Source organism: Mesobacterium hydrothermale, assembly GCF_035818635.1.
Taxonomy (GTDB): domain Bacteria; phylum Pseudomonadota; class Alphaproteobacteria; order Rhodobacterales; family Rhodobacteraceae; genus Mesobacterium_A; species Mesobacterium_A hydrothermale.
This window is the reverse complement of sequence record NZ_JAYLLH010000026.1, coordinates 1-57671: the sequence shown is the minus strand read 5'-3', so window position 1 is coordinate 57671 and position 57671 is coordinate 1. Positions and strand designations below refer to the sequence as shown.

Here is a 57671-nt window from a genome sequence, read left to right as displayed (position 1 = left end):
AGAGATCAGCCAGTCGCAGGCCACCGCCTCGCGCGGCAGGCTTGCCCCTTCGGGCAGGGCGGTGAAATCGAAGGCTTCGCCGTTGATGATCAGCACATCGCCGGTCACCGCCAGCGTGTAACGATCATCTCTGCGCACCGGGGATAGCTCGATCTTCATGGGGGGATCTCCTTAAAACCAGCGGCCTTGTACGCAAAAGCGCAATGTGTCCTTGTACGCAGAGGCGTCCGCAACCCCTGCCGAATTGAGATTTATCGCAACGCTGTCGTGCGTATTGGACACGGAAATTCCCTCAATATTGCTGTAGTGCAAGGCCGCGTTGGGGGATGCCGTCCCGTCGTGACACCACGACACGACAGGTGCCGGATCAGAGACGAACGTGACCGGCAGGTTGAACGTCTGGGCGCCTGTTGCGGTCACGTCGATCAGCCGTTCGGTCCATGCAACCATGTAGCCGCTTGCATATTTTTCGTAAGATCCATTTGCATTCGCGCCAGCCTCGAAGATCGCGCCGGTTGGTGTGCCACTGCTTTCCGAAACCGCCCCGAGGATGCTGCCTTGGGTAAATATCTGGTCCCAGGTCCCCCAACTTGCCCCGGCGTCCGTTGACGACCGAACCCACATGTCAGACCCGTTGGAATGCACGAACAACTGCTGCAACCGGTTGCCACCGGTTCCGGCAAACACCTGCAAGGAAGACCCATAGGGGTTTGCGACAGGGCAATTGGCGCCGCTGGTGCTGAACCGGTAGTTGAACCCGGGCACAACGCAGTCGTCGGCATCGTTGTTCGGGGCAGGCAGCCCGCCGCCCTTGCCCAGACCAAACGCCCCGACCGTCAGCAACACGCCCAGCGTCTGGTCAAGGTTACCGGCCTGCACCGCGCTGCCTGTCAGCACGCCGCCGATCTCAGCCCCCTGCGGCACGATCACCCGGCCGCTGGCCGCCTCGGTGCGCAGCGCCTCGGTCCAGGCGCTGCCGTCGGGGCTGACCTTCAGCGCCAGGTCGTCATTGCCCGCCAGCCCGATCTCGGCCCGGCCCGACCAGCCGGTCTGGTACAACAGGCTGGCGGTCTCAGCACTGGCGGCCTTGTTGATCTTGAGCTGGTGCCCCGCCCCGTCGTGGCTGAGCAGCGTCGCCGGCGACGACACCGCCAGCCGGTTCACAAGGTCAGAGCCGGTGTTGATCCCGACCCCGGCCAGGTTGTCGGTGTCCGGCACCGGCCGGGCCCAGGCGCTGCCGTCGAACACCAGCACCTCGCCGGTGTCGCGGTCGTGCAGCAGCCATCCCGGCTGCGGTGCGACAAAGGCCCAGCCGCCGCCGCGCGCCACCGCCACCTGCCCCGCCTGCCCGTCCCAGTCGCCGGTGGCACCGGCCGCCACAAGATACCGGGCCCCGTCCCCGGGCAGGGCCGGCGGCACGGTCAGGGCGCGGCTTTCCACGCTCAGCTGCACCACCGCGTCCAGCAGATCCAGCGCGGCGTTGTGGGTGACATGCTTCTGTGCCTGGCTGGGCAGCAGATAGGGCATCGCCAGGTTGGCGGAGGTATCGGACATGCGGCGACTCCCGGTGGGTTGACTGACCGGAGCGACCCTAGGCGGGCAGGTTAAAGCAATCTTTACCCCAGCGCGCGTTGCGCGCCGGTTTGGCGGTTGCACGGTCTGGCGCCGCGCGGCATACCGATCCCAGTTCCATTCCAGACCCAAGTTGAAGCGAGACCTTTCATGTCCCCCAAATTCGGCACCAGCGGCCTGCGCGGCCTTGTCACCGAGCTGACGCCCGAGCTTGTCACCGATTATACCCGCGCCTTCCTGGCGGCCTGCCCGCAGGGCGACGGTGTGCATGTCGGCTGGGACCTGCGCCCGTCTTCGCCCGAAATCGCCGGCCATGTGATCGCGGCCATCCGCGCCGCCGGGCTGACCGCGGTCGAGGTCGGCCCGATCCCGACGCCGGCGCTGGCGCTGCGCTCGATGGCGGCGGGGCAATCGGCGGTGATGGTCACCGGCAGCCACATTCCCGCCGACCGCAACGGGCTGAAATTCTATGTCCCCAGCGGCGAGGTGTCGAAACAGGACGAGGCGGCGATCAACGCCGCCCTGGGCCAGGACTGGACCACGGCCGCGGCCCCCGGCGGGCATGAGATCGTCTCTGACACGGCGCAAACCTACCGCGACCGCTATGTCACCGCCTTCGGGCCGCAGGCGCTGGCGGGGCTGACCATCGGGGTCTATGAACACAGTTCTGTGGCGCGCGACATCCTTGCCGACACCGTCGAGGCCCTGGGCGGCACCGCGGTGCGGCTGGCGCGGTCCGACATCTTCATCCCCGTCGATACCGAGGCGGTCGATCCCGACACCCGCGCCCAGCTGGCCGGCTGGTGTGCCGAACACGGGCTCGATGCGCTGATCTCGACCGATGGCGACGCCGACCGCCCGATGCTGGCCGATGCCGCCGGCACGGTGATCCCGGGGGATGTTCTGGGCGCGCTGACCGCCCGCGCGCTGGGGGCCAGGGTGCTGTGCACGCCGGTATCATCGAACGGCCAGATCGCCGATATGCCCGTGTTCGACACGATTCACCGCACCCGCATCGGCTCTCCCTTCGTGATCGCCGCGATGGAAGAGGTGCTGGCCGCCGATCCCGCCGCGGCGGTTGTCGGCTACGAGGCCAACGGCGGCTTCCTGCTGGGTTTTGACGCCACCGGCCCCGCCGGACCGATCGCGCCGCTGATGACCCGCGATTGCCTGCTGCCGCTGGTCGCCCCGCTGGCCGAAGCCCGGGCCCGCGGCCAGAGCCTGGCCGCGCTGGTGGCCGACCTGCCGCCGCGCTTCACCGCCGCCGACCGGGTGCAGGAGGTGGCGACCGAGAAATCCAAAGCCCTGATCACGGAACTGACCGGCAGCGCCGCGGCGCGGGCGGCGTTTTTCACTGGTGTCGGGGCGGAACAGTCCCTGGATCTGACCGACGGCCTGCGCGTCACCTTCGACGATGGCTCGGTGGTGCACCTGCGCCCCTCGGGCAACGCCCCGGAATGCCGCTGCTATGCCGAGGCCGCCTCGACCGCCCGCGCCGAAGAGCTGGTCACCGCGCACCTGGCCCTGATCAAGGCACGGCTGGGCGGCTGACGCCGCCAGCGCGGCCTGTCTTAGCGCAGAAAGCCGATGCTGTAGGCCGGCTGGCAGTTTTCCTTGTCGAGATAGGCCGCCAGCGCGGCGGGCTCGGGCTGCTGCGTGGTCCTGGTTTCAGACGCGGCCAGCCCGCCGGTGATGAACAGCGCGTCGATGCCTTCACCCATGGCGCCTTTGATGTCGGTGGCGATGCCGTCACCGATGGCCAGGATCCCGGCGGTGTCGGCCGATTTGCCAAGCGCCTTGAGACGGCGGCGGGCAAGGTCGTAGATCGGCCCGTGCGGTTTGCCAAAATACAGGCTCTCGCCGCCCATCTCGGTATACAGCCGCGCCAGCGCCCCGGCGCACCATTCCCGGCGCTCGCCGCGATCAACGACGATATCGGGGTTGGCGCACAGCAGTTTCAGCCCCTTCGCGCTGGCATAGGCAAAGGCCTCTTGGTTTTCCTCCAGATCGGCATGGGAATCGAACGGGCCGCAGCAGACGATGCCCTCAGCCTCTTCCAACGCGACGCGCTCGATCTCGACCGGGGTGTCGATCAGGCTCAACGGCTCGAAGAACGGTAGGTCGAAATCGGTGCCCATGAACCAGACCTTCCGTCCGACGGTGCCCTGGAACATCGCCGACCGGGCGCTGTCGCCGCTGCTGGCGATGTCGTCATAGCACTCCGCCGGCACGTTGAACCGCTCCAGCTGGCGGGCCACCTCGTGCCGCGACCGCGGCGCGTTGGTGACCAGGATCACCGTGCCCCCGGTGGCGCGATAGGCCTGCAGTGCCGCCACCGCCTCGGGGTAGCCGGTGATGCCATTGTGCACACAGCCCCAAAGGTCGACGTAAAGCGCCGGGTAACGGTCGGAAATCTCGGACAGGGATTGGATGATGCGGGTCATGAAAATCTCTCGGGATGCACGGTCAAAACAAAGGGGGCCGATGGCAGGCCCCCACCTGCGGGGATGGTATGCCGGTTGTCTAGCGTCGAAAGGAATCGACGACAACAGACCATTGCGCGCGGACCGTCGCGCCCGCAGTGCCGGCTTCCGGGTCACCAGCAGGCCCGCGGTGGGGCCACCGGGGTCAGGGTGCTGCCGTCGGGCTGCCCCGACCACCCGGCCGCGGCAGATCCGCGCCGACGGGATCGCATGTTTGGCCACAGGCTCCGAACGCAGCCAGAGGGCCGCCCGCGGCCCCCTGCCCTGCCCCAGGATCAGACCCTGTTCCGGCGCAGATCAGACCTGGATCATGTCGTCCGAAATCATGCCCAGCTGGATGTTCAGAAGCGTGACGTTCACCCCCTGATCGTCGAACACCACATCGGCGCCGGCCTGGGTCATGTGGCTGCGCGCGGCCGCATCGTCGGCATAGCCGAAGCCTTCGAAATGCAGCTCGTCCCAGGCCTCGAGGTCCAGCACCACGTGGTTGCCACCCTCGGCGGTGTCGAAGATGAACCAGTCCGACAGCCGCCCGCCGGCCAGGGTATTGTCCCCTGCCCCGCCGCGCAACTCGTCGTCCGAGCCCAGGCTCTTGATCCAGTCGGTCGTGTCCTGCCGGGTGTTGTTGATGAATTCCGTGCTTTCGGAAAAGCCCAGCACCACCTGCGACCGCGTCGTGCCGCTGTCCAGCCGCCCGGTCCAGTCGGCCAGCCCGCCGGCGTCGGCGGCGCGGCCCAGCACGTTCTGATACAGCAGTTCGACGAACTGGGCGTTGGTCAGCGCGCCATAGGTGTTCTGGAATTCCTGGCTGTTGACAAAGCCGGTGACGGTGTTGACCAGCGGCGTGCCATCCGCCAGCCGGTCGATCCAGTCGAGGAAGCCGCCCCGGTCGGGGTCCCGGTCCAGCGTGGCGCGGTAGACGCGATAGACCTCGTCCGACCAGGTCTGTTCATTGGCGTTGCGGGCAAAGCTGGCGGCCTCGGCGGCGGTGTTGGCCTTGAACTCGGTGCTTTCGGAAAAGCCCACGACCACCTGCGCCCGGGTTGCGCCGCCATCCAACTGGCCGACCCAGCCCGCCAGCCCGCCGGCATCGGCGGCGCGGCCCAGCACGTTCTGGTACAGCAGCTCGACGAACTGCGGGTTGTCCAGCGCGCCATAGGTGGCCTGGAATTCGGCCGAGTTGACAAAGCCCCCGGCCGCACCGCGGATGTCGACGTCGCCGGCATAGATCCGCCCGGTCCAGTCCAGGTGGCCGCCGATGTCGGGCGCGCGGCCCAGCGTGGCCTGGTACAGGCGATAGACCTGCGCCGCTTCGCCCGGGGCATAGGCCGCAACCCAATGATCGCCGACCAGCAGGTCGTTGCCCGCCTCGCCCAGCAGCAGATCGGCGCCATAGCGCCCCACCACCGTGTCATCGCCGCCATTGGCCAGGAACCGGTTCGCCCCGCCATCGCCCAGCAGGATGTCGCCGCCATCGCGCGACCCGCGCGCCCATTCCACCCCGCTGAAGGTGGTGGTGAAGGCCGCCCCGTTCCAGTCGCCGGTGGCCTGCCCCGCCTCGAGGTCCAGCTCGATCGGACCGACGCCCGACCGGTCATAGCGCAGCTCGTCGGTGCCGCCGCCGGCGTTCACCGTGTCGTTGCCGCCTTCAAGGATGAAGCGCTGATAGGCGGCATCCGACCCGACGATCAGGTCGTTGAACCGGGTGGCGCGGATCTCGGTGATGTTGTCGACGCCGATCAGCGTGTCGGTCCCGCCGGTGCCATCGTTCGACACCAGCCCGTTGCCCAGGTTCATGGCGATGCCGTTGCTGCCGTTCCACATGTTGTAGTTCAGCCGGAGCGTGCCGTTGTGGGCCAGCACCTCGATCGTGTCATTGCCTTGCAGAGCCGCCACTTCCAGCCAGCCGTCGTCGGACGGGGTCAGCACGAAACTGTCGCCAAAACGGGTGCCGGACAGGCCCAGCCCGTCGGCGCCCATCGCCGCCTCCGGGTCGATCAGCGTGGTGCGCCCGCCCGCGGCCTTGTCGATGGTGGCGGTGTTGGCCGGGCCGTTCAGAACCGCGGTGATCGCGCCGCTTTGCAGGTCGCTGTGATCGATGTCGACATAGCCCAGCTGCACGTCGCTCAGGTCGACGGTGTCGGTGCCTTCGCCCGGCATGACATAATCGTATTCCACGTTGCTGTCGCCGGTGCGGATGGAATCGTCGCCGTCGCCACCGAACAGGTTGTCGATGCCAAAGCCGCCGATCAGCGTGTCGTTGCCCGCGCCACCGATGAACCGCATGCCGCTGCTGCCGCCGGCATTGGTCATGCTGTCGTCAAAGGCGCTGCCCTCGATGGCGTTGATGTTGCTGAAACTGTCGGTGAAGCCCTGGGTGTCGACCACCGTGCCGGTCGCGACATTGGCCACGATGCCCGAGCCGGCGCCGTTGTACCAGTCGGGCTCATAGGCATAGACCAGCTGGTTGACACCGGCGCTGCCGCCGCCGTCGATCGTGTCGTTGCCCGCCAGCCCGGCAAAGCCTTCCCAGATGTCGTCGTCGCCACCGGTGATGTTGTCACCGTCCTGCGAGCCTTCAAAGAAGTTCACGTAAAGAAAGCTGTCACTGACCGCGCCCGGCATGCCGCTTTCGGTCGAGCCGGAGCCGTTGCGCCCCGAAGTGATCGTGACCCCGCCAATGCCCGACAGCTCGCCATAGCTCAGATCAAGCCCCTCACCCAGCTGCCACAGCCCGGCATGGCCGATGATGGTGTTTTCGCCCAGGCCCGGGCGCACGTAGTCGCCCCAGCTCTGGCTTTCGGCCGACCCGCCCGACGCATCCAGCATGTCGTCGCCGATCCCGCCATACAGGCGGTCGCGCCCGGCACCGCCCGACAGCTCGTCATCGCCCGCCCCGCCGTACAGCCGGTCGTCGCCGTCGTCGCCGAACAGCGTGTCATCGCCCGCGCCGCTGCGCAGGGTGTCGTCATAGGGGCTGCCGTCGATCAGCATCGCCCGGGTCACGCCGGTGAACGTGTCGCCCAGGTCGATGCTCTCGTTGCTCTGGCCACCGTCAAAGGAGATGTCCTGAAGGTTGAACAGCGCGTTCATCGGCGCCGGGTTGCCAGCGTCGATCAGCGCAACCAGCCCTTCGATGAACGCCTGGAAGCTCCAGCTGATGTTGGACGCGCTCAGCACCTGGTGGCCCTGGTCGTCATACAGGTCCCAGTCGGTCAGGGTACCGGTCAGGGTAGTGTTGGGATCCAGCGGCAGGCCGGTGCCGGTAAAGACCGAGCGATAGCCGTTGCTCGGGTTCTCGATCGTGATCTCTTCCGTCGAGGTGGCGATCACCGACGGGTTCACCGAATTGCTGGTGGTGTTCAGAAAGGCATCGACAAAGACATCGTTGCCGCGCGGATTGCCAAAAAAGTCGATCAGCATGGTCTGGAACCTCCTCTTCCCGGTGTGACCCCGGGTGACCCCTTATTCCCTGCAAGAAAACACGGTTTTCCCTGTCCTCTCAAGGACAAAGCAAAAGGGCCCCATCACGTTTTTCAGCCCCGGACCCGGGGCGGTCGTGTCAGGCCAACTGGAAATGCGCCGCGTCCAGCTCGGTCACGGCCACGTTCAGCAGGCGCAGGGTGACATTGTCATCGACAAACACCGCATCCGCCCCCGACTGGGTGAAATGCGCCAGCGCCTCGCTGGTCTGGATATAGCCAAAGCCTTCCAGGTGCAGCTTGTCCCAGTCCTCGAAATCGCCGATCACCGTGTCGGAACTGACCGCCGCACCGGCCTGCGAGGCAAAGACGAACAGGTCCGACAGCGCGCCGCCATACACCACCTGGCCGCTGCCCGCGCCCGGCTCCAGCCGGTCGTCGGTGCCCAGGCCCCGCACATAGCTGACCAGCGCCGCATCGGTGGCGGCGATGAACTCGCCGCTCTGGGCGAAACCACGCACCACTTCCTCGCGCGAGGTGCCTGCCGCCAGTTGCCCGGTCCAGTCCGCCAGCCCCGCCGCATCGGCGGACCGGTTCAGCACGTTCTGGTACAGCAGCTCGACGAAATCGCTGTCGCTGAGCGCGCCATAGGTGGTCTGGAACTCGGTCGAGGCGACAAAGCCGGTGACCACCGACAGGTAGGCCCGGCCGCTGCCCAGCTGGCCGATCCAGTCCAGCAGCCCCGACAGGTCCGGCGCCCGGTCCAGCGTCGCCTGGTACAGCCGGAACACGTCGTCGGTCCAGGCCGACGGCGTGTGGCCCTGGGCATAGCTGGCCGCGTCGCCCGCGGTGGCGGTGATGAACTCGGGGCTTTCGGAAAAGCCGATCACCACCTCGGCGCGCGAGGTGCCGGTCTCCAGCTGGCCCACCCAGCCCGCCAGCCCGCCGGCATCGGCCGCCCGGCCCAGCACGTTCTGATACAACAGTTCGACGAACTGGGTGTTGGTCAGCGCGCCATAGACGGCCTGGAATTCGGCCGAGTTGACGAAACTGCCCGCCGCGCCCTGAAGATCGGTGTCGCCGCACAGGATCTGCGTCACCCAGTTCAGGTGGCCGCCGCTGTCCGGCGCGCGGTCCAGCGTTGCCTGGTACAGCCGATAGACCTGCCCCGACAGCGCGGCGTGGTACGTCATCTCGATATCGTCGCCATACAGCGTGTCGTCCAGCGTGGCGCCGGTCAGCGTGTCCATCCCGCCCTTGCCGATCAGCATCTGCGCCGTGCCGCCGGTGCCCAGCACGATTTCGCTCAGGCTGGTGCCCATGATGCAGGACGCAAACGCCACCGCGTCGCCCGCGATGCCATCAAGCTTGAGGTTCTCGGCCCCCATGGTAATGGCATGCGCCAGCGCCCCGGTGATGCCGCTGCCCGCGAAGCTGACGGTATAGCTGCCCGCCGGCAGCACCATCTGGTAGCCGCCCGAAGACCAGCTTGTGGTGCTGAAGGTGCCCTGCGTCCCGACCGCGGTGACGGTGATGCCCGCCAGCCCCTCGCCCATGTCATAGAACCGGTCGCCGTCGTTGTCAGCGATCACCACCCCCACCAGTTGCGACTCGTACCCCCCGCGAGAGCCGAAATCCTGGGTGACGACATAGGGCCCGACCTGGGTGGCGCTGCTGGTTTCCTCCAGCGCGGCGATGCCGACCTCGGTATAGCGGCTGTTCATGATCGTTTCGCGGTGGCCCGCCGGATCCTGGATGCCGTCGCCGTTGGTCTTCCAGTTGGAAATCAGCGTGCCGCTGGCGGGGTCGAAATCGCTGGCGTCAAACCCCCAGTCGATGAAGAACCCGGCATGGCCGAACACCGGATCATCGGTAAAGGCATAGACGTTTTCGCCAAACGCATAGCTGCGCGCGCCCTGAAGATAGCCGGTGGCAACGATCCGGTCGCCCAGGTCGGCCTCTCCGGGCAGTTGGTGCGACTGGGTGTCGGCGGCGATCATCGCCTCGGAATGGTCCTTGGCGGCCTCGGTCAGATCGGTGTTCCAGGCCAGCGGCGCCACGGCGGTCAGGCTGGCGATCTGGCTTTGCAGCGCGGCCATATCGACGCCGAAATAGCTCAGCGCGTTGGTGATGTTGCCTTGCACCCCGGTGCCCGCCGCGGCATCGGCGATCAGCGCGGCGAATTCCCCTTGCGGGTCGGTGCGGGCGCGGTTCAGCAGTTCCAGCATCGCCTGTTCGAAATCGGTGGGGGTATAGGTCGCTGTGGGAATCGGGTATTCCTTGAACGGATCAGGCGCGGATCGGCCGGGGCGCTGTCCGCTGGCCGTTTCGCGGGGCCACCAGACATTTTCGACAGGTCCATCAGGACCATGGCCGACCGGGTTTTTCAATAGTCGAACATGGCATCGGACAAATCGTCCAGCCCCGCACCGACCAGCCGGGCGCTGACCCCGCCGTCGCTGAACAGCACATCGCCGCCCTGCACCGACAGATGGGCCCGGACATCGGCGGCGCTGTCATAGCCGAAGCCCTCGAACCGCAGCATGTCCCAGGGTTCGAGATCGGCCACCACGTGATGGCCGCCGGTTCCGGCGCGAAACACGAAGCAATCCGACGCCACCCCGCCGGCCAGCGTGTTGACCCCGCCACCGCCGTCCAGCGTGTCGTCGATCCCCAACCCGCGCAGCCAGCCCGCCAGATCCGCGCGGGACGCGGCAATGAACTCGGGGCTTTGGGCAAAGGACTCGACCACCTGCGCCCGGCTCCAGCCCTCGATCCCCAACCGGCCCAGCCAGAAGAACAGCCCGCCGGTGTCGGGGGCGCGGTCCAGCACGTTGCGATAGAGCAGGCTGACAAAGCTGATGTTGTCGGTGGCGCCATAGGTCTGCTGGAACTCGGCCGAATTCACAAAGCCCGCCACCGCGCTGCCAAAGGGCAGGCCCTGCCCCAGCTGCGCGGTCCACGACAAGAACCCCGCCGCATCCGGATCGCGGCCCAACGTCGCCTGATAGAGCCGGAACACATCGTCCGAGCACTCTGCCTGCAACCCCGCGAAACTGACCGACAGCGCCGCCACTGCGGTGCCGGCCCTGAACTCGGTGCTTTCGGAAAAGCCCAACACCACCTGCGCCCGGCTGGTGCCGCCGTTCAGCAGGCCCACCCAATGCGCCAGCCCGCCGGCATCGGGGGCGCGGTTCAGCACGTTCTGGTACAGCAGGCCGACAAAGGCGCTGTTGCCGGTCTGGCCATAAACAGAGACGAATTCGGCGCTGTTGACAAACCCCGCCGCGACCTGCGCCAGGTCGCGTGTGCCCGCCATCAGCCGCCCGGTCCAGTCCAGCAGCCCGCCGGTGTCGGGGGGGCGGTCCAGCGTCGCCTGGTAGAGCCGGTACACCTGTCCGGCGGCGGCGTCGAACAGCGGGGCGCGGGCCTCTCCCAGCAGCCAGTCATCGCCGTCCTGGCCCTGCAACAGATCGCCCGCCGCGCCGCCGATCAGCGTGTCGTTGCCACCCCGGCCTTCCAGGAAATCCACCCCGCCGCCGCCTTCCAGCACCAGGTTCTCGGGCGGCAGCGGCGCGGTCGAGAGATGCCACAGGTTGCGCAGGTCGCCGATGTCGAAATCGCGCGCCGACAGGCTGCGGCCGTCGGCGCTGCGCACCACCAGCAGATCGTCGCCCAGCCGGATCTCGGCACCCTGGGCGGTGGCGCGGATGTCCAGCGCCGCGACGGTGTAGAACCGCCCGACGGTGGACAGGTCCAGCCGGTCGAGACCGCGTTCGAAATCGGTGATCGTGTCGGTGGTGCCGTCGTTGGACAGCACGAACAGGTCCGCCCCCGTCCCGCCGGTCAGCACATCGGACCCGGCCCCGTCCCACAGCACATCCTCGCCCGGACCGCCCGACAGCGTGTCATTGCCCAGCCCGCCGACGATCTGGTCGCGCCCGGCGCTGCCGTCATGGCGCGCCCCGGCGTTGCCGACATGCACGCTGACCCCGATCGCGCCAAGATCGACCCGCAGGTGGCTGATCCCGGCACCGGTGTCGCTCTGGCTGGCGGGCAGCTCGCCCGCGACGAACACCGCCAGCGCCGCATCCGCCGCGCCGCCCAGCGACGCCAGCGCCAGCGCCGACGGATCGCTCAGCGCCAGGGCGGTGTCGTCGGCCACCTGCGCCAGCTGCACCAGCCGCCCGCCCGGCAGCAGGGTCAGCAGGCTCAGCCCGTCGTCCGAGCCGCCCGCAACAATATACGTTTGGCCATGAACAGAGACTGTTTTCAGCACCGACACCCCGGCGAACCGGGTGGTCAGGTCATCGCCCGCCTGGTCGGTCAGCTGCAGGCTGCCATCGGGCCGCAGCGCCAGAACCGACAGCGTACCGCTGCCCGCCGCGCCCACCAGCACATAGGCCTGCCCCGCCACCGTCGCGGTGGCCAGCGCCACCGGCGTGTCGATATAGAGCCCGTCGCGCGGATCGACCCGCGCGGTCACCCCCAGCCCGGCCAGCGGATCGGCGCGCAACACCGTCAGGCTGTTGCCCGCCGCCGACAGCGCCAGCACGAAATCGCCCCCACCGCTGCGCAGATGCGCCAGCGCCGTCACGTCGCCGGCGGCAAAGCTGGGATCGCGGGCCTGCGCCCCCACCGGCACCAGCCGCGCCTGGGTGCCGGCCTGCTGCCACAGGGTGATCCCGGCACCGTTGCGCAACGCGGTGACATGCAGCACCTGCCCGCCCGCCGCGGTGAAGGACGCCAGCGCCGTCACCGCGTCCGGGCCCAGCCCGTCCAGCGTCAGCGCAAACCGGTCGCCCAGCGTGCCGTCGGCGGCCAGCCAGCGGCCCTCGATCTGCTGGCCATAGCGCCCCGGCGTCAACAGCGCGGCACCGCCCGACACCGGCGCCGGCACCAGGTCGCGCGGCGCCGACAGGCCCGCGCCGCTTTCGCTGAAGATGTCGTAATCGCGCGGCGCCAGCCCGCGCGCGGGGTCCAGCACCATCACCCCGCCCTGCCCGGCCGTACCGACATAGAGCCGCATATCGGCCCCCGCGCCCCGCACCATCAGCGCGCTGATTGCGGTCAGGTAGGCCTGCGGCCCCTCCGTCCGCGTGTTGATATGTGTAAACGCCACCACGGCCTGCGCGACCCCGATCCCCGGTTGCCCGCCCCCGCCGGACAGGCTGGGTCGTCCCGGCGGCGGCGGCGCGCAAGCTTGGCGGCGAAACCGCGGCGTTTGCCGACAAGACCGCTCAAATTGCCACGGTTGCGCGGGGTCCGTTTCTCGGGCATGAGCAGGCGATGCCGACCCCGTCCGCCCCTCCGTCCGTCTCTTCCGACACCTCGGCCCGCAGCGCGCTCCGGCGGGCGCGGTTCACCATCGTCCTGGGCGCCTATAACGGCGAAAAGTGGCTGGCCGACCAGCTGGCGTCCTACAAGGCGCAGACCGACACCGCCTGGGATCTGTGGGTCAGCGACGACGGCTCGACCGATGCCACCCGCGACATCATCCGCGCCTTCGCGGCCGAGGTCGGCCCCGATCACGCGGTGCGGCTGATCCGTGGGCCGGGGCAGGGCTTTGCCACCAATTTCCTGTCGGCGCTGTGCCACCCCGAGTTTCCTGCCGGGCCGGTGGCGCTGTCGGACCAGGACGACGTCTGGCATCCCGGCAAGCTGGCCCATGCCCGCGCCGGGCTGGGCACCGGGGGGCCGGTGACGATCTATGGCGGGCTGCTGCGGATGACCGATGCCGGGCTGCAGCCGATCGGCCGGTCACACCCGCCGAAACGCCCCCCCGGATTCGGCAACGCCCTGGTGCAGAACGTGGTCAGCGGCAACAGCCTGGTGCTCAGCCCCGGCGCGCTGGCGCTGGTGCGCCGGGTCGGCGTGCCGGCAGGTGTGCCCTATCACGACTGGTGGCTGTACCAGCTGGTCAGCGGGGCTGGTGGGTCGGTGGTGATCGACCCGCGCATCGTTGTCGATTATCGCCAGCACGGCCAGAACACCATGGGCGCGCATCGCGGGTTTGCCGCCACGCTGGAACGCGCGATGCAGGTGCTGGGCCGGGACTATGGCAGCTGGATCGCCACCAACATCGCCGCGCTGCAGGCCGCCGAAAACGAACTGACCCGCCGCAACCGGGCCCGGCTGCGGGCGCTGACGGCGGTGCCGGTGCGGCCCGGGCTGGCGCGGATGCGGGCCTTTGCCCGCGCCGGGATCTATCGTCAGACCCGGCTGACCACGCTGGCACTGTATATCGCCGCGGCCCTGGGGCGGGTCTGATCCAGAGTCTGTTTGCCTGCTACAGGGTCTGAAACGGCCCCGCGCAGCAGACTCTGTTTCGCGCGCGAAACGTTTCAGGTGTCGGTCGCCATGTTGCGCTTGTGATGGGCGATGGCTTCCTCGACATCGTTGTAAAAGATCAGGTTGCCGTTTTCCAGAACCACGGCCGCATCACACAGTTCGCGTACCTGGCTCATCGAGTGGGTGGCGACCACCGCGCCCGAACGTTTCATCCGGTCGAGGAAGATCTCGCTGCTGCGGGCGCGGAACGCGGCATCACCGACCGCTGTGATTTCATCGACCAGGTAGGTGTCAAAGCCAATGCCCATCGACACGCCGAAGGCCAGCCGCGACCGCATCCCCGAGGAATAGGTCCGCAACGGGAGGTGGAAATGCACTCCCAGCCCGGCAAAATCCTCGACAAACCCCACCAGCTCGTCGCAGTCCACGCCATAGATCCGGGCGATGAACCTGGTGTTCTGCGCGCCGCTCAGATCGGCGTGGAACGAGCCGGCAAACCCCACAGGCCAGGAAATCGACCCGGTCGATACGATCCGCCCCGAGGTTGGGTCCTGGGTGCCCGCGATCATCTGCAGCAGGGTCGATTTCCCGGCTCCATTGCGTCCCATCAGCGCCACCGAACGCCCGGTGGGAAAAACCATGTTGACGTTGTCCGCGACGACCTTGCGCTTGCCATCCATCGAGAAGATCTTGGTCAGGTTTTCCAGCCGGATCATGCCTGCGCCCCGCTCAGCGGCGGTCCTTGACCGAGTAATAGATCATCACCCCGATCGACCAGCCCAGGAACAGGAACAGCGAAACCAGGAACAGCAGCGTGGTGCGCTGCGGGTATTTCGGTGTCTCGGCCAGCGTCGGTTCCAGATAAGCGGCAAGATAGCGGCTCTTGCGGCGGGATTCGGCCAGCGCGGCATCATAGGCCCCCAGCGCCGACAGGTAGGCGCGTTCGGCAAATTCGCGATCGACCACCAGACGTTCGTATTCGCCGACGATATCGGCCATCGCGCGTTCGCCATTGGCCGGGTCGGTGCTGCGCACCCCCAGCTTTTCGCGTTCGGCAGCGATCCGGGTCTCGATCACCTGCAACCGGCGCTGCGCCTGTTCCAGCCGCGGGTCGCCGTCGCGCACGCTTTCGCTCAAAAGGTCGATCTCGATGATCGCCTCGGCCTGTTGCGCCTGCAAATTGCCCAGCAGCCCGGCCTGGCTTTGCAGGTCGATCTCGGGGTTGATGATCTGGTTTTCGTTGCGGAACCGGGTCACGGTTTCGCGCGCTTCCTTCAGCCGCTCCAGCGCGGTGTCCAGGTCTTCGCGGGCGTAGGAAATCGAATCCTCGCGCGCAACCGAACTGAGTTCGTTGACCAGGTCGGAACTGCGCTCGAACAGCTTCTGGGCAATCAGGTGGGCATCGTCGGCGGAAAACGCCCGCACCTCGATATCAAGCAGCCCCGAACCGGTGCCGAAAGACAGCCGCACCATCGAGTTCCAGTACTCCACCAGTTCCTCGATCGAGGCATCTTCGGGCAGAGCAAAGATCACGTCCTGCGATGGTTTCGACCAGATCGCCCTCAGGTCGATCTCGGAATCAAGATCGCGCACCAGGCGCTGGCTCTGGACGTATTCGTACAGGATGTCGGTGTCGTTCGAGCTCGACCCGGAAAGCTTGCTGAGCCCGCTGAGCATTTCCAGCGCCGAGCTATTTTCCTCGCGCCGGACGGAAAAGCCCATGCGCGACGCGTATTGGTCGGCCGCGATCTCCCACAGATAATAGCCCGTACCCCCGGCGGGCAACAGCACGCACAGCACGAAGCTGAGCATCACCAGAGAATGCCGCAACCGACGATAGGCCGGCGACACCGGCGGCGCGACACCGGTCGCGGCGGGCTGGGCCTGCGGCTGGGCGGCAGGCGCTTTTTCTTCTTTCGGTTTGGGCGCCGAAAAATCTGGCGGCGGCGGAACCGGGCGCGGTTTCGGTGCCTCTCCGGTGTTCGGAACAAGACTGAGCGTTCCGGGTTTTTGATCAGAGGGGGTCAAATCAATATCATCATATTGGCATCGCTAAAGCGACAATGATACTACACTCATCATGGCATCGACGCCATGTCAATGATCCGGCCACGCAATGACTGTTCCAAGCGCTTCGCCCCCCAAGCTTTACAAAAGCCAGCGGTTTGCCAGCCTGCGCGCCATCGGGGCGCTGGTTCTGCGCGAAATGAGCACGAGTTACGGGCGCTCTCCCGGCGGCTATCTCTGGGCGCTGCTGGAACCACTGGCCGGGATCGCGCTGATGACGGTGGTGTTCTCGGCGGTGTTCCGCTCACCACCGCTGGGCAACAATTTCCCGATATTCTACGCCACCGGGATGCTGCCCTTCACCCTGTTCAACTCGATGCACAACAAGATCGCACAATCGCTGGGCTATTCCCGGCCACTGCTGGCCTATCCGACGGTGACCTATCTCGACGCGATCCTGGCCCGCTTCATTCTGAACGTGATGACACAGTTCATGGTCGCCTACTTGGTGTTTTCCGGGATGCTGCTGGTGTTCGAAACCCGCACAACGCTGGATCTGCCGGTCATCATCGAGGCCTTTGGCCTGACCGCACTGCTGGCGCTGGGGCTGGGCACGCTGAACTGTTATTTCTTCACCCGGTTCGAGGTCTGGCGCTTTGCCTGGTCCATCATGATGCGGCCGATGTTCATCATCTCGGGGATCTTCTTTTTGTTCGAGAACATGCCCACGCCGTACCAGCCCTACCTGCTGTGGAACCCGATGCTGCACCTGATCAGCCTGACTCGGCGGGGGTTCTACGCCAATTACGACGCCATTTACGTGTCGAAGACCTACGTGCTCGTGGTGGCGCTCTCGTCGCTGGCTTTCGGGCTGGTGCTGTTGCGGCGCCATCACCGCGACCTGCTGAACAACCGCTGACCCTGTTCAGGCCCGGTTCCGGGGCACTCCCCGCGTTACAGCACAGCCCGCAGCCGGGCCAGGACGGCGGCCTGCATCTCGGCGTTGCGCGGCCCGGCCTGCTTGCTGATCCGGGGCACGTCGGGCGCCCAGTCCTTTGGCGCCAGCCCCGCGGGCACCAGCACATTGCCGACATGGGTGGCCGGGTCGTGGCACATCTGTTCATAGGCCAGTGCCCAGCGGCGCATCCCGGTGGCGTCGCAGATCAGCCGGATCAGCAGGTTGGCCTGGTGGAAATCCGCCGCCACATGCTCGATCAGATCGGGCTTGAAGGGCACCTCGTCCTGTTCGACGGCGTGCTTGCTGGTCCATTGCTTGGTGTGCAGCGCGATCACATAGGACACCGCCTGCGCCAGCACGTCCTGGCGCAGCATGTGCAGCACCCGGACCTCGGGGAACATGCCGGTCAGCCCGGTGCGGTGCAGCATCGCCAGCTGGTCCCAGGAGGCCTTGATCGCCAGCGCCCCGGCCGGCCCGGCAAAGCGCGTTTGCAGGTACAGCATGTAGTCCGGCAGCCGGGTGATGCCCTGTTCGCGCGCATGTTTCGTGACGAAATCGTGATTGAGGAACTCTCCGGCCGGGCCCGCGACCTTGCCCTGGCGGACATAGTCGGCCAGCAGGTTCGACCCCGAACGGTTGGTAAAGGCGATCACCACCAGCGGGGTCTGGAAACACAGGCCGTCAGAGCGCCGCCGCATACCCTCTGCCCCGAACAGCCGGGTCAGGGCGGTTTCGTGCGGGCCGGGGGTGGCCAGCGTTTCAGACAGCCCCTTGCGCTGAAACAGGTCAAGCGGGCCGCGCGAGCCGGAAAAGAAACGTTTCATCCTGGATCGGTCTCCAACACGGTGTTGCGGGTGGGGGCTGGCGGGCGCCGCGCCTCCAGTACCGCCAACAGGTCGGCCGGATCAAGCCGCGGCGGGTCGGTCATCGGCAGCACCGCCCCCGGCGCGCCCGCGGCCACGGCGCGGGCCACCGCGTCGCCCTGGGCGCCAAGATCGAAGGCGATCACCGGCAGGCCGGTGGCCAGCGCCTCGTGGGTGGTAAAGGAAAACGTCTCGGGCCAGACCGACGGGATCAGCCAGGCCGACACGCCATAGCGCGCCACCAGCCCCGGCAGGTCGCGCAGTTCATAAGAGCCATGCACCCGGGCCGGGGCGGCCAGGGCGTAATCGGGGTCGATATGGCCGATCACCACCAGCCGCGCCTGTCCCGACCGGGCCAGGTCCCTGCTGAGCGCCTGCAACACGGCGGCGCCTTTCTGGGCGCCGATATTGCCAAGCGCGGCCAGCACCGGCACGCCGTCGGCGGGCTGACCCGGCGCGATACGCGGCGGCGGCGCGGGCAGGGGGTGCGGGCGCACGATCAGGCTCTGTTCCGCCTGCGGATAGGTCTGCGCGACCAGCTGGCGGCTGTTGTCGGAAAACACCGTGACGCGGGCCGCCGCCGCCATCAGCGCCCCCCAGGCGGCCTGCCAGTCGGCCAGCGCCACGCGCGCGCCGCCGGGGCGTTCATAGACATGCGCCGGGTTGTCCCCCGCCGCCGTACCCGGCAGCGGCAGCCCGTGCCAGACACCATCGGCCCCCAAGAGCGTATAGGACGGGCTGACCGGGAAGAAATCGTGGATCATCACCTCGACCGGCTGCGGATCGGGGCCGTCGTGGCCCGCCAGCCGCAACAGCAGCCCCGGCAATTCCAGCGCGTCGCGGTCGCCGACACCGCAGGAATAGATCACCCGGCGCCGGGGCAGGCGGGCGATCAGCGCCTCGACCAGGGCCAGGTCCTCGGTCAGGCCCTGGGTGATGCCCTGCGGCGCGTGCAGTTCGATCCGCCAGCGCCGGCCCTGCCCGACGCGCAGCACCACCGCCGCGCCGCCGCTGGCCAGTCGCTGTGCGATCTGGCCGCGCAGCCAGTGTTCGGCGCCACCGCCCATGGCATGGGCCAGGTAGACCGGCACCGCGTCCCCTGCGCTCAGCGCCGCCCAGCTCAGCCCCAGCGCCAGCCGCGCCGCGGCCAGCGGATCGGCACGGATGAAGTCCTGCACCTCGGCGTCATAGCGGGGATAGCGGCGGCGGATCTCGGCGCCGTTTCTTTCCAGCAGCCGCACCTTGTCGGCACTGCCGAAGGACTGCCCGCCGCGATGTTCGACAAACAGGTCGGTGGCACACAGGTGCACCCCGCCCAGGGCGCGGGCCTTCTGGCACCAGTCGGTTTCCTCGCCGTAGCCGCGGCCAAAGGCGGTATCGAGCTGCGGATGCGCGCGCAGGAACCGCGGCCCCAGCACCATGCAGAACCCGACCCCGGTGGGCGCGTGCACGGCCGGTTGCGGCCGCAGGCTGCGGGCGGCACGGTCCAGCGCGTCGCCCAGCCCCGCGGGCAGGTCGTGGCGGGCGCAGATCGCCGGCACGGTAAAGATCTCGGCATCGTTGGACCACGGCGTGACCGAGGCGACATCGGGATCGGCCAGCGGCGCCAGCAGCCGGGGCAACCAGCCCTCGGGCACCAGCACGTCGGAATTGACCAGCACCACCGGCAGGTCCGGCGCCAGGCCCTGCGCCACCGTCAGGCCGCGGTTGACCGTGGCGATGAAGCCCAGGTTGGCGTCGTTTTCCAGAAGGGTCACGTGGTCGGGGTGGCTGGCGGCCCAGTCCCGCAGCCAGGGCCGCACCTGCGGATCGGTCGAGGCATCCTCGATCACGATCAGCTGCCAGTCCGGGCCGCTCAGCGTCGCGATCCTCTCCAGCGCCTCGGTCAGGGTGGCGAAGGCGTTGTAGACCGGCATCACCAGCACCGCCGCCGCGCTGCCCGCGGGCGGGACCGGGCCGAACAGGGCAGAGCTGTCCATGTCGACCGCCGGGGTGGTGTCGGTCAGATAGAGCCGTTCCTTGACCACCTCGCGCGCGCCCAGATCGCCGTGGCGTTTCCAGCGCCAGATCACCGGTGCCAGCCCGGCAATCGCCAGCAGGTAAGGCAGGAACAACAGCCCCCGGCGCCACGCCACCCGGCGCGCGCCGAAGCCGGCAAAGTCGGTTTCGCCGTCGTGGCCCTTGCCCTCGGCCAGGATCGTGAAGGGGCCGGGCTCGAACGGCACATCCAGCGCGAACCCGCGCCAGTCGCTGCCGGGGCGGGCCAGTTCGGGGCGGGTCCAGACGGTGTGACGGCCCTGGCGCAGCCCGATGCGCGGCGCGGCGCTCCAGCCTTCGACATGCAGGCGGTTGCGGACCAGGGCGATGCGGTCCAGCCGGCCATGGGTCTGGCCTCCCGCCGACAACAGCGGCCCGCCGGGGCGCGCAAGGCTCAGGCAACCATCCGCGTAGCGCCGGAAAATACGCAACACTCTTCCAACTAACATCGGCAAAGGCAGGTCTCCGGCAGGTCTGGCGCTCAGGCTTACGCGGTCGGGCATCTTGGCGCAAGCAGGCCCCGGTTTCGCGCGCGAAACATCGCGCCCCCAGGGCCGCGGCTCAGCCCTTGTCGACCTCAAGCCAGGCGCGCAGCGCATCGATGAAGTCGCGGGTCAGGCCAGGGCCCTGCAACACCACCTTGCCGGTGCCGGTCTGGCTCAGCTGCACGGTGTCGGCGGGGCGGGGCAGGGCGGGGGGCACCTGGGCGGGGCCCCGGTCAGGACGGGGGGCCGGGGCGGCGGCGGCGCGCAGCCCGGCCTGCAGGCAGGCCTGTTCGGCCTCGGCGTTGTCGGGGGCGGCGGTCTCCAGCCGGGCGCGCAGCACGGGCGCCAGCCCCGGGTCGGCCTCCAGCGCCTTGGCCAGCGCCAGGCCCAGCCGTTCGCTGATCGCCTCGGGGAATCGCAGCTGGCCGTCGAACGCCGCGACCAGCGCCAGGAAGCTGCCGATCTTCGACCGGCGCGGCCGCGAAGCGGCGGCAAACAGCGCCCGCAGCGCGCTGCGGGTGTCGGGAAACACCCCCCGCTCGGTCGCGCGCGCCACGATCCGGGCGCGTTCGTAATAGCTCAGCCCGGCGCGGATCTCGTTTTCCTCGACCATGGCGATATAGGCCTCTGACGCATCCGACGGCTGGCGCACCAGCCCCAGCACGCTGGCAAAACGGTCTTCGCCGGTTTCGGCGTGCAGCGCCATCAGCGCGGTGCAGCGCCGCCAGCCCGAGATCAGCCCGTAGCGCCCATCGCCCAGATCGGTCAGTTCCACCGGCGTCTGCTGGCCGCGCGCCAGCAGGCTGGCCTTGAGCACCGCCATCTCTTCGCTGCCCGATCCCATGCGGTCGCGCACCAGGTGGTCCAGCTCGACCTGGGCCAGCGGCACGGTGATCACCATCCGCCCGGTGGCGCGGGCCTCGGCCATGCTGTCGGCCAGTTCCTGCAACGCCGCCGCGCTGGACGAGGCCGCGGCCACCCCGGCAATCGGCGGCGCGGGGGAAAACGCCTTGGTCTCGTATCCCGGGGTCTCGGAAAACAGCGGGTTGGCGGGGGTCAGTCGTTTGCGCTTGGCCATGTGGCACCTCCTGCGGGTTGGGCGCCCCAGCAGACCGCGCCTTGGTTAACGGGGCCTGAGCGCAGCGCCCGGACGGCACCGCGCAGGCCGTTTCGCGCGCGAAACACCCCGCAACAGGGTCTTGTTGTCGCCACGCAGATCATGCCGCGGCCCCGGTCCGGGCTTTTTCGTCCCGGCGCCAGCTGCCCACCAGCAGCGCCTTGAAGGCGGCATAGGTTTCGTCAAAAGTTTCGCGCCCGCGGACATAGGTTTCGCGGTTGAAATCGCGGTAATCGGCCTCGTAGATGCCCTGCACCTGCTCGCCCGCCTGGCCGATCAGCGCGGTGAAATCCTGCCGGTGCGGCGACAGGGTGGGGCCCAGGTAGACCTGCATCAGCGCCGCCAGTTCGGCCTGCTGGGTGGCATCGAACCGGGTGACCACGGCGCGCACCGCGTCCCATTCGAACCGCAGCCCGGCCCGGCCCAAGGCGCGGGCGGCGATGTTTTCCGCGTCTTCGATCGAACCGAAGGTGGAATGCAGCATGTCAAAGAACCGCCCGGTGCTGTCGAATTCCAGGAACGACGCGCCCAGCGGCACCAGCAGGATATCCGCCGCCGCCAGCCCGTTGATCGTCAGGTATCCCAGCGCCGGCGGCGTATCGAGGAAGATCACGTCATAGGCGTCCAGCAGGCCATCGGCCTGAAGCGTTTCCGACAGTGCCTCCCACAGCTTCCAGCCACGTCCGGCCATGCGCCAGACCGGTACCTGGAATTCCGCCCAGTACAGGTTCAGCTGCGCCCCGATCAGGTCGATGTTGGGCCAGTGGGTTTTCTGCACCAGGTCGCGGGCGTTGACCTCCAGCGCCTCGGTCAGGGTTTCATCCAGCGGCTGCGGCGCCTCGCCCCGGTCCATCCGGCGTTGGTTCTCGGTGCGCAGGTGGTGGGCATAGTGGCGCGCCATCAGCGGGAACACCGTCTGCCATTCGTCCTCCACCGTGCCGCCGAAGATCGAGGTCATGCTGCCCTGGCTGTCAAGGTCGATCACCAGCACCTTGTAGCCATCGAGCGCCGCCGACATCGCCAGGTGCGCCGCGGTGCTGGTCTTGCCGACCCCGCCCTTGAAATTCGCCACCGCCACCATCTTGGCCGGCAGGCCCTCGGGGCGGTAGGGCAGATAGTTCTTGGCCTTCGATCCTTCGGCGGCGAAATGCGCCCGCAGGCGCAGCACCTCGTCCAGGGTGAACCACTTGGCCCCGCCCTCGGTTTCCGACCGGCCCTGCGGCAGCTCGGGGTTCTGTTTCAGCACCCGGCGGAAATGGCCGGTGGCCACCGGGATCAGGTAGCGGGTGATTTCCCAGGTCGAGAACAGCCGCAGCTGGCGCCTGCCATCCTCTTGCAGCCCGCGGCTGGCCAGGTCGGCGCGCCCGGCGGCACAGGCGCGGGCGATCTCGGCAAAGCCTGCGCTGGTGGCGGGCGCCCCCAGCTGGGCCGCTGCGCTGTCGGGGTCGATCCCGAGATAGGGGGGCAAATCGCCCCGGAGGTCCGTTTTCATCTGCCCGGCCTTTCGGTCTGCCCGCGCGTGCGTTGCGGGAAATGTTCGCTTTTTTTACGAGTATATCCAAAAACCCCGCACATCCAACAGAAATGCGTACAAGCTTGTATTTTCCAAGCATATTCAGGGCATTGCCAAAGGCTCTGGGGTCTGGGGCAGGGCGGGGTTTCCTGGGGGATGGAGTTATTTTCCTGTTATTTTTATAGTTAAGGCAAGAGGCGGTTTTTCTAAGAACCTGAGAATGCTTGCCTTTTTTCCATCCTGTGGGGCTTGGGCGACTCTGATCCCCCGAACGGGCGACTCCAATCCCCCGAGCCGCCGACTCCGATCCCCCGAAGCCACAGTGGACAGGCGCCTGTGGATAACTTTACATAGGTGTCACTGAAACCCCGAAAGCCGAGTCGCAACATCGGCAGGGGGGCAGGGGCATGGCCGGGGTGCCCCGGCGCGCGCAGAGCAGGACAGGCAAGGGACAGGCCATGACAGCAGGCAGTGGCGGCGGCGCGGGGCTTTTGCCCGACCGCCATCCGACCGCGGATTTCTTTATCTGCGATATCTTCGACGCCACGCCCAAGGGCGATCTTGGCTCGATGGAACATCCGATCTTCTCGCTTTCGACGCGGCCGGACCGGCGGGTGCTGAGCTATGAGCACAACGGCACCACGGTCGAGGTCACGCCCTCGGTCAAGGGCCGGGCGACGATCCATGACAAGGACATCCTGATCTATTGCGTCAGCCAGCTGATGGCGGCGCTGAACATGGGCCGGGCGGTGTCGCGGCAGCTGACGCTCAAGGCCCATGACCTGCTGGTGGCCACCAACCGCGACACCTCGGGCGATGGCTATGCCCGCCTGCGCGAGGCATTCGAGCGGCTGGCCGGCACCCGCATCACCACCAACCTGGAAACCGGCGGGATCGAAACCACCCGCGGCTTCGGCCTGATCGAGGCTTGGGAAATCGTCCGGCGGTCGCGCGGCGGGCGCATGGTCAGCGTCAGCGTGACCCTGTCGGACTGGCTCTATCGCGCGGTGCTGTCGAAATCGGTGCTGACGCTGTCGCGCGATTACTTTCGCCTGCGCAAGCCGCTGGAACGGCGGATCTATGAACTGGTCCGCAAGCATTGCGGCCGGCAATCGAGCTGGACGGTGTCGGTGACGGTGCTGCACAAGAAGGCCGGTTCGACCGCGCCGCTGCGGGTGTTCCGCGCCGCGCTGCGCCGGATGATCCAGGATGCCAACCTGCCCGACTATGACATGTCCGAGGCGCCGGGCGACCGGATGGTGTTCGAACGCCAGGGCCAGGTGGTGGCGCCGGGCAACGGACCGGTGCTGTCCGAATCCGCGCTCGAGGCCGCGCGCGGGCTGATGCCGGGGGCCGATGTCCATGCCCTGGCCGCCGACTGGCGCGCGTTCTGGGACAGCACCGGGCGGGTGGCGCTGCAAAGCCCCGACAAGGCCTTTCTGGGCTGGGTGCGGAGCCGGCGGGCGTGACCCCGTGCAGGAGATCCCCGGGCGTACCGGGGGACCGGCAAGAGACAGGACCGAAAGGGAAATGAGATGAGTATCGAAAACCGGCTGTTTCCGCCGCGCGGTGCCAGGCGCAAGCCCGGGCAGTTGCCGGCACCGTTGCCGGGGCTGCTCACGCTGTTTCCCGACGCGTTCCGCAGCCCCGAGGCGGCGCAGCGGTTCGTGCATCATATCTGGTTCCCGCCCAGCCGAGCCTGGCGCTATCAGCTGAACGGCAAATCGGGCAATACCTTCGTGCTGAACCTGCTGTTCGAAATCGAATACGGCACCCGATTCTCGTGCCGCGTCGACCCGGGACAGACCGGCAACCAGCATCCCGACCTGGCGCTGTTTTCCATGCTTGATGCCGGGCTGTATTCCAACGCGCTGCGCGAGAAAGACCGCTATCCGGCCTTCCTGGAGTTTCCCGGCCTGTCGTTGGCGACGGTGCGCGACCCCTGTTCGCGGCTGCTGTCGGCGTTTTTCTACCTTTGCCGCAGCCACGAGGTGGGGGACCGGCGGTTCCTGGCCGAACGGCTGCGGATCAACGCGCTGGCCGGGATGGACTGGGACCGCGACGCCGGCACGCCCGCGGGCTTTGCCCGCTTCGTCGCCTATATCGGCGCGATCGCCGACGGCCCGGGGGCCGACACGCTGGATGCGCATTGGCTGCCGCAGGCGCTGCACATCCGGCCGGCGATCTACAAGCCCGACCTTGTCGGCCGGACCGAGGACCTGCCGCGGTTCGCCCGCGACCTGTCGGTGCGGTTGGACCGGCCGCTGCCGGCCGACATGGACGGGCTGCGCACCAACAAGAGCAAGCGCCCCGACACCCGGGCCTTTCTGGCACAGCCGGGGGTGCGGGCCACGATCGAGAAAGTCTATGCTGCCGACTTCGATCTTTTCGAGTATCCCCGTCCCGGCGCCTGACCCCGCCACCAGCAAAGGACAGCTTTCATGGACGTCACCGACACCGCCCTGCCCGAGGTGAAGATCCTCACCCCCCGCCGTTTCGGTGATGCCCGGGGTTTTTTTGCTGAAAGCTGGAGCGCCCGGCGCATGGCCGCGGTCGGGCTGGCGCTGGATTTCGTGCAGGACAACCATTCGATGTCGGAACACCCCGGCACCGTGCGCGGGCTGCATTACCAGGCCCCGCCCCATGCCCAGGGCAAGCTGGTGCGCTGCGGCCGCGGTGCGCTGTATGACGTGGCGGTGGACGTGCGCCGCGGCTCGCCGCGCTATGGCCAGTGGGTCGGGGTCGAGCTGTCCTATGAAAACGGCCGCCAGCTCTGGGTGCCGCCGGGCTTCCTGCATGGTTTCGTCACCCTGCAGCCGATGACCGAGGTGGTCTATAAATGCACCGATTTCTACGAACCCGACTGCGAAGGCGCGGTGCTGTGGAACAGCTGCGGCATCGACTGGCCCTGGGACGGCGCGGCGCTGCTGAGCGGCAAGGATGCCGAGGCGCCGGCCTTTGCCGACTGGACCTCGCCCTTTGACTATGATGGAGAGCCGGCATGAAGATCCTCGTCACCGGCGGCGCCGGGTTCATCGGATCGGCGGTGGTGCGGCTGGCCATCGCGCGCGGCCACCAGGTGGTCAACCTGGATGCGCTGACCTATGCCGCCTGCCTCGACAACGTGGCCATGGTCGCGGACAGCCCGCTTTACGCCTTTGAGCAGGTCGACATCCGCGACGCGGCCGCGGTCGAGGCCTGCGTTGCGCGCCACGCCCCCGACGCGATCATGCACCTGGCCGCCGAGAGCCATGTCGACCGGTCGATTGACGGGCCCGGCGTGTTCATCGAGACCAACGTGATGGGCACCTACAACATGCTGCAATCGGCCCGCGCGCTGTGGGACCGGCAGGGCTGTCCCGACGGGTTCCGGTTTCACCACATCTCGACCGACGAGGTCTTCGGGTCGCTGCCCGCCGACCCGTCGGTGAAGTTCACCGAAGACACGCCCTATGACCCGCGCAGTCCCTATTCCGCCTCGAAAGCGTCGTCGGACCACCTGGTGCGGGCCTGGCACGAGACCTATGGCCTGCCGGTGGTGCTGACCAACTGTTCCAACAATTACGGCCCCTATCACTTTCCCGAAAAGCTGATCCCGGTGGTGATCCTGAACGCGCTGGCGGGCAAGCCGCTGCCGATCTACGGCGACGGGTCGAACGTGCGCGACTGGCTTTATGTCGAGGACCACGCCGACGCGCTGCTTGTGGTGGTGGAAAAGGGCGCGGTCGGGCGCAGCTACAACATCGGCGGCGAGAACGAACGCAGCAACCTGGAACTGGTCGAGACCCTGTGCGCCATCCTTGACGACCTGCGCCCCAAGGCCAGCGGCCGCTATGCCGACCAGATCACCTTTGTCACCGACCGGCCCGGGCACGATGCGCGCTATGCGATCGACCCGGCGCGGATCCGCGCCGAACTGGGCTGGCGTCCGTCGGTCACGGTCGAGGAAGGGCTGCGGCGCACGGTGCAATGGTACCTGGACAACGAACCCTGGTGGCGCGCGTTGCAGGCCCGTGACGGGGTCGGTCACCGTTTGGGCACCGGCTGAGCGGTTTGGCCCGCGGGGAATTTGAGTATTTCCGGAAAGATGAAAGGGACAGCATGATCCTTGTCTTCGGCAAAACCGGCCAGGTGGCGCGCGAATTGCAGCGCCAGGCCGATGTCGTGGCGCTGGGGCGGGCGCAGGCCGACCTGTCCGACCCGGCGGCCTGTGCCGCGGCGATTGCCGCCCATGCGCCAACGGCGGTGATCAACGCGGCCGCCTGGACCGCCGTCGACGCCGCCGAGGATCACGAGGCCGAGGCCCATGTGATCAACGCCGACGCCCCCGGCGCCATGGCGCGGGAATGCGCGGGGCGCGGGATCCCGTTCCTGCATGTCTCGACCGACTATGTCTTTGCCGGGGATGGCGACAGGCCCTGGCGCGAAACAGACCCTGTGCAACCGCAAAACGCCTATGGCCGGACCAAGCTGGCGGGCGAGGAAGCGGTGCGGGCGGCGGGCGGCGTCCATATCATCCTGCGCACCGCCTGGGTGTTTTCCAGCCACGGCAACAATTTCGTCAAGACCATGCTGCGGCTGTCGGAGACCCGCGACGCGCTGAGCGTGGTCGAGGACCAGGTCGGTTGTCCGACACCGGCCGCCGACATCACTGCCACGCTGCTGGCGCTGGCACCGCGGCTGCGCGACGGCCAGCCGGGGGGCACCTATCATTACGGGGGTCAGCCTTTTACCAGCTGGGCAGGTTTCGCGCGCGAAACCTTTGCCGGGGCGGGGCGGGCGGTGACGGTCACCGGCATTGCGACCCGCGATTACCCGACGCCCGCGGCGCGGCCGCTGAATTCCCGGCTCGATTGCGCCAAACTGGCGACAGATTTCGGGATTACCCCGCCCAACTGGAAGGCCGGACTGGCCGCGGTGCTGAAGGAGTTGGGGCATGGCTGAGCGCAAGGGCATCATTCTGGCGGGGGGGTCGGGCACGCGGCTGTACCCGATCACCCTGGGCCTGTCGAAACAGCTGGTGCCGATCTATGACAAGCCGATGATCTATTACCCGCTGTCGGTGCTGATGCTGGCCGGCATCCGCGAGATCGCGATCATCACCACGCCGCAGGACCAGGACCAGTTCCGCCGCACCCTGGGCGACGGCAGCCAGTGGGGCCTGTCCTTTACCTATATCGAGCAACCCTCGCCCGACGGGCTGGCGCAGGCCTATATCCTGGCCGAGCCGTTCCTGGACGGGGCACTAAGCGCGATGGTGCTGGGCGACAACATCTTTTTCGGCCATGGCCTGCCGGAACTGCTGGCCGCGGCCGATGCCCAGCCGGTGGGCGGCACGGTCTTTGGGTATCGCGTGGTCGATCCGCAGCGCTATGGCGTGGTCGATTTCGCCGCGGACGGCACCGTGCGCGCGATCGTTGAGAAACCCGAGGTGCCGCCGTCGCGCTATGCGGTGACCGGGCTGTATTTCCTCGATGGCAGCGCCCCGGCGCGGGCGCGCCAGGTGGCGCCGTCGCCGCGGGGCGAACTGGAGATCACGTCGCTTCTGGAAATGTACCTGGCCGACGGGCAGTTGCAGGTGCAGCAGATGGGCCGGGGCTATGCCTGGCTCGACACCGGCACCCATGCCAGCCTGCTGGACGCGGGCAATTTCGTGCGCACCCTGTCGGAACGCCAGGGCCAGCAGATCGGCAGCCCCGACGAGATCGCCTGGCAGCAGGGCTGGATCGACGCCGAGGCGCTGCGCGCCCGGGCCGCGATGTTCGGCAAGAACGACTACGGCGCGTACCTGCTGCGGCTGTGCGACTGAGACCGCGGCAGGACCCCTGCCTGACAGAAACGAAACGGGGGCCCGCGGGCCCCCGTTTGCCTGGTGCCGTGTGCGCAGTCACGACAGGTTGTATTTCACCCGGCTCATCTCGGACAGGGCGGTGTTGAGGAAGGTGATGGTCTGGCCGCCAAAGCTGAACACCACGTCGGCGCCCGACTGGGTCATGTGCGACAGGGGCTGCGAGGCCTGGCTGAAGCCGAAGCCCGACAGCTGCAACTGATCCCAGGGCTCGAAGCCGTGGATCGTGTCGTTGCCGCCCTGGCCGGCGCGGAACACGAAGATGTCCGAGCCGATGCCGCCGTTCATCGCGTCGTCGCCGGCGCCGCCTTCCAGCACGTCCTTCCACTTGGGCTGGATCGACCGCATGTAGTTGTCCAGTTCGGAATTGGTGGCAGCGCGGTATTCGCCGCTTTCCGAGAAGCCCAGAACCACCTGCGCGCGGCTGTCGCCATCGTCGAGGCGGCCGGTCCAATAGGCCAGCCCGCCAGGATCGGCGGGGCGGCCCAGCACGTTCTGATAGAGCAGCTGGACGAACGCGCTGTTGGTCAGCGTGCCATAGGTGTTCTGGAATTCGGTCGAATTGACGAAGCCGGTGATCGCCTGCAACAGGGTCACACCGCCGGTTTCCACCGGCTTGGTCAGGCCGTTGTACCACGACAGGAAGCCGCCGGAATCGGGGATCCGGCCCAGCGTCGCACCGTAGATGCGATAGACCTGGCCGAACACCGCCTCGTTTGCGGCATCCTGTTCGATCACCGTGGTGCCTTCGTCGTAAAGCGTGTTGTTGCCCGCCCCGCCGCGCAGCACGTTGGAATCTTCGGCATTGCCGACGATCACCGCATCGTCGGAATAGGCGCCGAAGCTGGTGTTGGCGCGGATGCCGTAGGAATTCGACAGGTTGATGAATTCGCGGCTGCCGATGAAACCGTCGAGCACCTCGGCGCGGGTGGCGCCGTTGGTCAGCTGGGTCATCCAGCCGCTGAAGCCGCCGGGGTCGGCGGGCCGCCCGAAGAAGGCGGCGTAAAGCGTGTTCACGTATTCTTCGTTGGTGGTGCCGCGGCTGATGAATTCCTGGCTGAAGATAAAGCCGCGGGCCACGTTGGCGCCGCTTTGCACCCCGGTATAGAGCTTGTCGGTCCAGTCGTTCAGCCCGCCCGGATCGGCATTGCGGCCCAGGATCGTGGAATAGAACCGGTCGACGAAGGCCTGGATTTCATGCAGCGACTGGCGGCCCTGGTATTCCGAGGTGCGATAGTCGGTGGCGGTCACGTCGGTGGTGTTCTCGAACCGGAAGATCACCGCCTGGTCGTTGCTGAGCGTGGTCCCGCCCGAAACGATGTCGAGCTTGCCGTCGCCGTCGATATCCTTGGCCACCGGCGAGCCGGCATAGGTGCTGAAGGCGCGTTCCGGCAGATCCTGGTTGGTCAGCTGGGTGCCGTCGCTGTCGAGGATGATGACCTGGCTGCCGATCGAGACCAGGATTTCCAGGTCGCCGTCGGCATTGTCGATGTCCACCGCGACCGGCTGGCGGGCGATCGGCAGATCCTGCGGGACCCCGTTCAGCGTGTCGTCATTGTAGGGCAGCACCTCGGTGTCGAACAGCTGGGTGCCGTTCGAGGCAAAGGCATGGACATGGCCCTGCACGGTGGCGGCGATGATTTCGTAGGTGCCGTTGCCGTCGAGGTCGGCCACCAGCGGCGAGGCAAGCACCCGGCCGGTGGTGTTGAGCTGCTGGCGCAGGGTGCCGTCGGCGTTCCAGATCTTCACGTACTGGCCGCGATCGTCGAGGAAGAAGTTGCCGGTGCCCTGGATGATTTCCACCGTGCCGTCGCGGTCCAGATCGACGATCTTCGGGCTGGACCACAGCGACTGCGGTTCGAACTTGCCGCGGAAATCGGCCGAGGTGGAGTCGGCCACCTGGCCATCCCAGCCCGGCACGATGGCCTGGCCGTAATTGGTCATCACGTGCAGGATGCCGCCCTGGTCGGGCAGGCCCGCGGCCACGTTGGTGGTGATGTCGGCCGGCACGACCAGTTCGTAGATCCCGTCGTTGTCGAGATCGGCCACCGCCGGGGTGGCCCCCGCGGTGTCGTGCAGGTCGACCGATTTCTCGACGCTGCCGGTGCGGCCGTCGAGGATATAGAGATAATGATCCCACGAGGTGAAGATCACCTCGCGCACGCCATCGGCGTCGATGTCGAAGATCCGCGGCGCGCTGTAGACCCCGTCGGGGCGGCCGTCGGGGCCGGTGTCGCTGCCGCCGAAGCTGTCCTTGGTCTGGTGGAACCACAGCGTGTTGCCCGCCGCATCCACGGCGTAAAGCCCGCCCAGGTCGCCGGGCTGCGACGCGGCGCCGAAATCCGACCGGTTGTCGGCACCGACGCCGACGATGATGTCGATCGTGCCGTCGCCGTTGACATCCGAGAACACCGGCTGGGTCGACACCGAGGTGGTGTTGTAGATCTTGCCGGTGTTGGGATCGGGCTGGTCATAGGCGGCGAAGGTCTTGGTCCATTTGACGGTGCCGTCATCCTCGAGCACGATCAGGCCGCCGGGGCGGATCTCGTTGGCGTCGGTGTCGAAGGCCTTGGAGGTGCCGACGAAGATCTCGTCCTTGCCGTCCTTGTCGATGTCATAGGCCGCGACCGAAGCGTTGCGCACCGGGCCGAAATCAAGCTGCGTCGACCAGGTGTTGTCGGGCAGGTCGATGTCCAGGCTGTAGCGCAGCTGTGTGCCGTTGGGCGCGCCGTTCTGGAACGGGGCCCAGAACACCTTGAGGTAATAGGTCCCCGTCACCGGCGCCAGCACGGTAAAGCTTTCGTCGGCGAAATCGATCGCCTCGCCGCCGACCGGCTGGTTGTTGGCGTCGTACAGCTGCATGTTGAGATCCATCAGCTCGCCATCCGGCGCGGTGCCGGCAAGGTGGCTCATGTTGAATTTCATCATGCCCGGGCCGGAAACGATCCGGTACCAGTCGACATCGGTGCCGGTATGGTTCGCGAGCGTGGTGTCGGCGGTCACCAGCGTGCCGGTGGACTGCACGTCGTCGGCCTCGGCCGGGTCCGCGGTGGGCAGGTCCAGCGTCAGCGCATAGCTGAGCTGGGTGCCGTTCGGCGCGCCGTTGGGGAAGGGCGCCCAGAACACCTTGAGGTAATAGCTGCCGTCGCGCGGCAGCAGGTCGGCCAGCGTCTTGATCGCGTCGAGGCTGTCGTTCGAGGCCAGCTGGATGCCATCGGCGTCTTCCAGCACGATGTTGAGGTTCATCTCGGTGCCGTCGGGGGCGGTGCTGTTCTGGGTCATCGACAGGTTCAGCAGGCCCGACGGGCTGTCGATGCGGTGCCAGTTGACCCCGGTGCCGGTGTGATTGGTGGTGCCCGCGGCCAGGGTCGGGGCGGTGTCGCGGCTGTCGTTCGGCTCGGCCGCGTCGATGTCGGGCAGATCCAGCGTCAGGTCGTATTGCAACTGCACGCCATTGGGCGCGCCGCTGGGGAAGGGCGCCCAGAACACCTTGAGGAAATAGGTGTCGTCGCTGCCCAGCAGCTTGCTCAGGGTCTTGGTGCTGCTGTTGCTGTCGACCGAGGCCAACTGATCGCCCGAGGCGTTTTCCAGCACCATGTTCAGCGTCATCGGATCGCCATCGGGGGTGGTGCCGGTTTCGGTCAGCGAGAAGTTGATCAGCCCCGAGGGGCTTTCGATCCGGTGCCAGTCGACGGTGGTGCCGGTGAAAGAGGTGGTGCCCTCGTCCAGGGTGGGGGCGGTGGCGCGGCTGTCGTTGGCTTCGCCTTCGTTGTTGGCGGGCAGATCCAGCGTCAGATCGTATTTCAATTCCACGCCATTGGGCGCGCCATAGGGGTAGGGGGCCCAGAACACCTTGAGGAAATAGGTCCCGCCGGTGCCGATCAGGTTGCTGAGCGTCTTGGTGGTGGCGCCGCTGTCGGTCGAGGCGCGCACCGTGCCGTCGATATCGGTCAGCACCATGTTCAGGGTCATCGCGGTGCCGTCAGGGGCGGTGCCGGTTTCGGTCAGCGAGAAGTTGATCAGCCCCGAGGGGCTTTCGATCCGGTGCCAGTCGACCCCGGTGCCGGTGAACGATCCGGTGCCCTCGGGCAGCAGCGGTGCGGTGGTGGGGGTGTCGTTTTCCTCGGGGGTGTTGGCCGCGGGCAGATCCAGCGTCAGGTCGTATTGCAGCTGCGTGCCATTGGGCGCGCCATCGGGGTAGGTTTCCCAGAACACCTTGAGGTAATAGGTGCCGTTGCTGCCCACCAGCCGGCTGATGTCCTTGGTCGCGGTCGGGCCGCTGGCCGAGCCCAGGGTGGTGCCGTCTTCGGCCTCCAGCACCATGTTGAGGTGCATCGCGCTGCCGTCGGGGGCGGTGCCGGTTTCGGTCAGCGACAGGTTGATCACCCCCGACAGGCTTTCGAACCGGTACCAGTCGATACCGGTGCCGGTGTGGCTGGCGGTGCCTTCGGTCAGGGTGTCGGCGGTGGAGCGGGTGTCGTTGTCCTCGGCCCCGCCGACGTCGGGCAGATCCAGCGCCAGGGTATAATTCAGCGGCACGTTGTCGACCCCGTCGGGCCGGTCGGCCCAGAACACCCGGGCGTAATAGGTGCCGTCCTGCGACAGCAGCTTGCTGATCGACTTGATGCCGTCGCCAGCCCCACCCGAGTCGATCACCACGCCCGAGGAATTGAACAGGGTCAGGTTCAGCTGCACCGGGCGGCCATCGGGCCAGGTGGTTTCATCCGGGGTCAGGGTCAGCCCCAGCAGCCCCGAGGTGCTGTCGATGCGGTGCCAGTCCTGCCCGGTGCCGCTGAAGGCGGTTGTGCCTTCGGCCAGGGGGCTGGCGGTGGTCAGGCTGTCGTTGCCATCGGGGGTCAGCGGCTCGGCGTAATCGACATCGAGACTGTAGCTGAGCACGGTGCCATCGGGCGCGCCGGTGCCGAACTGCGCCGTCATCACCCGCAGGAAATAGGTGCCGTCGGCCGGGATCAGGTAGGTGAAGTTTTCGCTGTTGCCCGACGACGGGCTGGAGGCCACCACCTGCCCGGCACTGTTGAACAGCGCCAGGTTCAGGTCGCGCGGGTCGTCGCGGGTGTCGCGGGCGTCGTCCAGCAGGGCCTGCGCGGTCATGTTGACGGTCATGAACCCGGCGGTGGCGTCCAGCTGATGCCAGTCGACCTCGCGCCCGAGGATCTGGTGGCTGCCCTCGGCCAGCAGCGTGGCCGTGGTCATGGTGTTGTTGTTGTCGGCCGGCACCTCTTGCGGCAGGTCCAGGTTCAGCGTGTAGTTCAGCGCCGTGCCCGCGGGCGGGTTGGCCCCGAACTGCGCGGTCGAGATGAACAGGTAATAGGTGCCCGCGGTGGGCAGCATCTGGGAAATCGTTTCGGCGCCGTTGTCGGTAAAATTCGCGGCGATCGGCGCGTTGCTGGCATTGCGCAGCACAAGGTTGTAGTTCTGCGTCGGATCGTCCGGCGTCATCGTCACTTCGAAATAGCCGGCCTGCACGTCGAACTGGTACCAGTCCTGGCCTTCCCCGGTGATCGTGTAACTGCCCGAGTCGATCGTCGCTGCGGTTGTCACGCTGTCGTTCGGTTCGAACGCCGCGGAAAGCGGGGGCTGCAGTGCGGTGCCGTCGTCGAAAAGAGTATCCATGAGAAAACGGCCCCGGAGTGGTCTGGTGGATGGAAAAGATGCCTTCCGGCATGACATTTATGACAGGTTTTTGCCTGCCTGGCTTTCGTCAGAGCAATCCTGGGTTGGGAAAACGTTACGATTGAGGCCAAGGTGCGGCTTGTAAGCGACAGTCTGTTTCCCTGCCGGCGACAGCGCTGCGGCCTAACCGGGCGTGGTGCAAGGAAAAACCCCGCCGCGCCGCAGCGGCGCACGGGGCCGGGACAAGCGCCGACAAAAAAGGCAACTTTTTTGGCAAACCGTCGCCAGACCTGTCAGGCGCGGGGCGGCGGCGGAAAACACCCGCCCCGCCCGGTGACTCGGCTTTGTCAACCCCGGCCTGCGCGCGGTCCCGGGGGCGGAAACCGGCCGGTCCGGTCGGCGAGGGTGCTTGACTTCCCCGCGGCCGGGTCGGGATAAGCGGGGCCGGATCGGGCCGCAGGGCAGAACGGGAGAACCGGTATGAAAATCGCAATGATCGGCACGGGCTATGTCGGGCTTGTCTCGGGGGTCTGCTTTTCCGATTTCGGCCACGAGGTGGTCTGCGTCGACAAGGACCCGGCCAAGATCGCCCTGCTGACCCGCGGCGAGGTGCCGATCTATGAGCCGGGGCTCGATCAGATGATGGCGCGGAACGTGGCCGCCGGGCGGCTGTCCTTCACCGGCGATCTGCCGGCGGCGCTGGCCGGCGCGCAGGCGGTGTTCATCGCGGTCGGCACCCCGACCCGGCGCGGTGACGGCCATGCCGACCTGACATATGTCATGGCCGCGGCCGAGGACATCGCCCGCACCGCGCAGGGCCCGGTGGTCATCGTGACCAAGTCGACCGTGCCGGTGGGCACCAACCGGCAGGTGGCCCGGGTGGTCGCGGCCGCCAACCCGGGGCTGGATTTCGACGTGGCCTCGAACCCCGAATTCCTGCGCGAAGGCGCCGCGATCGACGATTTCATGCGCCCCGACCGGGTCATCGTCGGGGTCGAAAGCGCCCGTGCGGCGCAGGTCATGGAAGAGATCTATCGCCCGCTTTACCTGCGCGATTTCCCGATCGTCACCACCGACCTGGAAAGCGCCGAGATGATCAAATACGCCGCCAACGCGTTCCTTGCGACCAAGATCACCTTCATCAACGAAATCGCGGCGCTGTGCGAAAAGGTCGGCGCCGATGTCAAACAGGTGTCGCGGGGGATGGGGCTGGACGGGCGGATCGGCAAGACCTTCCTGCATGCCGGGCCGGGCTATGGCGGGTCGTGCTTTCCCAAGGACACCCGCGCGCTGTCGCGGATCGGGCAGGATCACGGCGTGCCGATGCGCATCACCGAGGCGGTGATCGACATCAACGAAGAGATCAAGCGCCGCATGATCGGCAAGCTGCGCGACCTGTGCGGCGGGTCGTTCAACGGCGCCCGGGTGGCGGTACTGGGGGTGACGTTCAAGCCCAACACCGACGACATGCGCGAAGCCCCCAGCCTGACCATCGTTCCGGCGCTGGTCGGTGGCGGCGCGCAGGTCACGGTGACCGATCCACAGGGCCGCCGCGAGGGCGAGGCGCTGTTGCCCGGCGTCCGCTGGGAGGCCGACGCCTATGCCGCCGCCGCGGGCGCCGACCTGCTGGTCATCCTGACCGAATGGAACGAGTTCCGCGCGCTCGACCTGTCGCGGCTGGCGGGCATGATGGCGGTGCCGCGGCTGGCGGACCTGCGCAACATCTATTCCGCCGAAGCCGCCCGCGACGCCGGGTTCGTGGCCTATGACAGCATCGGCCGGGCTGGCTTCGAGGTCTGAACCAGACCCTGTTCCGGCTTACACCGCGATCATGTCATCGCTGATCTGTGCCAACTGGGTGTTGGCCAGCAGGACGGTGACGCCCTGGTCGGCAAAGCTGACGTCGGCGCCGGTCTGGGTCATGTGGCTGCGCGCGGCGGCGGCGTCGGCATAGCCGAAACCGTCGAAGACCAGCGTGTCCCAGGCTTCCAGGTCCAGCACCGTGTCCTGGCCCGCGTCGGTGGCGGCAAAGACGAAACGGTCGGCAAAGGCGCCGCCGCCCAGCGTGTCGTCGCCGGGGCCGCCGGTCAGCACGTCGTCGGGGCCCTGCGCGCGCATCCAGGTCTCGAGCGGGGCGCGCATATTCGACACGAACTCGGGGCTTTCGGAGAATCCCAGCACCACCTGCGCCCGGGTTGTGCCACCATCCAGCTGGCCCACCCAGTTGGCCAGGCCGCCGGCATCGGCGGCGCGGTTCAGCACGTTCTGGTAGAGCTGCTGGACGAACTGGGTGTTGGTCAGCGCGCCATAGGTGGCCTGGAACTCGGCCGAGTTGACAAAGCCCGAGATCGTGTTGACCAGCGGCGTGCCGCCCGCCAGCCGCCCGATCCAGTCGGTGAAGCCGCCCAGGTCGGGATCGCGGTCGAGCGTGGCGTGATAGGCGCGAAACACCTCGTCCGACCAGGCGGCGGGGTTGCGCGCGGCGGTGAAGGCCGTGGCCTCTGCCGCCGTGTTAGAGACGAATTCGGGGCTTTCCGAGAACCCCACGACCACCTGCGCGCGGGTCGCGCCGCCACCCAGCTGGCCGACCCAGCTGGCCAGCCCGCCGGCATCGGCGGCGCGGCCCAGCACGTTCTGGTACAGCAGTTCGACGAACTGGGTGTTGGTCAGCGCGCCATAGACGGCCTGGAATTCGGCCGAGTTGACGAACCCCCCGGCGGCGGCGCGGATGTCGATGTCGCCGGCGGCGATCCGCCCGGTCCAGTCCAGGTGGCCACCGGCATCGGGCGCGCGGTCGAGCGTGGCCTGGTAGAGCCGGTAGACCTGCGCCGCGGGGCCGGGCGCATAGGCCGCCAGGAAGCTGTCGCCATAAAGCACATCCGCCGCCGCCCCGCCCGACACCGTATCCGACCCGGAAAGCCCGATCAGCGTGTCGGCCTGCGCGGTCCCGGTCAGCGCGTCCGGCCCGGTTGTGCCGGTGCGGAGGACGCCGGCCGGGGGTTCGGTGCCGCCGCCGCCACCGCCGCCGGTTGGGGCAGCGGGCAGGTCCAGGAACAGGCCGTGCATGTTGTCGGCCACCCCGCCGATCAGCGTGCCGGACGCGTCGGCCAGCGTCATGAACGCATCGCCCGTCGGCAGCAGGCCCAGATCGCCCAGCAACTGATAACCGGTGGTGTTGGGATTGATCACCGCCGGTTCGCTTTCGAAGGTGCCGTCGGCATTGACCACCACGCCCTTGATATCGGTGTCGCCATAGGTCACCGCGTGGCTCCATGTCACCAGAACCCGGCCGCCGGACAGGCCCAGGATCTGATAGGGGATTTCGCCGGGTTGCTGGACGGTGTCGTTGGGCACGGCAATGGTGACGGTCGATTGCAGCTGTCCGGCGGCATCGAACCGGTCAAGCCGGATCGATTCATCGTTATCGGTGCCCAGCTGTCCGTTATAGCCATAGGCCACGGCAAAGCCGCCCCCTGACAGCGCCGTGACCCGCGGTGCCGAGACATAGCCGCCAGCGTTCTGGTCGGGCTGTGGATCGTGGCTCAGATCCACCGGGCCGGTGGCCCCCGCGACCGAACTGGGGGCGTTGGTCAGGGCCGCCCCGGTCAGGCGGATGTTGTAGCCGTAGAGATCCCCGGCAAATTCGATAAAGACGAAATCGCCCGAGGTCAGCTGCGCCGCTTCGACCGAAAAGACGTTGCCGGTCCAGATCCGCACCGGGTTGCCTGTGGGCTGGCCATCGTTGCCGATCAGCCGGGCCCAGGTGCCGTCTTCGTCATAGGCACCGTCGCCGCCGCGCAGGGCATAGACCAGAACCGCGCCGCCCGCGTCCCGGTCGACCAGGTTCAGGGTCTGAACTTCGCTGGCCAGCATCGAGTTTCGGTCGGCCGGGTCGAAGATGCTTTGGCGTTCGGACACCTGCACCGCGGGGCCTTCGGCGGTGCCGGCGGCGGTATAGCTGCGCAGGAAGGCGTCATAGAGATACACCGTGTCGCCGCTGCCCGCGACCTCGGCCCGGGTCATGGCGACCCAGCTGACGGCATAGCCCCCATCGGGCAGCGCGACGACCTCGGGCTTGGCATGCGACCCGACGCGGGTGTCGTTGACGATCGTGGCCTCGGTCGCGGCGGTGCCGTCGGCGTTCAGAACCCGCGTCCAGGTATCGAAGTCGATGCCGGGAATGCTGCCGTCGCCGGGATACTGGTATTCGGTCCAGACCAGCGCGATGCGCCCATCGCTGAGCACCGCCGAGGCCGGGCTGCTGCCAAGCCGGCCAAAGAAGCCATCGCCGCTGCCGAAGATGACATCGTTTTGCGGGGTAATTGCCATGTTGAAATATCCTTGTGCAAAATCCAGCCGGATCGGTCGGACCCGCTGCGCTGGCGCTCATAATTCCTTTAAACGCACGTTTGTAAATACAATTTTAGGTCACAGCCCCCGGCCTGCGGGGGCTTTGCACTGGCACCGGGATGGGGCAGGGGAAACGGCCCGGCAAGGCCAGAGGGTGCGCCGGTCAGCAAAAGCATCCCCCGCGCGCCGGGCCGGATGCGGGACCGGGCGCGCGGGGGGGGGGAACGCTTGCGGCAGGTTACAGCGTCAGCGCGCTTTCGACCTCGGCCAGGGTGGTGTTGAAGAAGGTGATCTCTACCCCGTAATCAGAGAAAACCACGTTGTTGCCCGACTGGGTCATCTGGGTCAGCGCATCGAGATCCGAGCCGTAGATGAAGCCGCTGAACTGCACCCGGTCCCAGGGTTCGAGATCGAGGACAACGGTCGCGCTGGTGCCGATGCTGTCACCCGGTTCGAAGACGAACGTGTCCGAGAACAGCCCGCCGGCGACAGTGTTGGTATCGCTGCCGCCGATGATCGTGTCGCCGCTGTCCTGCATCCGCATCCAGTCCTTCAGCCGCTCGGCCATGTTGGCCTTGAACTCGGTGCTTTCGGAAAAGCCCAGCACGACCTGCGCCCGGCTGGTGCCGCTGGCCAGACGCCCGGTCCAGTCCGACAGGCCACCGGCATCGGCGGCGCGGCCCAGTACGTTCTGGTACAGCAGTTCGACGAACTGGCCGTTGTCCAGCGGGCCATAGGTGGCCTGGAATTCGGCCGAGTTGACAAAGCCGGTCACGGCATTGACCAGCGGCGTGCCGGTCGACAGCCGCCCGACCCAGTCGGTAAAGCCGCCGATGTCGGGGTCGCGGTCCAGCGTGGCGCGGTAGGCGCGGAAGATCTCGTCCGACCAGCTGGCCGGATCGGCATCGCGGGCAAAGGCCGCAGCCTCGGCCGCGGTGTTGGCCTTGAACTCGGTGCTTTCGGAAAAGCCCAGCACCACCTGCGCCCGGCTGGTGCCGGTGTCGAGCCGTCCGGTCCAGTCGGCCAGACCGCCGGCGTCGGCGCTGCGGCCCAGCACGTTCTGATACAGAAGTTCGACGAACTGGGCGTTGTCGAGCGCGCCATAGGTGGCCTGGAATTCGGCCGAGTTGACAAAGCCCGCGACAGCCGAGGGCAGGTCGATCTCGGCCTGGGACAGGCGGCCGGTCCAGTCGTTCAGGCCGCCGATATCCGGGGCGCGGTCCAGTGTCGCCTGATAAATGCGATAGACCGTGGCGGCGGTGTCGGGCTGGTAGTTTGCCTGGAACCCGTCGCCCCACAGCAGGTCGTCGCCGCCCTGGCCCAGCAGGGTCTCGGCCTGGGTCCGCAGGCCCGAGATGTTGTCGGCATTGCCGGTGCCCAGCAACATGCCGGGATTGATCTGCGCCACCAGGTCGGCCAGGTCATGGCCGATGGCGCCGCCGGCGCCATTGCTCAGCAGCACCCGTTCCACGTTGGTCAGCAACTGGCCCATGACCGGGCCGGACAGCGTGCCGCGGTCATCGCTGTAGACCAGTTCGAGAAAGCTGTCGTCGTGGTTGTAGATCTGCATGTTGGCCAGGAACTGCGCCTCGGTGATGCCGCGGGTTTCCGGGCCGACGGGGGGAATGCCGAAATCGACCCAGTGCAGTTCGTAGATATCGGTGCCCGCGCCGCCGTCATAGCGCACCACCGTGCTGATGCCGCCATGCCCGAACTGGGAATTGCCGTCGTCGCCTTTGACATCGTAGAAGCCCTGGCCATCGGCTCCGACCCGGTTGCCGACAAAGCCGAGTTCATAGGTCCCCATGCCCACGGAGTTGTAGCCCGAGGCCATCACCCGGCCGGTGCCGAAATCGACCTCGACCATCTGGCCTTCGCCGCCTTGCAGCATCAGCAGGCCGCCATCGGCGCCCAGGTCGATGGTCAGCGGGGCCAGCGCGACCTCGTACAGGTCATAGGCGTTGACCAGCACGCTGTCGAACCCGGCCCCGGTTTCGATCAGGATCGCGTTGGCCTCTTCGGTGTTGAAGACCGGCACGGTGACGCCGTAGTCGGGATCGTCGGTGCCCACCACGTGCACGGTGGTGAAATGCACCGGGTTCACATCCTCGATCGGGCCGTCGATTTCCGCCAGCCTGTTGCCGTCGGCATCCACCAGCAGCGCGCCGGTGATTGCCACCCCGGTCAGGTCGCTGAGCTGGTTGAGCTGGCCCGACATGCCCAGCAGGTCGGCCTGGCGCAACATGCCCAGGATGTCGCCAAGGCTGCTGGTGGGGAAGGTGCCGTCGATCGTCAGCTGGTTGCCCACCGCGGTCAGGGACAGCTGGGTTGCGCCCAGCGACAGGTTGATCAGTTCGCTGTCGCCATCGACCAGGCGAAGCGTGTCGATGTCATAATCCGACAGCACCGCGATGGCCTCGGTCAGCGCCGGGTCGTTGGCGTTGAAATTGGCCACGGCGGGCAGCACCCGCAGCATGTCGTACAGCCCCTGGATCGAGGTCGGCAGCCCCCCCGACACGCTCAGCACCTGGGTGCCGCTGGTCAGGGTCATGGCCCCCGTGGTGAAGGTCAGGCGGCCGATCTCGGTGCCGCCGGCCACCACGCGCAGCGTGTCGAAGGCGCCCGAGGCAATGCCGTTTTCCAGCGCGGCCTGCAGCGCTTCGAGGTCCGAGACCTGGTCCAGCCCGCTGCCGGTCAGTTCAACCCCGTCGCTGGACAGGTTGCCCCAGATCACGCGGGTGGCCTGGATCGAGGTCGGATCGGCGTTTGTCGCCGCCTCCAGCGGGTGACCGCCGGCGATGATTGCATCCCAGGCGGCCTGGTGATCCAGTGTGAAGGTCTGCAGCGTCTGGTTGCCCAGGAAATCGTTCTGAAGGCTGTTGTCGCTTTGAAAGCTGGTGCTGAGAACAAGATTGGGGGCGGGCATAAGGATTTTCCCCTGGTCAAGCCGCACCAGAAGAAAACCCGGAACAGGCGCGGTAAAAAAGATACAATTTCAGCAGAAATACAATTCCCCGGATGGAAGGCCGGTACCCTGCTCCTCGGAAAATATAAATCGGGGAAATGTGCGGTATTGTCAAATCCTTTTTGCTCGCCCTGGTTGCCTTGTCGGCGCTGCCCGTCCCGGCGCGCGCGGCCGAATTTCGGCTGGAGTGGTCGAGCGGCAGCACCTGGCACCATCTGCCCCTGATGCAGGGTGCTCTGGACCAGTTCCTGGGGCCGGGGCGGGGCTCTGGCGGTTCCGGCGGCGGGCTGCACGACAGCCTGTCGTCGGGGCTGGGGGTGCGGGTGGTGCCCGGGGCCGCCTCCGAACTGGGGCTGGGCCTGCGCTGGCGCGGGGCACTGCCGGGGGCCGGGGGGCTGGACTGGCGGCTGGGGCTGCGGGCGGCCACCGGGCACGCTCGCTATCGCCTGCCCGAGGGCATCGGTGTGCTGCGCGACCCGATGCAGGTGCGGATCAGCCACTGGATGCTGACCCCCGAGGCCGGGGTCGTCGCCGACCTGGGCCCGCTTGGCCCGCTGCGGCTGGAGGCGGGGCTGTCGGCCGGGGTCGATCTGCTGGGGACGCAGGGCAGGTTCACCTCGGCGCTCATCGCGCTGGAGCGGGTCGACCGTTGGTCCGATCCCTTTGCCGCGGTCGAGCTGGGGCTGCGCGGCGGGTCAGGCGCCGCCCGCGATCCGCTGGGCACGTTGCGCCTGCGCCGGTCGGCGCGGTTCGGCACGCAGGTCACGCTGGGCCTGTCGCTGGCGCTGGGGCGGCGATGAAGGGTTGCCCCCCGCGGGCGGTCTGGTAGCAACGCAGGCAACGCGGACTGCAGGAGAACCGGGCAAGTGACGACCATTCTGGTAACTGGCGGGGCGGGCTATATCGGCAGCCACGCCTGCAAGGTCCTGGCCCGGGCGGGGTATACCCCCGTCACCTATGACAGCCTTGTCACCGGCTGGGAGGCGGCGGTGAAATTCGGCCCCTTCGAGCCGGGCGACCTGCGCGACCGGGCCCGGCTGGACGCGGTGTTCGCCCGCCACAAGCCCGCCGCGGTGATGCATTTCGCCGCCCTCAGCCAGGTGGGCGAGGCGATGGCCGAACCGGGCCGCTACTGGGCCAACAACGTGCTGGGCTCGCTCACGCTGTTCGAGGCGGCGGTCGCCGCGGGCTGCCGCAACGTGGTGTTTTCGTCGACCTGCGCCACCTATGGCGAACATGACGGCGTGACCCTGGACGAAGACACCCTGCAAGAGCCGCTGAACGCCTATGGCGCGTCGAAACGTGCGGTCGAGGACATCCTGCGCGATTTCGAGGCGGCGCACGGGCTGCGTCATGTGATCTTTCGCTATTTCAACGTTGCCGGCGCCGACCCCGAGGCCGAGGTCGGCGAATGGCATTTCCCCGAAACCCACCTGGTGCCGCTGATCCTGCAGGCGATCGACGGTCAGCGCGCCGGGCTGACCATCCACGGCACCGATTACGCCACCCCCGACGGCACCTGCATCCGCGACTATGTCCATGTCATGGACCTGGTCGAGGCCCATGTTCTGGGGCTGCGCTGGCTTGAGGCCGACAAGCCCAGCCGCGCCTTCAACCTGGGCACCGGCCGCGGCTTTTCCGTGCGCGAGGTGATCGACGCGGCGGGCGTGGTGACCAACCGCCCGGTGCCGGTCTGCGAAGGCCCGCGCCGCGCCGGCGACGCCACCCGGCTGGTGTCGGGCTCGGTGCGCGCGGGCGAGGAACTGGGCTGGTGCCCGGACCGGTCGACCATGGCCGACATGATCGGCGATGCCTGGCGCTGGCACAGGTCGGGCGGCTATGGCGGGGACCGCTGAGCGGCAATCGCCCTGAGCGCCGAACACCCGGATGTCCGGAAAGGAAGAGCGCTTGCGTACAGCGCATTTACCATAACAAACTTTATAGGACCCGTATCTTCGCCCCGGTGCGCGCTACCTTCAAGTGCGACTCCCATTAGAAAACAGAGAGTTATCCAATGGAGAGATTCTGCCATGGGTGCGGTTCCCCGCCCCATGGGTCGGGCCGTGTTGCGCCGTGGTCGCCCCATGGTTGCGCCATGCAGGCAGCGCCCGGCCCCGGTGCGATCCCCGGCCACAGCTAATCCAATCCGGAGCGGTGCGCGCCTGAGGCAACTCTGTTGAGTGACGTTTGGCACGGTCTGTTGACGATCAGGGTATGAACCAAAAATCCTGTACCGATGTAACGCTTGCAATTGTCATTGTAGATACCCGTTCATATAAGTGTCGAAAGTTACGACACGGAAAATGAAGAAGGGAAACGCACTACATGGAAGTTCCCGTGTTCCACATGGCCAGTTTTTCGCGGTCTGGAGAAACATTGCTTCAACGCTGCCTGAATGCGCACCCTGACATTGAGGTTGTCCACCAGATCAACGAACCCGATACCCCGGAAGACCTTGAGCTTTTCCGATTTCTTATAGATTTTGAAGGCCAGTCCCTGCCCGCCGACCACCCGCTTCTGGCGCATCGGACGATTGGCGAAAATACCGTTCTGCTGCTCAAGAACGCGGTCTGGACCCATGCCTACCCGCGCCAGGGTTTCACACTGGTCCGCAATCCGTTCTCGCTGGTGGCCAGCGCCCATCGCGTTGCCCCGGACCCCGACCAGGCAGACCGTCAGCGCAAGCAGCAGCGGCGTTGGGCCACGCGGATCGATCCGCTGATGGAGGTCATGTCTCAGGGCGACAAGACTCTGGACGGCTTCCTGGCGCTGTACAACCGCAAGATGCTGCAGGACCGTCACGATGGTCTGCCGTTCCTGCGCTACGAGGATTTCGTTCAGGACCCTGAGACCTGGCTGCGCAAGATCGTTGCCCATCTTGGTCTGGACTGGAGCGAACGGGTGATGTTCTCGCACGAGAACTATCTTGAGGGAGAGGTCGGCCATGGCGGCATCAAGCTGTGGCAGCCGATCAATGCCGGGTCGATGGACAAGTACAAATCCATCCCGCCCGAAGTGCTTTCCTATATCTACGCCATGGCCCACGAAAGCCTGCGCCAATATGGCTATCACTGGGATGGCCAGGACCTGACCCTGACCCCCGTGCCCGGAATGCTCTGACCGTTTTTGTTGCAAAAATATTAAAAGGCGCTGATGCCCGATATGCTCTTAAAGAAGAAATCTTTCGCTGGTTACCTGTCCGAAGAACCAGTCAAGCTTTTCCGGCAAATGACTGTCGATACCGTCAATTTCAGCAAACTCGACGAGGAAGCCCTGCCATTTTCCATCGCGCAGGTCGATCATGGACTGGTGAATTCCAGGTTCCACATGGCTGACCCCGAGGTCGGGGCCTACGTGCCGGACCAGCAGAACACGGTGTTCCGGAATGTCTTTGCCGTCGATGAAACCGAGGATGGCAACGTTTCTATTTCCGAAGACCAGATCGTCCGCCACGCGGGCTCTGCGCTGGTGATCGGCGGCCACCGCAACCACTGGCACTTCCTGATCAACTTCATGCCCCGGCTGATGCAGATCGAGATCTTTGCCAAGGACCTGCTGGAAAGTGTCGACACGATCGTCATCCACGGGGAGATCAGCGGCTTCCAGGAAGTCATCCTGAAAGAGCTGTTCCCCGAAGAAAAGCTTCTCAAGCTCAGCAAGAACGAGAAGACCTGGCACCAGTTCGACACCCTGTATTTCCCGTCCATGGTGTTCAACACGCATTACCACCTGGAGGCGCTGCAGAAGACCCGCGATTTCATCCTGTCGCTGCTGCCCCCGGCCGACATGTCGACCGACAGCAAGGGGATCTTCGTTGACCGCAAGTTCCCGACGCCGCGCCGCCGTCTGGCCAATGGCCGCGTCGTCCTGCCGATCCTGGAAAAGCGCAACATACAGCGTGTCTTCAGCGAGGATTATACTGCGCAGGAACAGATCATGCTGTTCCACAAGGCACCGGTGGTTGTCGGCCTGCACGGCGCGGGATTTGCCAACCTGCTGTTTTGCAAGCCGGGTGCGTCGGTGGTGATCATCGATTACAAGTGGCCGTCGGAAATGTATGGCCTGGCCTATGTGCTGGGGCTGAACCCGATCCAGTTGCTGGCCCGTCAGGTGGCGGACGCCAAGTACGAGGCCAAGAACCCCGGGTTCCAGCCGCGGCTGCGCGACTTTGCCCCCAATCACAAGCAGGTTGACGCCGCGCTGTGCACCGCCTGGATGCTACGCGAAAAATACACCGCCACCGATGGCTAGACCCAAGACCTATTTCGACGCCAAGACCGCCGAAGACCGGGAGCGCGGGCAGATTAGGCTCGACCCCCGCAAGGTCGAGGCCAAGGGCGCTTTCCGGGTTGGCTATTTCACATCCTTCACCGGCACGGTGAAGGTACGGGGGCCGGTTTTTGTCGGCAGGTACTGCGCTATTGGCGACGATTGCCGCCTGATTGCCGGCAGCCACGACACCCAGATGTTCAATCTGCAGATCCGTCTGCAGCGGGATATCGGCGCCATTGGCGGGCACCACAGGAAAGGCCCGATCCGGGTTGGTCACAATGTCTGGTTCGGCGACAGGGTGATGGTGATGTCCGGTGTGACCATCGGCAACGGCGCGATCTGTGCCGGCGGTGCGGTTGTCACCTCGGACGTTCCCGACTTTGCCGTTGTCGGCGGCCTGCCCGCGCGGTTCCTGCGCTGGCGGTTCACCGAAAGCGTCCGGCAGCAGCTGAACGATCTGGCCTGGTGGGATTGGCCGCGGGACCGGATCGAACGCAACAAGGCGTTTTTCGAGTATCGCCTGGAAGCCGATGAAGACATCGACCTGTCGACACTCGTGGTGGATTGAGCCCGGGTCCGCCGGGCGCCACGCAGGACGGGCGCGGGCCGTTCAAAGAGTGCTGACTGGAGTGGCGGCAGCACCGCAAAGCTGGCCATCCGGCGGGGGCGCCGCGTGGAGTCTATTCAGGCAATTCCGGATTGACCAAAATTCAGACGCTTCTGCGGATCCCGCCTCTAATTTCGGCAGATATCTGGGGCAAGCGAACCATCACGTATGGCCTTCCCGGACCAGATCCGCTACCGAAGCGCCAGAAAGTTTTTTCGTTATTAAGATTCTGAACGGAGTCCTTTTGTGACAGCATCTTCCTTCAGCGCAGGCCACAAAAGCGAAGCGGCGGCGCAGCGCACCTTGCAGACCGAAGCCACGGCATTGCAGTATCTGGCCGAGAACCTGCCGGCGGATTTCGTCCCCGCGATCGAACGGATCCTGGGCGTGACCGGCCGGGTGATCGTGTCTGGTATCGGCAAGTCCGGCCATATCGGCCGCAAGATCGCGGCGACGCTGGCCTCGACCGGGACGCCGTCCTATTTCGTGCATTGCGCCGAGGCCAGCCATGGCGATCTGGGGATGATCACGCCCGACGACATCTGCCTGCTGCTCTCGAACTCCGGCGAAACCTCTGAACTGCGCGACATCATCTATCACACCAAGCGCTTCTCGATCCCGATGATCGGGATCTCGTGCAACCCCGACAGCACGCTGATGAAGGCCGCAGACTATCGCCTGACCCTGCCCAAGCTGCCCGAGGCCTGCCCGATCGGCATGGCACCGACCACCTCGACGACGATGACGCTGGCGCTTGGCGACGCGCTGGCCGTGGCGTTGATGGAAGAACGCGGCTTCAAGGCCGAGGATTTCGGCGTCTACCACCCGGGCGGCAAACTTGGGGCGCAGATGAAGACGGTGGCCGAGATGATGCACACCGGCGACGCTCTGCCGGTGCTCGATCATACCGCCACCATGCGCGATGTGCTGCTGACGATGACCTCCAAGGGCTTCGGCATCGCCGTGCTGACACGTGACGGGGTGATGAGCGGCGTGATCACCGATGGCGACCTGCGGCGCAACATGGAACAGCTGATGGACCACACGCCCGCGGAAATCGCCAACCCGACCCCGGTGACGGTGGCACCCGATTGCCTGGCGCCGGCGGCGCTGGCGCTGGCCAACGAACGCAAGGTCAGCGCGCTGTTGGTCGTCGATGACAAGCAGGCCCCGGTTGGGGTATTGCACATCCACGATTTTCTTCGAGCGGGGGTCATGTGAAAACGGTTCTGTTCATCCCGGCGCGCTATGCGTCGACCCGGTACCCGGGCAAGCCGCTGGCCATGCTGCGCCAGCCCGACGGCAGCGTGAAGTCGCTGATCCAGATGAGCTGGGAAGCGGCCTGCACAATCCGTGGCGTTGACGCGGTCTACGTGGCCACCGACGACGACCGCATCGCCGAGGCCGCGCAGGCGTTTGGCGCCGAGGTGGTGATGACCTCGGATGCCTGCGAAAACGGCACCGCACGCTGCGCCGATGCCCTGACGCGGCTGGAGGCAACGCCCGAGCTGGTGCTGAACCTGCAGGGCGACGCGCCGCTGACCCCGCCGTGGTTCGTCGAGGCCCTGATCGAGGCAATGCAGGCCGACCCGTCGGTCGGCATGGCCACCCCGGTGCTGCGCTGCGATCGCCAGACCTATGAGAATTTTGTCGAGGACCGCCAGAACGGCCGCGTCGGCGGCACCACTGCGGTGTTCGACCAGCACATGAACGCGCTGTATTTTTCCAAGGAAGTGCTGCCCTATATCGACCCGGGCAAGTTGCCCGACCCGATCCCGGTGTTCCACCACGTCGGCGTCTATGGGTACCGCCCCGAGGCGCTGGCGGCCTATGTCGCCAGCCCGGTCTGCCAACTGGAACAGCTCGAAGGGCTGGAACAGCTGCGCTTCCTGCACAACGGCACCCCTGTGCGCTGCGTCGAGGTCGATGCCCGCGGCCGGCTGTTCTGGGAGCTCAACAATCCACAAGACGTCGCCCGCATCGAAGCGGCACTGGGGGGGGTGTCATGATGACAAAACTGCCCGGACAGGCCTGAAATCAGAAGAGGTTTACAAGATGACAAAACCCATCAAGCGCATCCTGGTTCGAGGCTGTCCTCGCTCTGGCAACACCATGCTATATGTCATGCTGTGCAGCTGCTTCGAAAACGTGGCGCAGGTGCGCGGCGAAAAGGTCCCGGTCGATGCCCTGGTCTCGAATTTCAAGAAGGTGGCCGTCGCCAAGTACCCGCGCCCGGTGACCCCGAAGATCCTTGGCGAACACTACGAGGCAGCCCGCGAATTCATCGACAACCCGCCGGAAGACGCGCTGATGATCTTCATCGTGCGTGATCCGCGCGATGCGCTGATGTCCAAGCATGGTTCCTTCGGCAGCGAGCCGTTCCTGAAATCCGCCGCTGGCTGGTTCGGGGTGATGGACGAGATCCAGAAAGTCCGCGACCGCGACAACGTGCTGGTGCTGCGCTTCGAGGACATCGTAGCCGATGCCGACAAGATCCAGCAGCAGATCGCCGAGGCCAGCGGCCTGACAATTGCCGGCAGCTTCTCGAATTTCAACGAGATGGTCGAAAAGTCCGACACCATGTCCCTGACCGACCACAATATCGGCGAACTCAATGGCCTGCGCCCGCTCGATCCGACCCGGGTCTATGCCTACAAGACCGAACCGGCCGAGAACGTCCAACCCATCGTGGAAAAGATTCTGTCGCACGACGGGGCAGACGCGTTTGTCAAAAGCTTCGGGTATGACCCCTTGCAATAAGGCGCCGACCCGGATCCGGCGCGATGACCGTTACTGCCTAGTGGAGGGCATATGATCGACACCAAAACCGTCACCGTTGGCGATATCGAAATCGGTGGGAAAGCGCCCTTCGCGCTGATCACCGGCCCGTGCCAGCTGGAAAGCCTGGACCATGCCCGGATGATGGCCGAGAAGATCGCCGAGGCCTGCGCGCCGACCGGCACGCGGTTCATCTTCAAGGCCAGCTACGACAAGGCCAATCGGTCGTCCATCACCACCCAGCGCGGTCTGGGCATGGACGAGGGTCTGAAGATCCTCGGCCAGATCAAGGCGGAATTCGGCGTGCCGGTTCTGACCGACGTGCATGACGCCAGCCAGTGCGCCCCGGCGGCCGAGGTCTGCGACGTGCTGCAGATCCCGGCCTTCCTGTGCCGCCAGACCGACCTGCTGCTGGCCGCCGGCGAGACCGGCGCCGCGCTCAACGTCAAGAAAGGCCAGTTCCTGGCGCCGTGGGACATGGGCAATGTCGCCGCCAAGATCGCCAGCACCGGCAACGAACGGATCCTGCTGTGCGACCGCGGCACGTCCTTTGGCTACAACACGCTGGTCAGCGATTTCCGCGGCCTGCCGACCATGGCGCGCACCGGCTATCCGGTGGTGTTCGACGCCACCCATTCGGTGCAGCAGCCCGGCGGCCAGGGCACGACTTCGGGCGGGCAGCGCGAATTCGCGCCGGTGCTGGCCCGCGCCGCCGTGGCGGTCGGCGTCTCGGCGCTGTTCATCGAGACCCACGAGGATCCCGACAACGCGCCGTCGGACGGCCCCAACATGATCCCGGTGCACCGCATGGCAGAGCTGATCGGCCAGTTGCGCGCGCTTGACGATCTGACGAAATCACAGGCCGAGATTACCTTCTGACGCCGCTCACTCCCGTTATCAAACAAGAGGATTGTACCGAATGGATCGCGATCAAACTGCAAAGATTGCAGAGCAGGTCAGCATCATGATGCAGCTGGACCGTACCCGACATCATGTTCCGACTGAAATCGACACGAAGGCCATGGCCAATGTACCGGCCTATATCGCGTCGGTCTTCGAAGAGGCCAATGCCGTCGGGTCGATGCTGTCGCCGACCGAAGCCTATAACCTGATCAACAAGCGCGTGTCGCAAATCCAGGCCCAGCTGTACCTGATGCGGGTCGAGATGGAGAACCGCTTTACCCGCGATCCGTCCAAGATCTACGAAGACCCTCTGGCAATCTCGGCCTACGGCGAGCGGATCGAAACCACGACGAAGCTTCCCAGGACGTTCAGCTTTGGCCCCGAAATCCTGGCCTACGGCTGGTACCCGCTGGAACAGTCGGGCGACGAGTCGCGCCGCTGGATGCGGCCGGGCGATCTTTCGGTGGCCTGCGTGCCGCACCTGGGCACCGTCGACCAGATCGTCGAAGTCGAGGGCTACCTGCTGGAAGCCGAGCAACTCGACTCGCTGGAAATCCGCATCGGCGACACGGTGGCAGAGATCGAACGCTCGGAAGGCAACCCCACGCATTTCGTGGCGCGCATGACGTTGTCGGCCGAAGCCATCCGCCCCGCAAGCTTCGTCTCGATCGAGTTCCGGCTGAACGCCTTCCGCCAGCCCAACGCGATGGACACCCGTCTGCTGGGGGCCAACATCGGTCATTTCACCATCCGCCCCGTGGTTGCCGACGCACCGGCCGACGCTGAAGCAGAAGCTGGGAAGGCAGACACATGAAAATCGCCGCACTCGTTGATTTCCCGTACTGGGAAGGCAATGTCGGCACCGCGATTCGTATCGAAAGCCTGTGTCAGTCGCTGGCCAAGGTCTGCGATCTGACGGTGGTCAGCAGCGTCACGCTGCATTCCGGTCACCAAAGCTTTGCCGAAGATGCCCCGTATCGCCTGATCGACCGTCAGACCCTGAAAGAAATTGACAAAAGACTGACCGGCATTGTCTATCCAAGGGTCCGCAAGGACCGCCTGTCAACGGTGCGTTCGGTTGCGGAATTCTGCCGTATGGAGAATTTCGACGCGGTTCTGACGCCCTATTTCAACCGCGACTGGATGGCCGAGCACATCCCCCCCGAAACCCTGCGGATCGTCGATACCATTGACTGTCAGTCGCAGCGGACCCGGTCGTTTGCGGCGCACGGGCTGACGCCGACCTTCCCGATGACGGCGGCGGCCGAGGGCAAGCAGCTGGACCGTTACGACATCGCCCTGGCGATTTCTGACGAAGACCACGACGAGTTTACCCAGATCACCCGTACCCCGGTCATCACCGCACCGTTCCGGTTGCCGGTGAACGATCTTTACCGCGTGCGGGCCAATGCCAACGAATTGCTGTTCATCGCCGCCAAAAGCGACGTGAATGACATGAGCCTGGCCTACCTGCTGCGCGACGTGCTGCCGCTGGTCGATCGCCCGGTGCGGCTGAACATCGTAGGCAACGTCACCGTCCCCGAGTACCGCCCGGCCAACACCGAGGTCATCTGTCACGAACGGATCGAGGACCTGAGAGAGATCTACACCAAGGTCGACCTGGCTCTGAACCCAACCTATGCCGGGGGCGGCGTGAAGACCAAGACACTGGAAGCGATTGCCCATGGCGTGCCGGTGATCTCTTCCGACGAAGGGGCCCGCGGGCTGCACCATCTGTTGCCCGAGCCCCTGATCGTCAATGACAAGGAGCAGTTCGCCTATGTCACGGGCCTGCTGCTGGACAACAACCGGCTTCGGGCGCGCCTTTCACAACAGATGATGGCCAATCTTGCTTCCGAAGCCAAGGAAGACTGGCTTGACCCCTTCCTGCACATGGCCCGCGCGGCCCGCGCAGCCAAGCTGGAGGCAGCAGCGGCACGATGAGCAAGACAACCACCAAGAAAGCCCGCTCGCGGCCCGAGATCAAGCGGATCGTCTTTTCGGGCGATTTCCTGCGGCCCTCGGTGGCACAGTTCCGCCCGACCCAGCACGAGAACATCCAGTGGCTTTATCGCCTGCTGGAGGTGCCCCTGCAGATGGCCACCGGCCTGCCGACGGAAATCGTGCACTGGGACAACAACTGGCTGAACATGTCGCGCATCGACCGCGCCACCGCCGGCGCGATCTATGCCTCGTTCTGGCAAGAACCCAACATCAACTCCTGGCCACACCTGTTCGAGGCCCAAGAACTGGCCCCGGTCGTCGAAGACATGTTTCTGCGGTTTTTCGAAGACAGCTTCGTCGTCGGTTTCGAACTGCCGCCCTATCTGGTGCATTTCCTGGACCGGAACGGAATCGACTTCGTCGACTGTTCATTGTCGCCGATCCGTTTCATGGACGACTTGTTGTTCGATGTCAGCGCCAGTACCCAGGACATGACCGACGCAATCCGCGGCTACGCGCTGCCCGAGGCGCTGATCCGGTTGCAGGCCGGGGTGGTCTCGTCGAACGTCGCCAAGCAGAACCCGCGCCCGCCACGGCCGAACTCGCTGCTGCTGATCCTGCAGACCCAGTTCGACAAGGTGGTGATCGAGAACGGCCGTTTTTCCACCGTTCTTGATCATCTCGACGCGGTCATGGACCTGACCCAGACCTATGATCACGTGATCATCAAGGAACACCCGCTGGAGCCGCAGAAAGACGTGCTGGAACGTCTGACGAAACTGATCCCCGACAACAGCGTGTCGACGGACAATTTCTATGTTCTGGTGTCGCATCCCAACGTGCAGGCGGTGGCCGCCCTGTCGTCGAGCTGCGTACTGGAGGCCCAGTATTTCGGCAAAGACGGACATTACCTGATTCCCGGCTTCTCGCACGACAGTTTCTCGGTCGGGATCGAGGGGTTCAACATCGGCGACGATGTCATCATGCCCGATTTCTGGCGCGATGTTCTGGCGTCTTCGAACTGCCCGGTGACCGAGAAGGACGGCTTGCGCCTTGGCGTGAAACCGAACCGCTTCCGCCAGCAGATCCGCAGCGCCTGGGGATACAACCAGATCGATACAGACATTCCGGTCCGCTGGGCCGGTCACTAACCCACGCGACCCCGGGCAGGACAGATTGCACTGAGCCGACGGCAAGGCTATCAGAAGCTCATTGCAGTTTGCTGGCCTGTGATGGGGTCACAAGTCAAAAAAGGAAACGACGTGAAAAAAGCATTTATCACCGGAATCACGGGCCAGGACGGGGCCTATCTCGCCAAACTGCTTTTGGAAAAAGGCTACGAAGTGCACGGCGGCGTGCGCCGGATCTCACAGCCGGAAACCACGCGGCTCGACCTGTTGGGGGTGACCGGCGACGTTCATCTGCACGAATTCGACCTGACCGAGCAGATGAACATCTACCGTGTCATCCGTGACGTGGAGATGGACGAGTTCTACAACCTCGCCGCCCAAAGCTTTGTCGGCGCGTCGTGGGAACTGCCGATCTACACCGCCGAGGTGGACGGCATGGCCGTGGTCAAGATTCTCGACACCCTGCGCACGGTGCGCCCCGACTGCCGCTTCTACCAGGCCTCGACCTCGGAGATGTTCGGCCTGGTGCAGGAAGTGCCGCAGAAGGAAACCACCCGGCTCTACCCGCGCTCGCCCTATGGCGTGGCCAAGGTCTATGGCCACTACATCACCATGAACTACCGCGAGAGCTTTGACATGCACGCAAGCTCGGGCATCCTGTTCAACCACGAGAGCCCGCTGCGCGGCAAGGAATTCGTGACCCGCAAGATCACCCTGGGTCTGGCGGCGCTGGCCCATGGCGGCACCGCGCCGGTGGAACTGGGCAACATGGACGCCAAACGCGACTGGGGCTTTGCCGGCGACTATGTCGAAGGCATGTACCGGATGCTGCAGCAGGACCAGGCCGACGACTACGTTCTGGCCACCAACGAGACCACGACGATCCGCGACTTCTTCACCTTTGCCGCCAGCGCGCTTGGCATGGACCTGGTCTGGGAAGGCGAGGGCGAAAGCGAAACCGCCACCGACACCAAGACCGGCAAGCAGGTGATGAAGGTCAACCCGCGGTTCTATCGTCCGGCCGAGGTCGAACTGCTGATCGGCGACCCCAGCAAGGCCCGCGAAAAGCTGGGCTGGGAACCCAAGGTCACCGTGCGGCAGCTGGCCGAGATGATGGCCAAGTCGGATTACGACGCGCTCGCCTGATCCGGTCCGCGCAATCAGGAGAGAACGATGTCGCACACACAGCGATTGCCAGAACCGGTCCGCGCCCTGCTGCGCCCGGTGGCACGCATGGTCCGCAAGGCAGCCGAGGCCAACAATCCCGACCCGTACAAGGGGGTCGTGGACGGGGTCAACAGCGAAGGCATGCTGCGCGGTTGGGTCTTCGACCGCCGCACCCGCAAGGGCTATGTTTCGGTCGGCCTGTTTCTGGGCGACACTCTCCTGGAAAGTGGAACAGCACAATACCAGCGCGACGACGTTGCCGCCGCGCTGGGAGCCGAACCGACCTGCGGTTTCCAGTTCATGCTGAGCGAGAAACTGGTGCGCAAGGTCGCGGAAAACGGCGGAATCCTGAAGGTCCGGACCATCGGGGACCAGAAATTCGAGATCGGCGAGGTCGAGCTGAAAATGGATACCCGAGAACCTTCGAACCCGGGGGATGCGACGATCGTCAAGCTGGCCCACGCGCTGCGCGACGATGTCCTGGAACTGCTGGACCTGCTGGACGACGTGCCCGACGATGCCGGCGCCCCCGCAGAGGTGATCCCCGCGCCGTTCGAGAAACACGCGCTGATGTTCACCACCGAACGGGTGATCCCCGACATCCCGCTCAGCGGTCAGCCGGCCTATCTCGATTACGTGCGCTACCGCTATCGGATGGACGAAAGCTACGAGGTGGCGCCGGGGCTCGAAAGCTCCGACCGGTTCATCTACTGGTACCTGACCGCCTATCGCGCCCATGAAAAGCGCCGGGTCCCGCTCAGCCGCGACCTGATCGCCTATCTCAACGAACCGATCGTGATGGGGGGCCAGACCTACTCCATGAGCCGCATCATGTGGTGGCGCATGGCCGGGCGGCCGGACCTTTTGTCCTCGACCAACCTCAACGACCGCGACAGCTATCTCAACACGCTGTTCTGGTGGGCGCACCAGGACTGCACCCACATGTATTTCGAAGATTGCCTGGTCCCCGACCGATTCGCCGATTTCCTGCGCGGCATCCACCCGTCGCGCCGGCTCGACGCCTACCCGCTGAGCTATTTCACCGAGCGCTATTTTCTCGACACCCCGTCGCTGCATGTCTTCGACCCGGGCTCGCCTGAGGGCCGCAAGGCGCTGGCGCTGTCGATGCTGGTCAAGGCCGTGCGCCGTCCCGACCTGCTGCGCTATATCCCGCACGGGATCCTGGGCAAGCTGCTGACCGCCGACAAGACCGGCGTGACCGAGCTTGAGCGCTTCGTGAACGCGCTGCTGGCCACCGGCATCATCGAACTGCCGGTCAAGACCGAGGACAAGGATACCGCCGAAGACGGTTCCGGCAACGCCAAAGACGCCAAGGCGAGTACCAAGGCGAGTACCAAGACGGGCGCCGGGAACGACGTCGTGGCCCTGGCTTCGGTCTCTGACACGGGTGCGGACGACGACGACAGCGCAGGGCAAGACGACGCCCTGCCCCATGTCGCGCTGAGCCGCGAACGCTATGCCCACGCGCTGCGCAAGAAGGATTTCGACCTTGCCAGCTATCGGTTCCTGACGATCTCGCCCAACGGCGACCGGTTCGAATCCGCGGCGATCCCGCGCCCCGATGCGGGCGAAGAGGTCGACGTGCAGCTGATCGGCCCGCTGGCCAAGGCATCGGGCCTGGGCCAGGCCACCCGCCTGTCGGCCGAGATCCTGCGCGAAACCGGCCTGTCGATCCGCGGTGTCGATTTCGACCTCGACAACCCCGCGCCGGAAGGCTTCAGCTCGGACACGATGATCGAGGATTACGGCCCGGCCAAGATCAACATCATCCACCTGAACGCGGAATCGATCCCGCTGGCCTTTGCCTATCAGCCCGACGTGTTCTCGGGGCGGTACAACATCGGCTATTTCTTCTGGGAACTGGACCAGCCGGCCTATTGCCACTACCTCGGCATGGAAATGCTGGACGAGATGTGGGTGTCGACGGAATACGGCGTCGAGATCTACACCAAGGACGAGCACGGCAAGCCGGTGATCAATGTCGGCATGTGTTACGAAGACACTCCCGGCATCACCCGCGAAGACGCCCGCGCCTTCGTCAACCGCCGCTTCCTGTTCAACGACAAGCACTATGTCTGCCTGGTGGCCTTCGACAGCTTCTCGTTCGTGCAGCGCAAGAATCCGGTCAGCGTGCTGGAAGCGTTCCAGAAGGCGTTCAAGGGCGTGCCCAACGCCCGCCTGGTGGTCAAGACCCAGAACCGCGACTCGGTGTTCGACGCGGTCCAGGTGCAGCTGTGGGACCGGGTCGACAGCATTGTCGCGTCCGATCCGCGCATCGTGGTGATGAACGAAACCCTCAGCTACCGCGACCTGCTGCGGCTCAAGGCCGGCTCGGATTGCTACATCACCCTGCACAAGTCCGAAGGCTGGGGCTTTGGCATGATCGAGGCGATGAACCTTGGTGTGCCGGTGGTCTGTACCGCCTATTCCGGCAACATGGATTTCTGCAGCGACGAAACCGCCTGGCTGGTGGAGTACGAGGAAAGCCTGCTCAAGCAGGGCGATTACATCTTCGTGCGCAAGGGGTCGAAATGGGCCGAACCCAGCGTCGAGCATGCAGCCAAGCAGCTGCGCGCCGCCTATGACAACCCCGAAGAGCGGCTGGCCCGCGCCAAGGCCGCGCAGGACTTCATCCACAAGGAATTCTCAAGCAAGGCCATCGCCAAGCGCTATGGCGGACGGCTGCGCGAAATTCTCGAAACACTCGGCAAGGCACCAGGCACGCCCGCGCCGCGCCGCACCGGGACAAAGGGATAACGGCTGATGACCGATGCGCGGCAAGACAAGCGCCTGATCATTCACCTGGGCTATCACAAGACCGGCAGCAGCTCGCTGCAGCACTGGCTGTTGCAGAACGCCGATGCGCTGTCGTCGCACCTGGCCTGCTACAACTTGGCCGACGGCAGTTCGAACCCGCTGAAATTCGCCGCCCAGGCGCTGGTCCTGGGCCGGATCGACGCCCCGACCTTCCGCAACCACGTGGAAAAATGGGCCGAGCTGTTCCGCAGCATCGAACACCCGGTGATCTGCGTCACCGACGAAGGCCTGCCGGGGCTGCCGCTGGGATCGCTGACCGATGAGTTCCGCGAGACCGGGATCTACCCCCGCGCGCCCGAGATCGTCGGCATCATGGCCGAGGTCTTTGCCGAATTCGATCCGGTCTTCGTGGTGTTCGAACGCGCGGCAGAGCCCTGGCTGAAGTCGATCCACAACCAGATGCACAAACAGGGCTGCGTCTCGGACGACTATGTCGAGTTCCTCGAGCGGTTCGAGCCCAACGTCGACTGGCCGGCGATGCGCGCAC

39 protein-coding genes and 1 pseudogene (1 of these 40 running past the window's edge) are annotated in these 57671 nt (G+C 66.2%); 25 read left to right on the top strand and 15 right to left on the bottom strand.

Going from position 1 to position 57671, the window contains the following annotated elements:
• Positions 1 to 159, bottom strand: the start of a protein-coding gene (locus VK792_RS15485; protein WP_326298655.1) for a hypothetical protein. The gene continues 162 nt to the left of window position 1, outside the view; 159 of the gene's 321 nt are visible here — the first part of the coding sequence; its start codon is at positions 157 to 159; its stop codon lies off the left edge, out of view.
• Between the two features lie 12 nt (positions 160 to 171).
• A complete protein-coding gene (locus VK792_RS15480; RefSeq protein ID WP_326298653.1) occupies positions 172 to 1554 on the bottom strand; it encodes a DUF2793 domain-containing protein in 1383 nt (460 codons plus the stop codon).
• A 168-nt stretch (positions 1555 to 1722) separates the two neighbouring features.
• On the opposite strand from VK792_RS15480, the gene VK792_RS15475 reads away from it, so the two are divergent.
• On the top strand, positions 1723 to 3123 hold the full coding sequence (locus VK792_RS15475; RefSeq protein ID WP_326298651.1) for a phosphomannomutase: 1401 nt from the start codon (positions 1723 to 1725) through the stop codon (positions 3121 to 3123).
• A 20-nt stretch (positions 3124 to 3143) separates the two neighbouring features.
• On the opposite strand, the gene VK792_RS15470 is transcribed toward VK792_RS15475, so the two are convergent.
• The 4 genes from VK792_RS15470 to VK792_RS15455 form a co-directional block, all read right to left on the bottom strand.
• The gene (locus VK792_RS15470) at positions 3144 to 4016 is read right to left on the bottom strand and encodes a TIGR01459 family HAD-type hydrolase (RefSeq protein WP_326298650.1); all 873 of its coding nucleotides are present in this window, start codon (positions 4014 to 4016) and stop codon (positions 3144 to 3146) included.
• A 336-nt stretch (positions 4017 to 4352) separates the two neighbouring features.
• Positions 4353 to 7478, bottom strand: a complete 3126-nt coding sequence (locus VK792_RS15465; RefSeq protein WP_326298648.1) for a DUF4214 domain-containing protein — start codon at positions 7476 to 7478, stop codon at positions 4353 to 4355.
• A gap of 139 nt (positions 7479 to 7617) precedes the next feature.
• Entirely contained in the window at positions 7618 to 9867 is a 2250-nt protein-coding gene (locus VK792_RS15460) for a DUF4214 domain-containing protein (protein WP_326298646.1), read from the bottom strand.
• The gene (locus VK792_RS15455; protein ID WP_326298644.1) at positions 9864 to 12599 is read right to left on the bottom strand and encodes a DUF4214 domain-containing protein; all 2736 of its coding nucleotides are present in this window, start codon (positions 12597 to 12599) and stop codon (positions 9864 to 9866) included. The genes VK792_RS15460 and VK792_RS15455 overlap by 4 nt, the downstream gene beginning before the upstream one ends.
• Before the next feature lie 167 nt (positions 12600 to 12766).
• Between VK792_RS15455 and VK792_RS15450 the strand changes: the two genes are divergently transcribed.
• Positions 12767 to 13747, top strand: a complete 981-nt coding sequence (locus VK792_RS15450) for a glycosyltransferase (protein ID WP_326298642.1) — start codon at positions 12767 to 12769, stop codon at positions 13745 to 13747.
• Positions 13748 to 13821: 74 nt separating this feature from the next.
• Here VK792_RS15450 and VK792_RS15445 read toward each other — a convergent pair whose 3' ends face one another.
• Both VK792_RS15445 and VK792_RS15440 read right to left on the bottom strand, forming a co-directional pair.
• On the bottom strand, positions 13822 to 14484 hold the full coding sequence (locus VK792_RS15445; RefSeq protein ID WP_326298641.1) for an ABC transporter ATP-binding protein: 663 nt from the start codon (positions 14482 to 14484) through the stop codon (positions 13822 to 13824).
• Positions 14485 to 14497: 13 nt separating this feature from the next.
• A complete protein-coding gene (locus VK792_RS15440; protein WP_326298639.1) occupies positions 14498 to 15796 on the bottom strand; it encodes a KpsE/RkpR family capsule polysaccharide export protein in 1299 nt (432 codons plus the stop codon).
• 88 nt (positions 15797 to 15884) lie between these two features.
• Between VK792_RS15440 and VK792_RS15435 the strand changes: the two genes are divergently transcribed.
• On the top strand, positions 15885 to 16694 hold the full coding sequence (locus VK792_RS15435) for an ABC transporter permease (protein ID WP_326298637.1): 810 nt from the start codon (positions 15885 to 15887) through the stop codon (positions 16692 to 16694).
• 35 nt (positions 16695 to 16729) lie between these two features.
• On the opposite strand, the gene VK792_RS15430 is transcribed toward VK792_RS15435, so the two are convergent.
• The 4 genes from VK792_RS15430 to VK792_RS15415 all read right to left on the bottom strand — a co-directional run bounded on the left by VK792_RS15430 (position 16730) and on the right by VK792_RS15415 (position 22727).
• Positions 16730 to 17557 carry a Stf0 family sulfotransferase gene (locus VK792_RS15430; protein ID WP_326298635.1) on the bottom strand — a complete coding sequence of 276 codons (828 nt, stop codon included), beginning with the start codon at positions 17555 to 17557 and terminating at the stop codon, positions 16730 to 16732.
• On the bottom strand, positions 17554 to 20082 hold the full coding sequence (locus VK792_RS15425) for a glycosyltransferase (protein ID WP_326298633.1): 2529 nt from the start codon (positions 20080 to 20082) through the stop codon (positions 17554 to 17556). Before VK792_RS15425 ends, VK792_RS15430 begins: the two co-directional genes overlap by 4 nt.
• 112 nt (positions 20083 to 20194) lie before the next feature.
• Positions 20195 to 21196 carry a ParB/RepB/Spo0J family partition protein gene (locus VK792_RS15420; protein WP_326298631.1) on the bottom strand — a complete coding sequence of 334 codons (1002 nt, stop codon included), beginning with the start codon at positions 21194 to 21196 and terminating at the stop codon, positions 20195 to 20197.
• Positions 21197 to 21335: 139 nt separating this feature from the next.
• Positions 21336 to 22727, bottom strand: coding sequence for an AAA family ATPase (locus VK792_RS15415; RefSeq protein ID WP_326298629.1), 1392 nt, complete (start codon positions 22725 to 22727; stop codon positions 21336 to 21338).
• A gap of 479 nt (positions 22728 to 23206) precedes the next feature.
• On the opposite strand from VK792_RS15415, the gene VK792_RS15410 reads away from it, so the two are divergent.
• The 6 genes from VK792_RS15410 to rfbA all read left to right on the top strand — a co-directional run bounded on the left by VK792_RS15410 (position 23207) and on the right by rfbA (position 28557).
• Positions 23207 to 24217 carry a replication initiator protein A gene (locus VK792_RS15410; protein ID WP_326298627.1) on the top strand — a complete coding sequence of 337 codons (1011 nt, stop codon included), beginning with the start codon at positions 23207 to 23209 and terminating at the stop codon, positions 24215 to 24217.
• A 66-nt stretch (positions 24218 to 24283) separates the two neighbouring features.
• A complete protein-coding gene (locus VK792_RS15405; RefSeq protein ID WP_326298626.1) occupies positions 24284 to 25162 on the top strand; it encodes a sulfotransferase family 2 domain-containing protein in 879 nt (292 codons plus the stop codon).
• Positions 25163 to 25189: 27 nt separating this feature from the next.
• Positions 25190 to 25753, top strand: coding sequence for a dTDP-4-dehydrorhamnose 3,5-epimerase (gene rfbC, locus VK792_RS15400; RefSeq protein WP_326298625.1), 564 nt, complete (start codon positions 25190 to 25192; stop codon positions 25751 to 25753).
• Positions 25750 to 26796 (top strand): dTDP-glucose 4,6-dehydratase, encoded by a 1047-nt coding sequence (gene rfbB, locus VK792_RS15395; protein WP_326298623.1) that lies wholly within the window; start codon positions 25750 to 25752, stop codon positions 26794 to 26796. Before rfbC ends, rfbB begins: the two co-directional genes overlap by 4 nt.
• Before the next feature lie 53 nt (positions 26797 to 26849).
• Positions 26850 to 27692, top strand: coding sequence for a dTDP-4-dehydrorhamnose reductase (rfbD, locus tag VK792_RS15390; RefSeq protein ID WP_326298621.1), 843 nt, complete (start codon positions 26850 to 26852; stop codon positions 27690 to 27692).
• On the top strand, positions 27685 to 28557 hold the full coding sequence (rfbA, locus tag VK792_RS15385) for a glucose-1-phosphate thymidylyltransferase RfbA (protein ID WP_326298619.1): 873 nt from the start codon (positions 27685 to 27687) through the stop codon (positions 28555 to 28557). The genes rfbD and rfbA overlap by 8 nt, the downstream gene beginning before the upstream one ends.
• Before the next feature lie 78 nt (positions 28558 to 28635).
• Here the strand turns inward: rfbA and VK792_RS15380 are convergent, their stop codons facing one another.
• Positions 28636 to 34230: a DUF4214 domain-containing protein gene (locus tag VK792_RS15380; protein WP_326298617.1), complete on the bottom strand. Its 5595-nt coding sequence runs from the start codon at positions 34228 to 34230 to the stop codon at positions 28636 to 28638.
• A gap of 480 nt (positions 34231 to 34710) precedes the next feature.
• On the opposite strand from VK792_RS15380, the gene VK792_RS15375 reads away from it, so the two are divergent.
• The gene (locus VK792_RS15375; RefSeq protein ID WP_326298616.1) at positions 34711 to 36030 is read left to right on the top strand and encodes a UDP-glucose dehydrogenase family protein; all 1320 of its coding nucleotides are present in this window, start codon (positions 34711 to 34713) and stop codon (positions 36028 to 36030) included.
• Positions 36031 to 36048: 18 nt separating this feature from the next.
• Here the strand turns inward: VK792_RS15375 and VK792_RS15370 are convergent, their stop codons facing one another.
• Both VK792_RS15370 and VK792_RS15365 read right to left on the bottom strand, forming a co-directional pair.
• Complete coding sequence (locus VK792_RS15370) at positions 36049 to 38559, bottom strand: DUF4214 domain-containing protein (RefSeq protein ID WP_326298614.1); 2511 nt, start codon at positions 38557 to 38559, stop codon at positions 36049 to 36051.
• A 259-nt stretch (positions 38560 to 38818) separates the two neighbouring features.
• Positions 38819 to 41506 carry a DUF4214 domain-containing protein gene (locus VK792_RS15365; protein ID WP_326298612.1) on the bottom strand — a complete coding sequence of 896 codons (2688 nt, stop codon included), beginning with the start codon at positions 41504 to 41506 and terminating at the stop codon, positions 38819 to 38821.
• A 179-nt stretch (positions 41507 to 41685) separates the two neighbouring features.
• Here VK792_RS15365 and VK792_RS15360 point away from each other — a divergent pair, with 179 nt between their 5' ends.
• The 15 genes and pseudogenes from VK792_RS15360 to VK792_RS15290 all read left to right on the top strand — a co-directional run.
• The gene (locus VK792_RS15360) at positions 41686 to 42345 is read left to right on the top strand and encodes a hypothetical protein (protein ID WP_326298610.1); all 660 of its coding nucleotides are present in this window, start codon (positions 41686 to 41688) and stop codon (positions 42343 to 42345) included.
• Positions 42346 to 42411: 66 nt separating this feature from the next.
• Entirely contained in the window at positions 42412 to 43401 is a 990-nt protein-coding gene (gene galE, locus VK792_RS15355; protein ID WP_326298608.1) for a UDP-glucose 4-epimerase GalE, read from the top strand.
• 469 nt (positions 43402 to 43870) lie between these two features.
• On the top strand, positions 43871 to 44665 hold the full coding sequence (locus VK792_RS15350; protein WP_326298606.1) for a sulfotransferase: 795 nt from the start codon (positions 43871 to 43873) through the stop codon (positions 44663 to 44665).
• A gap of 108 nt (positions 44666 to 44773) precedes the next feature.
• Entirely contained in the window at positions 44774 to 45796 is a 1023-nt protein-coding gene (locus VK792_RS15345; protein WP_326298604.1) for a glycosyltransferase family 61 protein, read from the top strand.
• Complete coding sequence (locus VK792_RS15340; RefSeq protein WP_326298602.1) at positions 45789 to 46385, top strand: CatB-related O-acetyltransferase; 597 nt, start codon at positions 45789 to 45791, stop codon at positions 46383 to 46385. Before VK792_RS15345 ends, VK792_RS15340 begins: the two co-directional genes overlap by 8 nt.
• Before the next feature lie 285 nt (positions 46386 to 46670).
• Positions 46671 to 47645, top strand: a complete 975-nt coding sequence (locus VK792_RS15335; protein ID WP_326298600.1) for a KpsF/GutQ family sugar-phosphate isomerase — start codon at positions 46671 to 46673, stop codon at positions 47643 to 47645.
• Positions 47642 to 48433 (top strand): 3-deoxy-manno-octulosonate cytidylyltransferase, encoded by a 792-nt coding sequence (locus VK792_RS15330; protein ID WP_326298598.1) that lies wholly within the window; start codon positions 47642 to 47644, stop codon positions 48431 to 48433. Before VK792_RS15335 ends, VK792_RS15330 begins: the two co-directional genes overlap by 4 nt.
• Before the next feature lie 46 nt (positions 48434 to 48479).
• Positions 48480 to 49184, top strand: coding sequence for a sulfotransferase family protein (locus VK792_RS15325; RefSeq protein WP_326298596.1), 705 nt, complete (start codon positions 48480 to 48482; stop codon positions 49182 to 49184).
• A gap of 51 nt (positions 49185 to 49235) precedes the next feature.
• Positions 49236 to 50081: a 3-deoxy-8-phosphooctulonate synthase gene (kdsA, locus tag VK792_RS15320; protein ID WP_326298594.1), complete on the top strand. Its 846-nt coding sequence runs from the start codon at positions 49236 to 49238 to the stop codon at positions 50079 to 50081.
• Positions 50082 to 50121: 40 nt separating this feature from the next.
• Positions 50122 to 50919 (top strand): hypothetical protein, encoded by a 798-nt coding sequence (locus VK792_RS15315; RefSeq protein ID WP_326298593.1) that lies wholly within the window; start codon positions 50122 to 50124, stop codon positions 50917 to 50919.
• The gene (locus tag VK792_RS15310; RefSeq protein ID WP_326298591.1) at positions 50916 to 52049 is read left to right on the top strand and encodes a glycosyltransferase; all 1134 of its coding nucleotides are present in this window, start codon (positions 50916 to 50918) and stop codon (positions 52047 to 52049) included. Before VK792_RS15315 ends, VK792_RS15310 begins: the two co-directional genes overlap by 4 nt.
• Positions 52046 to 53200, top strand: a complete 1155-nt coding sequence (locus VK792_RS15305; RefSeq protein WP_326298589.1) for a hypothetical protein — start codon at positions 52046 to 52048, stop codon at positions 53198 to 53200. The genes VK792_RS15310 and VK792_RS15305 overlap by 4 nt, the downstream gene beginning before the upstream one ends.
• A 111-nt stretch (positions 53201 to 53311) precedes the next feature.
• Positions 53312 to 54325: a GDP-mannose 4,6-dehydratase gene (gene gmd / locus VK792_RS15300; RefSeq protein ID WP_326298587.1), complete on the top strand. Its 1014-nt coding sequence runs from the start codon at positions 53312 to 53314 to the stop codon at positions 54323 to 54325.
• A 27-nt stretch (positions 54326 to 54352) separates the two neighbouring features.
• On the top strand, positions 54353 to 57124 hold the full coding sequence (locus tag VK792_RS15295; protein ID WP_326298585.1) for a glycosyltransferase: 2772 nt from the start codon (positions 54353 to 54355) through the stop codon (positions 57122 to 57124).
• 6 nt (positions 57125 to 57130) lie between these two features.
• Positions 57131 to 57671, top strand: a pseudogene (locus VK792_RS15290) (hypothetical protein); the annotation flags it as partial.

Coding starts and splice junctions, on each gene's coding strand:
- VK792_RS15480 (WP_326298653.1), bottom strand. CDS start 1,554: ATGTCCGATACCTCCGCCAACCTGGCGATGCCCTATCTGCTGCCCAGC.
- VK792_RS15475 (WP_326298651.1), top strand. CDS start 1,723: ATGTCCCCCAAATTCGGCACCAGCGGCCTGCGCGGCCTTGTCACCGAG.
- VK792_RS15470 (WP_326298650.1), bottom strand. CDS start 4,016: ATGACCCGCATCATCCAATCCCTGTCCGAGATTTCCGACCGTTACCCG.
- VK792_RS15465 (WP_326298648.1), bottom strand. CDS start 7,478: ATGCTGATCGACTTTTTTGGCAATCCGCGCGGCAACGATGTCTTTGTC.
- VK792_RS15450 (WP_326298642.1), top strand. CDS start 12,767: ATGCCGACCCCGTCCGCCCCTCCGTCCGTCTCTTCCGACACCTCGGCC.
- VK792_RS15445 (WP_326298641.1), bottom strand. CDS start 14,484: ATGATCCGGCTGGAAAACCTGACCAAGATCTTCTCGATGGATGGCAAG.
- VK792_RS15435 (WP_326298637.1), top strand. CDS start 15,885: ATGACTGTTCCAAGCGCTTCGCCCCCCAAGCTTTACAAAAGCCAGCGG.
- VK792_RS15430 (WP_326298635.1), bottom strand. CDS start 17,557: ATGAAACGTTTCTTTTCCGGCTCGCGCGGCCCGCTTGACCTGTTTCAG.
- VK792_RS15425 (WP_326298633.1), bottom strand. CDS start 20,082: ATGTTAGTTGGAAGAGTGTTGCGTATTTTCCGGCGCTACGCGGATGGT.
- VK792_RS15420 (WP_326298631.1), bottom strand. CDS start 21,196: ATGGCCAAGCGCAAACGACTGACCCCCGCCAACCCGCTGTTTTCCGAG.
- VK792_RS15415 (WP_326298629.1), bottom strand. CDS start 22,727: ATGAAAACGGACCTCCGGGGCGATTTGCCCCCCTATCTCGGGATCGAC.
- VK792_RS15410 (WP_326298627.1), top strand. CDS start 23,207: ATGACAGCAGGCAGTGGCGGCGGCGCGGGGCTTTTGCCCGACCGCCAT.
- VK792_RS15405 (WP_326298626.1), top strand. CDS start 24,284: ATGAGTATCGAAAACCGGCTGTTTCCGCCGCGCGGTGCCAGGCGCAAG.
- rfbC (WP_326298625.1), top strand. CDS start 25,190: ATGGACGTCACCGACACCGCCCTGCCCGAGGTGAAGATCCTCACCCCC.
- rfbB (WP_326298623.1), top strand. CDS start 25,750: ATGAAGATCCTCGTCACCGGCGGCGCCGGGTTCATCGGATCGGCGGTG.
- rfbD (WP_326298621.1), top strand. CDS start 26,850: ATGATCCTTGTCTTCGGCAAAACCGGCCAGGTGGCGCGCGAATTGCAG.
- rfbA (WP_326298619.1), top strand. CDS start 27,685: ATGGCTGAGCGCAAGGGCATCATTCTGGCGGGGGGGTCGGGCACGCGG.
- VK792_RS15380 (WP_326298617.1), bottom strand. CDS start 34,230: ATGGATACTCTTTTCGACGACGGCACCGCACTGCAGCCCCCGCTTTCC.
- VK792_RS15375 (WP_326298616.1), top strand. CDS start 34,711: ATGAAAATCGCAATGATCGGCACGGGCTATGTCGGGCTTGTCTCGGGG.
- VK792_RS15370 (WP_326298614.1), bottom strand. CDS start 38,559: ATGGCAATTACCCCGCAAAACGATGTCATCTTCGGCAGCGGCGATGGC.
- VK792_RS15365 (WP_326298612.1), bottom strand. CDS start 41,506: ATGCCCGCCCCCAATCTTGTTCTCAGCACCAGCTTTCAAAGCGACAAC.
- VK792_RS15350 (WP_326298606.1), top strand. CDS start 43,871: ATGGAAGTTCCCGTGTTCCACATGGCCAGTTTTTCGCGGTCTGGAGAA.
- VK792_RS15345 (WP_326298604.1), top strand. CDS start 44,774: ATGACTGTCGATACCGTCAATTTCAGCAAACTCGACGAGGAAGCCCTG.
- VK792_RS15340 (WP_326298602.1), top strand. CDS start 45,789: ATGGCTAGACCCAAGACCTATTTCGACGCCAAGACCGCCGAAGACCGG.
- VK792_RS15325 (WP_326298596.1), top strand. CDS start 48,480: ATGACAAAACCCATCAAGCGCATCCTGGTTCGAGGCTGTCCTCGCTCT.
- kdsA (WP_326298594.1), top strand. CDS start 49,236: ATGATCGACACCAAAACCGTCACCGTTGGCGATATCGAAATCGGTGGG.
- VK792_RS15315 (WP_326298593.1), top strand. CDS start 50,122: ATGGATCGCGATCAAACTGCAAAGATTGCAGAGCAGGTCAGCATCATG.
- VK792_RS15310 (WP_326298591.1), top strand. CDS start 50,916: ATGAAAATCGCCGCACTCGTTGATTTCCCGTACTGGGAAGGCAATGTC.
- VK792_RS15305 (WP_326298589.1), top strand. CDS start 52,046: ATGAGCAAGACAACCACCAAGAAAGCCCGCTCGCGGCCCGAGATCAAG.
- VK792_RS15295 (WP_326298585.1), top strand. CDS start 54,353: ATGTCGCACACACAGCGATTGCCAGAACCGGTCCGCGCCCTGCTGCGC.